Genomic DNA, 55,820 nt, shown 5'->3' on the forward strand with positions numbered 1-55,820 from the left:
CTGCGCAGCCGCCGTAGTAGCGGCGTCCGGGGTAGCCTTCGGCGTATTTGTTGGTCAGCACGCTGCCCTGGGCCTGAAGCACGGCTTCGGAGACCATGTTCTCGGAGGCGATCAGTTCGATCCCGTCACGCTGGCGCTCAAGTTCGGCGCCAATCGCCGACGCAACAGCAGGGTCGACCTCACGCAGGGAGGCTTGGAAAAAACGATGCAGATCCGTCTCGCTCACACTGGAACTCCCTGTTTCCGAGCAGCACATCACATTGGCAGATAGGGTCGCGTTTCAGCTTTTTGGCCGCGCTCACCCTTGCCCTTGGCGCGCTTGTAGCCTTTTCGGGACAGGAAAACTACCATTCGTGGAAGGGCGCCACGTTCCGTCGCTCGTTTCTGTCAGAAAAAAGACCCCTGCCGTATGTCGCAACATTCGCTTTCCCCTCTCTCTTCTCTTTTTCGTCGCAAATCGATTGCCGCCGATGTGGGAGATGCGGGACTGAAACGGGTGCTTGGACCGCTCAGTCTGGTTGCCCTTGGGGTTGGCTGCACCATTGGCGCTGGTCTGTTTTCGCTGACGGGCGTGGCGGCGGGTAACAATGCCGGGCCGGCCGTGACGCTGGCCTATCTGGTGGCCGCCATCGCCTGCGGGTTTGCTGGGCTGTGCTACAGCGAGTTGGCGGGCATGATCCCCATCGCAGGCAGCGCGTATTCCTATGCCTATGTCACGATGGGTGAACTTGTGGCGTGGATCATCGGCTGGGATCTGGTGCTAGAATACGCCGTTGGTGCCGCGACGGTGTCGGTAAGCTGGTCGGGTTACGTCAATTCGCTTCTGGCCGGATGGGGGATCCATCTGCCCGCGCGGCTTGTGGCTTCCCCTTTCGAGACGGTGCATCTGCCCGATGGAACGCTCACGACAGGCGTGGCCAACCTGCCGGCGGCCTTTATTCTTATGGCCGTGTCAGCCCTGTTGATCCGCGGTACCTCGGAATCAGCAAAGGTGAACGCCGTCATTGTCACGATCAAGCTGCTGGTGATCGCGGCGTTCATTGCCTTTGGCATCTCCTATATCGAGACGGCGAACTATCACCCGTTTATTCCCCCCAATACCGGGACGTTCGGTCAGTTTGGCCTTTCAGGAATCATGCGCGCTGCTGGGACCGTCTTCTTTGCCTATGTCGGGTTCGATGCGCTTTCCACGGCCGCGCAGGAAACCCGCAATCCAAAACGGGACATGCCGATCGGGATACTTGGCAGTCTTGCGATCTGCACGCTGGTTTACGTCAGTTTCTCGCTGGTGCTGACGGGGATCGTAAATTATCGCGCGATGGCGTTCGATCCGGCGCCTGTGGCCACGGCCATCGACCGCACACACATCGCATGGCTTCAGGTTGCCATAAAACTTGGCATCCTGTGCGGTTTCACATCCGTATTGCTGGTTCTGCTGCTGGGCCAGAGCCGGGTTTTCTTTGCAATGGCACGCGACGGTCTGTTGCCGCCGCTGTTCAGTCGCACGCATCCGCGTTTTGGCACGCCATGGCTGTCGAACCTGTTTTTCATGGTGCTGACCAGCCTGCTTGCGGCATTTCTGCCTATTGCCGAATTGGGACACATGACCTCTATCGGTACGTTGCTGGCCTTCATCATCGTTTGTGTGGGCGTGCTGGTGCTCCGCAAACAGGCCCCAGAGGCGGAGCGGCGATTCAGAGTGCCGGGTGGCCCGGTTTTCCCCATTCTGGGCGTGGTGTCATGTCTGGGGATGATGGTGTCGCTGGACGGCCTGACCTGGGTCCGGCTGCTGGTATGGCTGGTGATCGGGTTGGGTGTGTATTTCGGCTATGGACGGCGGCATAGCCGGTTGGGGAAGGCTTGAAATGGACTTTTGCCGCTGAATACGGCCATTCCAGATCGTTCCACGCATGGGTTTCACACTCTGTTCTTAAATATAGTATGGAGTGTCAAAATCTGTGTACGACTCATGCCTGAGTGTCGGAACAAAATGTTTGTCACGTATCAGGGCGACTAGTTGGGAAGAAGGTCGATGAAAACGGCAATATGTTTGGTGGTTAAGAATGAAGCTGTTGAGTTGCCCTATTGGATAGCGTGGCATAGTTCTTTGGGTTTCGACAGTTTTATCATCTATAATGATTTTTCTGATGATAAAACGGAAGAGGTTATACTCTCTCTCAAAAAGGGTTTTGATATTCGCTACAAGCGGAATCATGTAAACCGGGATCGGCATGATATAAGACAAATTCGTGCCTATAATGATGCCTTGACCTGTTATGGACAGGAATTTGATTGGATTGCTTTTTTTGATGCAGATGAATATCTTGATTTGTACGGGAAGAACATAAAGTCATATTTGATGGGTCTTGGCGATGTTTCTCTGGTTGCATTTAACTGGTGCTGTGTCGGAACAAATGGTCATGTTAGTCGTCCGGAGGGGGCACCGTTTTTAAATTATATCAAGCACAGTGATGAAACAAAATTCTGGAATCGTCACACAAAGGTCATGTTCAGGCCAGACCGGCTTGAAAAAATGTATCATGTACATAACGCCAATGTGTCTGGTAGAAATGTTAACAGTGCCGGCCAAGATGTAATCTGGGAAGGACCGCATGGCGGCCTGACGCGGGAACAACCGACATGGGAAGGTGGTCGTCTCTTTCATTACCAGTCCCGGTCTTTGGAACATTATGTTAATCGTGACAGGAACCTGGAGGATGTAAGGCGTAATGAGAATGATCCTCTCCATCAGGTTACGAAAGATACGGAATACAGCTCTGTTGAGCGTGATATAGATCCAAATTATGTGAAATTTTTTAGAAAAAATATGGAGTATATTGTTTCGGTTCAATCTGAGAATATTCTTCAGACCATAAACAAAACACAAATTGGATTTGCGTCGGCTCTGGAAGATTTCTTTTCTCCCAAAGCTGTGGAAATATTCAATCCGGTCTATGAAATTCATGAACATGAGATCAGAGAACAATGGGTCTCTCTTCATGATTCTCCAGGAAACGCTTTATCTGAGCATTTTTCAGACAATGAAATTCTAGCATTTAATGTAAAAAATCATTTTGACGAATATCTGGTGTGCCGCGATGGGCAATTGGCGGTTGGCACTGAAGAAGATTTGAGGATTGTCGCGTTGTACCGAAAGGGAAGCGATTACGTCCATTTATTCTCACCGCGAGGCGAAGAAGTGAATGTAAAAGACGATCCACGGTATGTGACGGCTAAAACATACAAAATATGGGAAAACCGCGACAAAACGCTCTCTTTTTCTCATCCAAGAACTGGCCGATATATGGGCTTCACACCGGATGGCGATCACAATGTAAGAAAAATTCGCGCGTTGGAGTGGGAGAATTTTTCTTCGAAAGTCATTGAATTGGAAAGCTGTCATCCATTGATACGAGCCGCTGCGAATTATCTCCTTTCTGTGAAGGATATATATTCGTTAAGTAAGCATCCTAATGTTGGAAATTTAAAAAAGGACATTGTTATAAACGCTGTAACGGAATTGGATGATGTGTCCAAGAAAACAGTTTTGTTCTTGATGGACGGTGTGCTGGGAGAATATATTATTTAGTTTGCGTATGAATAGATACGGAGCGACTGAATGTCGATGATTAAATCATTTAATTTTCGGTTGTCAGTGTGCTCTGTAGGCCGGTCAGTTGGCGGAGTCTGAGGGGTATGTCATGCTGCCTGCGAGGTGATAGGCTTGTATTGTTTAATTATAACGGCCGTGAATTCGGGAAAAAAGATTAGGGTCTGACACGTTTGTTTTCATAAGCGCAATTTTGCGTGTTGTCTGGAGAGCATAGCTGTCCATGTGATGTTTGGCAGGGTCTGCCTTTCGATACGTGTAAGGTACTGCTGCAATAAGCGAACACAGATAGGAGAAAAGACCATGTCACAGCATCATGACGTTTCTGCTGAATCACTGGAACGACGTCTGAAAGAAGTGGAGCGGGATCTCGCTATCGCGGAAAAAGATCGCCCGGAACATGTCCACGCTCTGACCGCGGAAAAGAAGAAGCTGGAAGCGCAACTCGCGCAGCGCTGACGCGCCCTGTTGGAAATGAACGCCCCCGGTCACCATGGATGACCGGGGGTGTTGTATCAGCCCAGATAATCCGAGCGGATGCGGGTACGTGGCCGACGTGTGGCATCAGCGCCTCGTGCCGGCTGCTTTTCCGCAGTGGATTTCAGTGCCGGGGCGGCTGTCAGTTCGGCCTCAAGCTGAAGGATGCGCTTGCGCACGCTCTCGCGCAGAGCGGGAGCAGTGTGGGACTTCATCGACGCGAGGGTTTCCTTGAGGTCACGGAGCTGCTTCTGCTTCTCGGCAGGGGAGCGGCGGATCGGCTGGTTGTCCGAAAACTGACCGTGAAAAGCACGCATGATTTCAATAACCCATTCAGGCAGGAAAAAAGACCACGGCTTCATCATGAAGCCGAAATCATGACAATGAATGAAGAAACAGCATGTGCCGCAGGTCAGGCGTGAGACGGCCGGTCCTGCCAACAGGCCATCACGGACCTACGATCCGGTTCTGTTTCCAGTGAGGCGAAAGACGCCCGGAAAGGGCAAGGTGCCCGCTACGCGTTGAGGCGTAGAATCTCCCGCAATGCCTCTGTCAAAGCAGTGCATTGTGCGTCTGTTCCGATCGTCACCCTGAGCCAAGGTGATGTTCGCGGGCCTTTCAGGTGGCGCACGATGATCGCCCTTTCTCTCAAAGCGGCTGCCAACGTGGCAGCATCACGATCCGGATGCCAAGCGTAGACAAAATTGGCACTCGAGCGCAAGACCTCGAAACCCAGTTCTGTAAGAGAGGTCGCAAGTGTCGTGCGCGTGGCGATAACCTTGTTCACGCTTTGGCGCAGCCAGTCCTCATCTTCATAGGCGGCTAGAGCGCCGGCCTGTGCCAGTCGGTCGAGGGGATAGGAGTTGAAGCTGTCCTTCACCCGGCTCAGCCCTTCGATCAGGGCCGGATCACCTAGTGCGAATCCCACACGCAGGCCTGCCAGTGCCCTTGATTTGGAAAAGGTCTGCACCACCAGAAGATTGGGGTATTTTTTCACCAGTGGGACAGCGGTTTCTGCGCCGAAATCGACATAAGCCTCATCGATCAGGACCACGCGATCGGGGTGGGCCATGACGAGTTTCTCAATGTCCGCACGACTTAGCGCGATGCCGGTCGGGGCGTTGGGGTTAGCGATGACGATGCCGCTGTTTGGCCGGTCAAAGCCTGAGAGTGGCAGGTTCATGCCCGCATCCAGCGCCACGGTCTCGAAGGGAAGTCCGTACAGTCCGCAATAGACGGGATAGAAGCTGTAGGTGATGTCGGGAAACAGCACCGGATCGCCGTGATTGAAGAAGGCTTGGAAGGCGTGAGCCAGCACTTCATCCGAGCCGTTACCCGCGAACACATGCGCAGGCGTCAACCCCTCGCGACGGGCGATAGCTTCACGCAGGGCGAGCGATTCCGGATCGGGATAAAGCCGCAGACTGTCGTCCGACGCCGCGCGCATCGCTTCCAGCGCCTTGGGGGAGGGGCCGTAGGGACTTTCGTTGGTGTTCAGCTTGATGATGTTGTGAATCTTGGGCTGTTCACCGGGAACATAGGGCGTCAGGCGGTGAACGAGCGGACTCCAGAAGCGGCTCATTGGGTGATTCCGAAGAGTTCGAGCATGTCCGGTTGGCCCGCGCTGAGCGCCATGTCACGCGCGCTCTGTCCTTCGCCATCCTTGCGGTCCGCATCGGCTCCTGCGGCCAGAAGGCTGCGGGCCATGTTGGTGCGACCGAACATGACGGCAAACATCAGCGGTGTCCGCCCCACATGGTTGGGAGCGTCCACCTCCGCGCCATGGCCCAGCAGCATCGTGGCAATGGGCAGATCGCCCTTGAAGGCAACGCCCGCCAGTGCGGTTGAACCCTTGCCGTCAGGGCGGTCCACTTCCGCGCCGGATTCCAGCAGCAGGCGCACCGTGTCCGCGTGGCCGTTATAGGCGGCGAGAATGAGCGGCGTGTAGCCTTTTTCGTTGGTGATGTTCGGGTTGAGGCCAGCGCTGATGAACTCGCCCACCAGATCGGTCTGCCCATCCCGCGCAGCGTCAAGAAACAGGGTCTCGACCTCGCTCTGGTCGAACGTCCTGTCTTCGTGCTCCGACATGCTGTTCTCCTTTGCGTGCGCACCCATCGTGTCTCTCCTTACGCCATCTGCGGCGTCCTGCGAAGGACGTCAGACTTCAAAGACGCGCGTTTCACCGAAGGCGAGCGGCGCAAACGACTCTGGTGCCAGTCCGGCCCATGCAAGCGTCTCGGCCAGACAGCGCTGCGCCTCTCCCATCGGTTCTTGCGAGAGGGGAAAGGTGTCGAAATGCATGGCGACGCCGTGACGGGCACCCAGAGCACGAAAAGCCGCCACAGCTTCCACGGGGTCCACATGGACCTTTCGCAGGGCTGAGCGCGGGGCATAGGCTCCGATGGGAAGCAGCGCGACATCCGGCGAGCCCAGCCGCTCGCGGATGTCCTGCCAGTGCGGGCCATGTGCGGAATCGCCTGCGAAATACACAGAGCGGCAGGGTGTGCCCTGTGTCCGCAGCAGAAATCCACCCCACAGACGGCGCCCTCCATCGAAGAGCGAACGCTGCGCGAAATGACGGGCGGGCGTGCAGGTCACTTCGGTTGCTCCAAAGCGCAGACTCTCCCACCAGTCCTGCTCCACGATGCGTTTCAGTCCGGCCTTGCGGATCAGATCGCCATTGCCGATCGGCGTGATGACCAGCGGATTGTTACGTCGGCCCAAGGCGCGGAGGCTGGGCAGATCCAGATGATCGTAATGACAATGCGAGACCAGAATCAGGTCGATGGGCGGCAGGTCCACAAGTTTGAGCGCGGGCGCGCGAAACCGCTTCGGGCCGAAAAAGGAGACAGGGGAGCAGCGCTCGGAGAAAATCGGGTCCGTCAGAACGGTCAGGACGTGCCCGTCGGGCTGGGGAAGCCGCAACAGGAACGTGTCATGGCCGATGAAGGTGACGGATATCTGCCCAAGCGCGAGGGAGACATGGACATCCCCCGGAGCCGGTGGATCGACGATGCGCTCTGGCTGTTCTGAGAGGGTGGACAGCATCCAGCGCAGGAAGGGAAGTGGCCGCAACCCGCGCTTGCGACCGGGGACGATGGTCACATCCGGGTTGGCGTCATCGGGCCATTGTGGCGGTCGGGGTGCTTGCGCCCAGTCGGGTGGCAGCGGCGTATTGTGAAAGAGTTGCCCGGTGCAGTGATCGGATAATGGAAACGGATGTCTGACCATGAGGTGGGCTGCGATATGTCCGAAAAGGAAAGAGAAGAAAAAGGAGTGAGCGGTTCGCTGCCGCAAGGCAACCCCGCAGGGAGAATGGCCGGTTGTGGGTGTGGGCTTTTTCGTGATCGAATGAAGATTCGTGTAGCCGGAGCCATTTCTCATGTTCCTCGAACAGGTCTCGACCGACAGTATTCTGTCGGCCTTCATCTACGTCATCAGTGCGGTGAGTGTGATTCTGGTGCTGGTGGGGCTTGGGATGGTGGATGCCGGCCTCGTGCGCGCGGGCAATGTGCTGCACACATGGGTGCAGAAATTCGTGACCTGTTTTGTCGGTGGGCTGGCGGCTTTCCTGTTCGGTGACGCCATCTGGCAGTGGCAGTTCTATTCCGCCTTCGGCACACCTCATCCTCTCCGACAGGCCCTGTCGGACTGGTGGCTCGGCAGCGCGATCATGGCCGCACCCGCCATTACGCTGGACCCGAAGTTGGTGGCGGGTGCCGATACGCAGCAGGTGTTTTCGGTCTTCTTCGTGACATTCGCCATGGCAACGGTCGCGCTGGTTCACAGCGGGACCGTCGAGCGTATCCGCAGCGCCCCGCTTTACGTGATGGCCTTCGTCATCGGCCTGATCCTCTGTCCCTTCGCGGCATGGCTCACATGGGGGCCGCTTTCGCCTCTCACCAATGCCGGGCTGCACGATTTCGAGGGGGCGGTCGCCCTGTACGTCTTCACCGGAACATGGACGCTGGTGACGGCGTGGCGGATGGGACCACGGGCGGGTGTGTTCACGCCGGACGCGGAGGGACTGTCGCCTGCGCCGAACAGTTACGCTTCCGTCGCTACGGGAGCGCTGTTCGTGTTCATGGCCATTCCCCTGATTGCGCTCGGTTCGACATGGATCATGCCCGGCAAGGGCGTGTTCGGCATCACCATGGCGCAGACGGGCATTGGCGTGGTCATCAAGAACGTGTTCTGCGCGTTGCTGGGCGGCGGTGTCAGCGGCGCTATTCTGGCCGCGTGGCTGCGTGAGCCGGTATGGGTGTTTTTCGGTCCCATCGCGGGGGCCGTGATGACGGGCACGATTTTCGACATCGCCGGTTCGCTGGAGAGCGTGGCGTTCGGTGTGCTTGGCCCTGTGCTGGCGGTGCTGGTCTCGCGCGTGTTGGTGCGACTGCGTCTCGATGAGCCGAAAGTGGCGCCGCTGGCGTTCGGGCCGGGGATGTGTGGCTCCATTCTCGGTGGCATTCTGCATCGCGGCACGGCCACGGCCGGTTTTCCCGATCTCGCGGCACCCTACATTGTGGGACATGCCCAGATCGGGGCGTGGATGCAGATCGAAGGGGTTGTGACGATCATGCTGCTGGCCGCTGTGCCGGCATGGGTGATCTGTCGTGTGTTCGAGGCGACATCGGGGCTGCGTATCTCGCGTGATTGCGAGCGTGAAGGCATGGATGCGACCTATTGGGGTCGTCGGTAGGAGTGAAGCGGCGCGTCAGTTTTCAAACCGCGCCAGCCTGACCGCCGTGTGGGTGCGGGCTGTGCGGAAATTGGGCATCACGAGCATGCAATTATCGTAAGGCGTGCGAATTTCGTCGGGTCCGTCTGTGGCGATCAGCGTGTTGCGTTCAGGGATAACCGTTCCGCTGCAATAGGGCTGGGTAAAGGTGAAGCGGCCGGTTTGCGCGAGCACGCGGTGCGTGACGTGGACGATCCTTGATGCGGGGACAGGACGAGGTGAGGCATCGGTCACGCCTGTGACGGACAGAAAGCGCTTCACCGTAGCGCGCGTGACGTCCAGCGTGTCGAGTGACCAGTGCTGACCGGCTTCGAGAAGACAGGCGCGCGCTGAGCTGTGGGGGCGTGTGAAATGCGGCATGTCGATCAGCCGTGGTCCTGCCATGTGGCCGCCATCGATCACAACGAGTGGTGGCGTGCCGATGTCCGCGGCTAGTTCCGCGCCCATTGGGGAAGGGCCTGCGAGGAGCAGGGGATCGCCCGGCCAGAGCATGGAATGCAGGTCGAGCAGTGTATCGACGGTCTCGATATACGGCAGCAGTTGATGGACACGTCGTTGCTCCTGTGAAGAAGAGACGGAGCGGTTCGTCCACAGGCGGTTCATGTCCTCTTCCACGAAACGGGAGCGGATGGGGGTTTCGCAGGAAAAACGGGCGAACGCTTCGAGATTGAGAAAGATCAGCGAAAGCGTGCCACGGTGCGGGCGAAGTCGGGCGCGGAGCAAGTCGGCCAGCACGATGGCGCCTGCGTATTCATTACCGTGCATGAGGGCGGTCAGGGCGACATGCGGACCGGATTCGACGGCAGTGAAGCGATGCACGCCGGGAAGATCCGTATTGCCCTTGAGCCATGGCGACAGATCGGGAGGCGGAAGCTCGAAGGGCAGATGTGGCAATGGAGAGGGAGCGGGCGGAAGCCGGTCTGACAGGCGGCGCTCGGGTGTGATCCGGACGGGCAGGTCTCCGACTGCCGGGAGGCGGGGACTGGATGTCATGAATGTCCAGCGGGCAGGGAGCGAAAAAAGGCTCTCCTCGAATGATAGCTGAAGCTGGACGGGTGCAGGGCTGGCATGTCGTCAGTATTCACGCCTGCGGCAGGTGCGACAATCCCGCATGGAGGGACAGCTACGGAAATGTGACCGGGGCCGGATGCAAGGGTTGTGCGCGTTTTGCGACACTCTCTTACTGGACGCGCAGGGGCTTTTGGGGCACGGGAGGGAAATTGGCTGCGATCCGTTGGCGGCTGTGATCGTTTTTTCGACGTCCGAGAGTTTTCTGGATTTGTCTCCTGATTCTGAAAGAAGACTGCATCCGCTGCACCGTTTGTGGCGGTGTCTGCCTGCCGCGCCGCGTCGCCGGGGACTGGCGGAAATTGGGGGGCTGCTGGCTCCACGGGCGACATGGCCCGCCCCGCGAGTGGGAGATGGCCTGATCGTGGGCGGGGAGACGACGCGCGCATCCGGACTGGGGGAGGGTGCACGTGTCATGCGGCGCGCCTGCAAGACGCTGGACATTCCCGCGACTGAGCTACAGGCCAGCCTTCTGGACGGCACCCGGGCGCAAAAGTCTCTGACACCGGATGCGGCGCTGGTCTTGCACATGGACGCGCCCTCTCTGCCTGTGGCTCTTCTGCGGCTGGGCCGGTCTTTTGTGCGTAATCGCAGGGTGGTGGGATATTGGGCGTGGGAATTGCCCGTCGTGCCGACCACATGGCGGCCGGCGACAGCCTGCGTGCACGAGGTATGGACGCCCTCGCGCTTTTCCGCACATGCACTGGAGACGATCATGCCGGGGCGCGTGCGCGTTGTGCCTCATGCGCTGGCCGCCGCAGATGTCACGCCGTCACGGATGGATCGCGCGACGTTTGGGCTTCCTGCCAATGCGGTGGTGGTGCTCGTGTCCTTCAGTCTGGCGTCGAGCTTTGCACGCAAGAATCCGCTCGCGGCCATACGCGCGTTCCGGGATGCTTTCGGTGAGCGGTCGGATCGGTTTCTCCTTCTGAAGGTGACGCACGCCCGGCACTATCCTCAGGATATGGCGCAACTGCGGGCGGCGGTGGCGGGAGCGTCCAATATCCGCATTGAGGAGCGGTTGTTTCCAGCCAACGATTCACTGGCGCTGACACAGTGTGTCGATATCGTGCTGTCGCTGCATCGAAGCGAAGGGTTCGGGCTGGTTCCGGCGGAAGCCATGTTGCTTGGGCGTACGGTGGTGGCTACGGACTGGTCCGCCACAGCCGAGTTTCTGGATGCGGAATGTGGGCTTCCCGTGCCGTACCGGTTGATCCCCGCGCGTGATCCAAGAGGCGTGTTCGAGGCGGAGGGGGCTGTCTGGGCTGAGGCCGATGTCCGCGCTGCGACGACACATCTTCGCCGCGCGGCCGATGATGCCGCCTTGCGGCAGAAACTCGGCAGCCGAGCGCGGGATGTTGCACGGCAGCGTTTCAATGGGGATGAATTGCGGGCGGCTTATGCTGCGCTGCGAGGGGATGAAGCAGCCGTCGCTTGGCGTGATAAGGCATGGACGTCATGACGCGCGTTCTGGTCTGGCAGTGGGGACGGCGCGGAGGCGGTCCGCGTTTCGGGCTTAATCTCGCGCGGGCTTTGGCGGCGGTGCCGGGGTGCGAGGTGCTGCTCTCCCTTTCGCGGAGAGCCGAACTGCTGGACGCTTCCGATGTCGAGTTGTCCGGCACTCCGCCGCTCTGGCTGGTGGAGACGTATGGCGGACTGGGTGGTCTCCTGCGTCGACTGGCGATTGGGCCGCTGGTGGTGCGCGGATTGGTCAAGCGGCTGCGGGAATGGTCGCCAGAGCTGGCGATCTGCGCGATGGCGGGGCCACTCGATCTGCTGATGGCGACCGCGCTCTGGTGGGTGAAGGTTCCGCTGGTGGTGGTTGTGCATGATGCTGTGCCCCATCCCGGCGATGGTTTTCCCTTTCAGCATCGCCTTCAGACATGGTTGGTGCGTCGGGCGAATGTGGTGGTGGCGCTCACCCATCATGTGGCGCGCCAGCTTGAAGGCGACCCGAGAATGCACAAGCCGGTTCTTGTGGCCTCGCTTCCACCTTATGAGCATGTGCCGCAGAGCGTGCCCGCGGTTGCGGCTTCGCGCGCTCCGGGGCCGTTGCGCTTGCTGATGTTCGGACGTCTGCGCGCTTATAAGGGCCTCGATCTTCTGGCGGGTGCTCTTGAACGACTGCCTGAAACCGCACGCTTCGAATGTCGCATTGTGGGCTGTGGCCCGGACCTTCCCGAACTGCATCGGCTTGCGGGCATGCGGGGTGTGCAGGTGGAGAACCGATGGGTGCCGGAAGAAGATATCGGGCCTTTGGTGAAATGGGCCGATGTCATGCTGCTTCCCTATCGTGAAGCGAGCCAGAGCGGAGTGGGCGCCATCGGTGCGGCGGTGGGGCATCAGATACTGGCGACTCAGGTGGGTGGACTGGATGAGCAGTTCGCGACATGTCCGGGTGTGACCCTGTGCAGGCCCACGGCGGAAGCATTCGCTAACGCTTTGCAGGACATCCTTGCGGCAGGACCGATTGTGCAGCCTGTCCCGGTAGATGGAGGGCGCGAAGCGTGGAAAAAAATGGCGACGCAGTTGCTCTCCGACATTCGCCGGATTGGCTCAGTGGAGAGCGAGAGCGGCCGTGCCGAGGCTGGCGCGTCTCTTGCAGCTACTGAGGATGCGTCGCTGTTTCTGCTGCCGTCCGTGAGGAGCGGCGGCAGATCCTGATTCCTTCTCAGTAAGGAGCAGGGGCAACGGGATAAGCGGGAGCCGCGTACGGTGCGGCAGGGTAGGGTGTCGCCGGATAAGGCGTGGCGTAGGGCGTGGCAACGGCCCCGGTGCCAACAGCCGATCCAGTGATAATGGCTGCAATGACACCGGTGGCGATGGCGGTCAGCAGAAACTGGTTGCCCGCCTGTACCCAACGATAACCATAGGGCGGCGCGTAAAGGCCGGGATAGCTGTTCCAGTTGGAGATCCATGGAGCGCCACCCCAGTAACGCTCCCCCCGACGCCATGTCTGGGGCGGTTGCATCGGACGGCCACGATCGTATCCGCCGCCATGATTCCGGTCTCCGCCACCACCACGGGGGCCATTGCGCATGTCATGTCCCATCGGGCCGCCATGTTGGTTCGGTCCCCCACGACCGCCACCCGGCATCGGTTGAGCCATGGCGCATATGGGGGCCGCACCCATGAGGGCGGCCAGAGCCAGTGTGAGGGCTTTTGTCTTCAAGCCTGATCTCCATCGAAGATGCGTGACGATTGATGCTGATCGTCAATGACTATCATGTAGCGCGCGGTAGATGGCACGAACATGGCGTGAAAGATTATCATTTTGAGAGATGACCGCCACTCGGCAGGCTGATGTGAGGGGCGATGCGCTTTTAGCAGTGTTGTCCCTGACCTTTTGGGGAGGTTGGGTGATAGTGGGTATTAAAATCCATTTGAAAATGCGAATATAAAAGGCATTGCTTCTGCCCATTCGGAATTTAATTCCTATTTCGTAAATTATATCGTGTCTTTGGTTGTATCTATAAATTTCTGTTCTGTGATGTAATTTGGTAGTTCGTTCATTACTCGATCAACAGTTTCATCGTATAGTTTGTTAACTGTCTCTATGAGTATTTTTGCTCTATTTACATGTCCTCTTTTGTATGCTGCATCGGCCTCTTTTATAATTTGTTTGCTTATCTTATCAAGCATATAAACTCCGTTTTTTTTTGGAATTGGTGTGGTATGTTTTATGCGTGCATATTACAAAAGAACTTTCATCAAAACAACAGAGCCTTTGTATTTTAAAATTTGGAAAAATATATTTATAAATTTATTTTTTAGAATAAGTTTTATATATAAATATATAGTATTTATGAAATTTTATTAAGTTCTTATCATGTTGGTTGTTGGAAGTGTAAAAACCTCCTGTTCACACCCATTATTTAAATAAAATATTTAGAAATATAAAATATAATAAGTAAGTATATTCTATATTGGTGCTCATAAAAAGTTAAATGTACCAAATTAAACATCGTGTCGGCAAGATGGATGCCTGCTTTCCTTTATATGGAGTATATTTATGTGGTATTAATTTGTAGGGAATTCTCACTTTAGAGACTTTTTAATTATTCTATGAAGAATATACTTGGTGTAACATTGAGTGCTTGGCTGAGGTGAATAATCTGATCAGCATTAGGGCGTTTTTTCCCATTTTCAAATTCGATGATATCTGTTTCAACTATTTTGGAACGCTCAGCGAGTTCACTCGTTGTGAGAGAATAGCTTTCCCGAATTTGCCGCAGTTTTTTTCCCACGGATTGTGTCAGCTTATCGTTATTCGATTGCGTCATTTTATGGATATTCCCCATCCCCACAGTCCAACCTCTCTTTTGATACAACCAGTGGGGCAATTCCGCCACATTGCACTTCTAAGTAGCAATGTTGCGATCTAATTTGTCATTTTTCGTTCCACTATGAGATGTCACATGTGCTGTCTCATTCCACGTTGTCCACGATAAAGGTCCCCTTTTTATGAAGCATCAGCTTTTGGCTCTTGCCGACGAAAAGTTCCTTGCAACTGACTTCCTGGGAGCGGCCCAAGCCATCCACAAGTATATGAAACTTTTCGCGGCCGACTTAGAGCCTACATCTCCCGCCTCAACCCTCTTAACGGATGATACTGCTCAAAGGTTGCATCTCAAGAATGAGATTGATGAATAACACCCATCCACCAAGCGTATCGTTTCCGCGACACTTTTGTCTATCTGGCAAAACGATATTGTAAATAATGCGCAATGCCAAAGAGGTTGAAAACGTCTTGTCGTTTCTGGCTTCAGGATTATTAGGCTTCCAGTCGTTTGCTGGAAGTTATCCGCGCCCTTCCATAAGCTTGCGCACCAATGTGACGGCTGCGCCCGCGATGGCCACGCTGAGTCCGATAATCAGCGCTGCCACTGGTTTCTGACGTTTCTGGAAATCTTCGCTCATCTTTTCCATGAAGAGGCTCCTTTCTCAGGATCGATCAGGGATGTTGCCGCTCGTGTGCAGGCACGCTTCAAGAAACGTCACGCTGCGTGACCAGGCGAGGTGCTCGGCCTGCGCGTTATAGCTGCTCGCACGGTCCCGATTGCCAAAGCCGTGTCCTACGTCATCGTAGACGAACATCTCGACATCAGCATGCTTCTCACGAATGGCACGAATATCCTGAGGTGGGATGGAGGCGTCCTGACCGCCGAAATGCAACTGCACGGGGCAGTGCGGCTGGGCATCCACATGTTTGGCAATGCCCGCGCCGTACCATCCCACCGCTGCGGCGAAGTCGTGCGTCTTTGTCGCGGCGTCCCATGCCAATGTGCCGCCCCAGCAGAAACCGATGATGCCTACCTTGCGATGCGGTGCATGCGCGTGGAAATGCGCCACACACGCCCGCAGATCGGCCAGCGTTGCTTCCAGAGGAATGGCGGCGCGCAGGGCGAGACCTTCTTTCATGTCCTCGGGTGAATAACCCAGTTCTACCCCGCGCTTCGCTCGATCGAACAGGGCGGGCGCCACGACATGAAAGCCCTGTTCAGCAAAGCGATCCGCCACGGAACGGATGTTGTGATTGACGCCGAAAATCTCCTGCACGACGACCAGCGCGTGCGGCGCATCGTGATGGCCAGCGTGATAGGCGCTCAGTTCGTGGCCGTCAGCGGCAGTCAGGGTGATGGTCTTGCTCATGGCTGCTTCTCTCATTGCGTGGTGCGTCATGTTGGGCGCGGCCAGTGCAGCGCTGTCAACACAGGAGAGAAACGAAGGTGCCATGCTGCCGCGTGTCAGATATGGCTCCAGCCCAGACGGTCCATAGGAAAGGGTGAGCTATCGGCGCGGCAGACGGACACGCCGGAGAGACCGGCGTCGAACCGACCGATCCGGGTGACGGGAACGCCGCCTCTGGCGCAGCGGGCTTGCAGACGTTCGGTGGCGTCATCCGGCACGGCGAGGAGCAGTTCATAATCATCGCCGCCGCTCAGACAGAGAGCCAATCGTGCGGGATCGGTGTCCACCACCGCGCGCGCGGCGTCCGAGAGTGGCACGGCGTCTGCATCCAACCGTACGCCCAGTCCGCTTTCTCGTGCCAGATGGCCCGCGTCCTGCGCCAGACCATCCGAAACATCCATCGCGGCATGGGCGATGCCGGCAAGCTCCAGCCCTACGCGTGGGCGTGGCAGGCGGTAACGGTCCGTCAGCCAGCCGGTTGGATCCGGTATCTCACCCAGAAGCGCCTTCAGGCCTAGAGCACCGTCACCGATTGTGCCCGTGACCCACAGCCCGTCTCCGTCGCACGCGCCATTGCGGCGCAGTGCCGTGCCGGGTGCGACATCGCCAAGAATGGTGAGGGACAGCACCAGCGGCCCGGGTGTGGAGGTCGTGTCGCCGCCCAGCAGGGACACGCCGAATTCGCGCTGGTCTTTCGCCAGTCCATTCGCAAAGGCGGCGAACCACGCTTCATCATGCCGTCCGTCGCTTTTTGGGCAGGCGAGGGTGAGCAGCCAGCCAAAAGGACGTGCGTCCATGGCGGCGAGGTCGGAGAGGTTGCTGCGTAACAGCTTGCGCCCAATGGTCTCGGCCGGGTCGTCCGGCAGGAAATGGACGCCTTCTACCATGGCATCGGCTGCCACCACGAGTTCGCGCCCCGGTTGCGGCGCAAAAACGGCGGCGTCATCTGTCAGGTCGAGCGCACCCGGACCGGCAAGCGACAGGAAATGACGCCGGATGAAGGTGAATTCATCCGGTAGGGAAAGGGAGGAGGTCTCTTTAGTCCTGTCCGCTGGCATGAGCGGCGTCATTCTCAGAGGCGGCGTTGACGTCCGTTGGTGTAATGGCCGCTCTGTCTTCGGTAACGATAGGAGTATTCTTTGCCAGCAGACGCTTGCCGAGGGTGTCGAGCAGGCCGTTGACCAGCTTCGGTTCATCCCCGGAGAAGAAAGCGTGCGCCACGTCGAGATATTCGTTGATGACGACTTTCACTGGCGGCGCGTCCGACTCTTCCATCTCGGTGATGGCCACCGTGAACAGGGCACGCAGCACCGGATCAAGGCGGTCGACCGGCCACGTTGAGGGTAGTGTTTCACTCAACTGCTCCCGCACGGCGTCCACATTTGCGGCGGCATTGCGGGTCAGGCGCGTGAAGAGGGTGATGTCCGGATCGGGAATATAGCCGTCGTCATAGGACTCGCCCGCCAGTGTCGTGCCGAAACGATGCTGCACGAACTGTACAATGACGTTTTCGGCGCGATCATTGCCCTGCTCGATCTGGAACAGCGCCTGAACGGCGGCGACGCGCGCGGCGGTGCGTGGGCGCAGGGCCGGTTTCAGCCGGTCATCTGAATGGGCCATCGGCGTCCCTCCTTGTCCAATCGTGGTGCGGGGCGGGCTTCATGACGCCTTTGAGCGTGCAGGTCCAGCCCCGACGGCCGTATTGACGGTTATTTCGGCTCTTCACGGCGCTGATCGTCAATACGTGTGAGAATTTCGGAGAAATCCTTGGTTTCGCGGAAGTCGCGATAGACACTGGCGAACCGGACATAGCCCACCGCGTCGATGGCGTGGAGCGATTCCATCGCCAGCTCACCGATGTGATGGGTGTTGATCTCGCTCTCTCCCGAGGCTTCCAGCCTGCGCACGATGCCGCTGACCATCTGTTCGATCTGCTCTTCCGACACGGGGCGCTTGCGCAGGGCAATCCGGATGGAGCGGGCCAGTTTCTCGCGATCGAAAGGCGCGCGACGTCCATTCACTTTCACCACGATCAGTTCGCGCAACTGCACACGTTCAATGGTGGTGAAGCGTTGTCCGCAGGTGGCGCAGGCGCGGCGGCGGCGGATGGACGTGCCGTCTTCCATGGGACGACTGTCCTTCACCTGTGTTTCGGCTTCGCTACAGAACGGACACCGCATACGGGTTCCTTTATGAGAGGTAAGAGAGAAGACCGGTGCGCGAACCCTGCCATGCAGGCCGCGCCATGATCCTCTCGCGCGTGGCTCGTGTTATAGCCGCTTGCGGGATGGATGTCCCGCATCGGTCACGCGACCATCATGTCAGTGTCCGGATGCTGTCAGGATTTGAGGAGCCGGTTTCATGGGTCTGGGTGAAGTGCTGCGCGTGCGATCGGTAAGAGCGGCGGGATGGTTGGGTGGCGTGCTGGCGTTACCGCTTGCCTTTGGAATGATGGCAACCGCTTTGGCCGACAGCGCGAGCCACATGGCTGATCCTACGGCTGGCAACCCGCAGGCTCCGATGGCTGCGACGGATCTGCCGGGACAGGAGCACGCGGCCGAAGATGTGACAATCCGCGATGGCTGGATGCAGCATGTGGGGCCGGGTGGAGCGCATCTGGGCATCTATTTCACGGTCGAGAACAAGTCGGACACACCGCATCTGATCGACGGCATTACGTCGCCCTCCTGCACAGCTATGTATGGTTATCACTCCGACCTTGAAGTCTCCTCGCTGACACGCGACCTGTTCAAGCATCTCACGCTGCCCCCCAATCAGGGGCTGACGTTTCCGCCGGGTGGGTATCATCTGGTGTGCGAGATCGGAGACAAGGGAGAGGTTCGGGAAGGCTCGGAAGTGGCTGTTCGGTTTCATTTCCTCGGGGGATCGGAGAAGATCGTGAAGTTTCAGGTGCGGGCGGCACGGCCTTATTTCGGGCCGACTTAAGGTCCGCTCGACCGGTTGCGCTGTCTGAGCGCGCGTCTGTGGCTTGAAAGCGGTCTCACGTCACCGCTCCAGCGCTCTCGAAAGAGAAGGGCTGATTCATTCGGCCGCGACGATATTTTTTCGGAACACGTTACGTCGCGGTGGCGTTGATGTGCGCGACGGGCATTAACCGAATTCCCGCTTCGGTTGTATGTTAATAAAAAATTAGGCATATATTGCGCGCGTTGCAAACGGAGGTAGCGATGAGTGACGGGGAATCGCGAAGCGGCAATATCGATGCCCATGTGGGAGCCCGTATTCGGTTGCGCCGCACGATGCTCGGACTCTCGCAGGAAAAGCTGGGAGAGGCGATCGGCCTGACCTTTCAGCAGGTCCAGAAATACGAACGCGGCACGAACCGGGTCAGTGCCTCACGCCTGTTCGACATTGCCCGTGTTCTCGATGTGCCCATAGGCTTTTTCTATGACGATATGATGCGGGAGGACGGGCAGGAGTCCGCCGAGGCATCCCCTGTTACCGGTTTTGCTGAAGCGCAGCAGAGCTTTGGTGGGCCACCGTCCACGTCGGCTTTCAGTTCGTCACCAGTCGATGTCGGTCTTTTGTCGCGGCGCGAAACGCAGGATCTGGTGCGGGCTTATTACCGCATTCCGGGTGAAAAGGTGCGCAAGCGCGTGCTGGAACTTATCCGTTCTCTGAGTGTCACCGACGATCCGGAAACTGGCGGTTCAGGTTCCAAGGAACCGTTCGCTCTCTAAATTCACAGCGCCTCAGACAAGAGGCGGCGGCATGAGCGGGGTCCAGTGCGTTGGTTTCGCATGCGGAGCCTCGACCCAGGAGCGTAGCTGCGGATCCCACCGGTCCAGCCACAGATAATCGCCACGCCCTTTTATACGCAGGAAAAGAAAGACAGCCGTTCCGTTGAGGGGCGCGGTCGCGATGGGACGCCAAGCGTGGTCCACAAACGCGGTGAGAGCCAGTTGCATTCGCGTGCGATAGAGAGCTTTGGCCTTGGGGTCGAGAGTGTCCCAGTCCCCTTCGCAATAGGCGTAATAAGCACGCGCTGCCACTTCGAGTTGATCTGGAGAGATTACGGCGGCTGCGGTTGCAGGGGGCCGAGGTGGGCGCGGGACAAGGGACACGGGGGGCATGAGCCTCTGTGCTGGAGTGAATGCCAAGAGTGGCATGACGACGAACACGTAACAGGACTATGGCGGAGTGATGATGAACGACAAGGAAATCATGCCGTCATAATGGTTGGGGCGCGTAACAGTTCAATGGCTACGGCATGGCACGTGACGTTCCCCCGATTTTGCACTACACGCAAGGATCGAGAACGCACGAGGAACGGGGAAGCGCCATGGCAGGCAGCGTCAACAAGGTTATTCTGGTCGGCAATCTGGGGCGCGATCCGGAAGTGCGCACCAGCCAGAGCGGCCAGAAGATTGTCAGTCTCTCCGTGGCGACGAGCGAGACGTGGAATGATCGCGCAAGCGGTGAGCGCCGCGAGCGCACGGAATGGCATCGTGTCGTGGTGTTCAACGACCGTCTGGCGGATGTTGCGGAGCGCTTCCTGCGCAAGGGTCGCAAGGTCTATCTCGAAGGCACGCTCCAGACCCGCAAATGGACCGACCAGTCCGGGCAGGAGCGTTACACGACGGAGGTTGTGCTGGACCGTTTCCGTGGTGAACTTGTGCTGCTCGATGGCCGTGGCTCCGGTGAAGGGGAAGACGGCGGCGGTAGTTATGGTGGTGGCTCGATGGGCGGCGGATACGGTGCGCCTGCGGCTCCCCGTCAAGGCGGTGGTGGAGGTGGCGCGCGTGGCGGCACGGGGCCGGCATCACCCGGAGGGTGGGATGCGCCGAACAACGATCTGGATGACGAAATCCCGTTCTGAGCCAACTGGCAGGCGGTTTTTCCGTCTGAAACTGGGCAAGTCACCGAAAGCCGATCAGCCTTTATGCTGGTCGGCTTTTTGGGGGGCTTTGATCCCGCTTTATTTTCGTTTTCGTCCGGTGCTTTTCGCGGGTGCGGGCGGTTTTGCCGCAGGGAAGCCGGGAATGGTGCGGATCACGCGCTGGACATGTTCAAGCGTGATGAGGCGCGTACATTCGAACTGACGCGGCGTTCCAGCATGACGCGGACACCACAGAAAATCCTTATGGTCGAAGCGTAGCGTAGGGTCGTGCCAGCATGAGTTGCAGGCGTGCCAGTTGATGATGCGCCAAGGCGTGTGAAATTCGTTCACCGGGTGGGTGAAGCCCGAAATCATCACTACCTTGCAGCGTGCGGCCCAAGCCAGCCAGGACAGACCGCTCGATAGACCGACAAAGAACGCCGCGTGGCGCAGCCAGCGCACCCGCTCGGCCAGAGACCGGTTGCCCGTCTGGTCTTCCGCGCCGTAGGGGATATGGTTCCAGACGATGCCGCTGCCATGCACGGGCTTCTGGTCGATGCAGATCACGCGGTAGCCGCTCTCGCGCAGGAATTGCACGAGCTGCCGCCAGCCATCGGGGTTGTTCCAGTATTTGCACTGTGAACTGCTCTGCGCGGCGATGCAGACATAGGGCTCGTCGATAGGGGGCGTGGGATCCTCGTCGGGGGCCAGATCGGGCGGCTGCTCCGTCGGGTCCACGCCCAGAATGTAGCCCGCCGTGCGGTGCAGACCGACCAGCCGGAAGTCGCAGGGCTGCCAGATATTGGTCTTGTCGTCGAAAAACAGACCCAGCGTGTAGGTGGCGTAGAAGGTCTTGAGCCGGTCGCTGCCTTCGAGTTCCTCGGGTGTGACGAAGTGGATGTGTGGGTAGGTGTCGCGAAACAGCGGGATGATGGAGGCGGCCATCGAGCAGGTGACGCGGCAGCCGCGCGTGTCGGCCAGCCGCGCGACGTAGGGAAACCAGCCCAGCGTGTCGCCCAGCGTACCGACGGGGAGTTGCACCAGCACATCGCGGTCGCGGCAGTCGAACTCGTGGGCGAAGACGGTGCCGGTGGCGTCCTTCACCTCGATCCCGAAGCGGACGTAGAATCGCTTGGCGCTGTTGACGGTGGCCTTGCCAGCCGTGGTCTCGAACAGGGTGTTGCCGGTGTCGAGATCGGTCAGGCGGATGGTCCATTTTCCTTCGGGAAGCTGGACCCGGCAGCCGAGATTGAAATCGTAGCGCAGGCCGCCGGGGCCCTCCTGCGTGGGCAGGGCTGCGGGCTCGACGAAGGCGCCCCTGCCGGGTTTGGGGTCGTCCGAGGGCGGGCTGTTGGCCGCCTGCGCGGAAGAGGAGGCGATCGGGGCGCAAGCCGGGGCATCGGCAACGGCGGCGTCAGTATCGGTCATGAAAACGTCTAATGCCTGTTGTCTGTGCGAGACGCGACCAAGGCCGCGACGATGAAAATGGTTTTATCGAATCCAGACGGTCAGGCTCTCAGACCCTCAAGGTTCACCGGCTGCGCTGGCGCCCCCGACAGCATCCTGCCCCCGTCCTGATTGTCCGGCATACGTATGATAGGTGAAGGAAGAGTTGTACGGAGCGGCCACGGGCGCGATGAAGCGCGTGGGAACGCCGAAGAAATTGAACTGCGTCGCGCCGTTATTGGCATCGCGGGGAATCTGCTGCGCTTCGATGGAAGGCAGGGGAGAGCCGTGCGGCGTCTCGCGGATGGACAGCGGGTAGCGCGCGCTCAGCGTCTCGTCGAAATCCTCGACCGGTGTGTAGCCATCAGGCAGCGGCTGCGCGCCCTCCTGCGATTCCAACGAACGGGGATGCGTCTCGGTCTGTGGGGAAGGGAGTGTGGTGTCGGTGGTTATCGGCGCTTTGTGGGCCGCATGGCGTGGCGCGGCCAGAACGGCATTGTCTGGGAGAAGCGTCATGCTGGCCACCAATGCCAGTAACCCGCCCGTCATGCGGGCCGGTAAAGCGACGGAGCGCCGGGTGGCGGGAGAGGATGCGGGCATGGCACAAGGTTCCGTGACAAAAGAGCGGACCAGAGTCCGACGTATGACGCTTGCGGTCAACGAATGTTTCCGCAACCCTGCGCGATCTTGGGCGCTTGCGCTATGATGGATGCATCGAACACAACGGGACGAGGGCAGATGACGGGAAGCACGGGAAGCCAGCTTGCTCCAATGGCACTCACGGACGGGCAGATCCTGGAGCTTGAGCGGGCGCTGGAGCAGGTGGAGACCGGGCGCGGTGTTCTGGTGCGCATGGCCGATCTCATGGGCGGCGCCGTAGGCCACGCCGCGCGGCTTGGTCTGCAGGGGCTGGGCATGACGCCGCGGATTCAGGAGAAGCTCAAAGGCATTGCCGAGACCGCGATTTCTCGCGCCTTCGATGTCGCTCTGTTGGGAATGTCGGGTCCGGCGGCAAACCTGCGTGCGCCTGAGGATATCCCCACAGATGGCAAATCGGTGCGTGACCGCGCCCTGCAGGCCGCCGTGGCCGTCTCCGGTGTGGTGGGCGGGTTTACAGGTGTGGCAGGGCTTGCGCCGGATATCGGCTTCACCACCTTGACCATCATGCGCGAGATTGCGCGGATCGCTCGTGAAGAAGGCGAGGATCTGTCGGATCCAGAGGCGCGTCGGGCCTGTCTGGAAGTCTTCGCGCTGCGGGCCTTCCCCAACATTGGAGAGGGACGCGAGAGCGAACTGGGTTATTTCTCCGCCCGCACGGTGCTGAGGGGGCGCCCGGTGGTGATGCTGATCTCGGAGGTCGCGTCCCATTACGGGCTGGCGCTGGGCCATAAGGTCTCGCTCCAGCTTATGCCCGTGGCGGGGGCGCTCTGCGGGGCTTCGCTGAATGCGGCGTTCCTTGCGCATTATCAGGCGCTGGCCCGCGCGCACTTCACCATCCGTCGGCTGGAGCGCCAGCATGGACCGGTCGTGCGCGATACCGCTGTGGCCCTGCGCGATCAGGCCGTGGCCCGCGCGACGGGCGAAGACTGAAGTCTTTCGGCTTGGGAAGGGATCACGCCTCTTCCCGGGTCGCGATCCACGCCGCGAACAGGCCGACCAGCAGATAGATCACGAACAGGGTTGCCGCCATTGGCGCGTAATGCGGCGCTACAAGCGGAACGATGGCCCAGACCACGAGAGCGGCCATACAGGCGTAGAGCATATGCATCGGGCTGATCCTGTCTCATGCGGGTGTGGCTCGCCTCAGTATGAGCGGCGTCGCACGTCCTGCACAAGCGTGCGTCAGTTCTGGAACGGGTAATAACGGAACGTCACGAACACCGTGTTGCCATTGGCGGTCGGGCGCGTGGTGGCGCCGTGGTCGTCTATGCCTTTGAAGGCGAATTTCCGGACGTAGGTGTATTGCAGTCCCGCCATCACGCTGCCGTAGCGTCCGTCGAGAAGATGCCACCAGCCGCCCATGGTGAAGGAGGCGAGCGCCTGTGTCTCGGCATTGCAGGTGCCGAGCATGATGGCGCAGCCCGCGAGATTGGTCGTGGGGGAGCCGTAGCCGTAATAATTGCCGTCCGCGCCTTCATAGACGGAGCGATGCGCCGCTTCCACGCCGCCATAGGTGTAGAGCAGGAGGTTGCTCGAGGGATGCCCGATCAGGCCAAGCGAGCCGATGATCTCCTTCAGCGGAGCCGGCGCGCCATTGCTGCGGAAGGTCATGTCAGGAAGCTGGCTCGGACCGTAGCGCCCCACGCCCTTGCCCGCCAGCACGTTGCCCACGAGCTGTATCTTGTCGCGCAGCAGGGGCACGGCCATCGAGCCGCCTACACCACCGCCGAACGCCACGCGCGAATGGGCGCGACCGCCCACGCCGTTGCCGTTGATGACCACGGTGCGGAACCAGCGGGCCAGTCCATAGACCTCGTAATGACCGGCAGAAGTATCGACCGCGCCTTTGAGGACGATGTCCGGGGCAACGTCCATGCTGTAATGGGCTTCCGGATCTAGCATGCCCGAGCCGGTGCTGTTGTACACCACATGCGGGCCGGTAGTGTGGCCGGCGGCAGCGGGAATGGAATCCCCCGAGACCAGCGTGGAATCATCGAAGCCCAGCGTCGCCTGCGGTGTCTCCACCGACAGGCCGAGCCACCATTTGCGGTTGAAGTCCTTGATGAAACGGACCTGCGGCACGCGCGTGAAGGTCACGCCGGGAATGAGGTTGCTGTCCACCACGGGAGGCAACTGTTCATGCCGGCGCAGAAGGGTGTTGGCGTAGCCTGTCGTCAGGCTCCATGCCTGTCCGGCCAGGAAGTGCAGCCCGAGATCGCTGTCATCGGCGGCGAGATAGGCCTGTCGCATCCGTGGCACGTAGCTGTTGGTCTGCACGGCGTTGGAATTGCTGCCTGATCCGCCGAAATCGGCTTCCACATAGGCCTCAACCTTCACGCCTTTGGCGGGCTTGCCTTCGAGCAGCAGGCTGAAGCGGCTGAGCTGGGCGGTGGGACGGTATTCCGAAGCATGGGCATTGGGATTGCCGGAATAGGGGAACGAACCCCATGGTGTGGCGGGGCCGGCCGTCAGATTCTTGTCGCGGTAGATGTTGGACATGTCCACGAAGCCGCCAAGGCGCACTGAGACCGAGCCGATTTTGAAGATGGGCGGCAGGCTGTCCACTTCGGTCTGGGTCAGCGCGGTGGGGCTGGATGAGGACAGGTTGATGCTCTTGACCGCCTGCGGCATCTCCAGCGCCACCCCATCGGGAACAGCATCTGTCGAAAGCGGAGGGACTGGCTTGCCGTCGATTAGCATCGGGCCGCTCAGCGCTTCCGTCTTGGGAACGACGGAGACGGGCAGAACAGGCGTTACGTCGGGCGAGACGGGCATGGCTGAGGCAGACTGCACATTGCGCCGTGTGCGTTCGGGTGCCTGCGCGGAGCGTGTGGTGCGCCGGGGTTCGACGTGCGCCGGATGTTGATTCTTCTGGAGTTCATGGACCTGCGCCTGCAACTGCAGCACCATGCTGCGAAGCTGGGCGATCTCGGCGGCGCTGTTATCGGCGTGTGCGGGGCGGTCGGTGCAGGCCAGTGCGACAACAGTCAGGCCCAGAGACACGGCGCCCTGCTTCCCCAGTCGTCGGAAATGCTGTCTGCTCACTCCGCCTCTGCTCCATCAGCCGGTTGGCCGGACCCAATCTCCGGGCGCTTCCGGTAACGGGAGAGTGAATTAACGAAAAACGGAGCGACGCAGATGTGCCAATTTCACGACCCATCCATCCAGCCCGGTTCTTGAACTCGGGAAAGGAGAAAAATGCGCGGCATAGATTTCAGTTCCCTGCACGGTCTGGTTGTGACTTTGCTGGGCCTCGTGCTGGTTACGTTGCTCGGTGTGGGGTTGCGGCTCATGGTGATGCTGACGGTCCAGCAGCGACGCGAGCGTCTCAATCGTCAGATCAATGAACGGTTGAGCACCCTGATGGGGGCGTATCGGACATTGGGCGGGTCTTTCACCGGAGATCTGTTGGTGGACCCTACGCATCTGCGGGATCTGCGTCAGCAGGCGCAGGAAAACGGCACATCTCTTCCCGAAGACCTGCCCTCCAGCTTCGAGCGGGCGCGGCGTATCCGCGATGCAGTGGAGGGGGCGTTATCGGACATTATTTTGCTGGGCACGGAGGAACAGGTGCGACTGGCTGCGAAAGCCGCCTGCGATCTGACAGCCGGACGACCTGTTCACACACGTGAACTGGTTGTGGCGCTGCGCGATTTCATCCGCAAGGCGCTCGACCTCGAGGCGGTGCCTTCCGATGTGCTGATCCCCGACCAGGGGCCGACACGCCCGACGACGGGAGGCGGTGCAAACAAGGACAAGAAAGAAGGCGGCAAGGGCAATCGTGGTGGCGGAGCCGGTGGAGGTGCCGGAGGAATGGGTGGCGGTGGCGGCATGGGTATGGGCTTCGGGGGTGCGGCGGAGGAACACACCGCAACGTCCCACTGAGGCAGTGTCAGTGTACAGGCAGCGTGCCGTTCAGCGCGCGATACATCACCAGCGCATCGACCGGGCCATGCAGCGGATGATCGAAGGCGTCCGGCAGGCGCCCCACCGTGTGGAAGCCGAACTGCTGCCATAGTCGGATCGCGTTTTCATTTGTGCTGATGACGAAGTTGAACTGCATGGCGCGGTAGCCCCGCATATGCGCGTGGGCGAGGGAGTGCAGCGCCATCTGTTGTCCGATGCCACGGCCGCGTGCGCTGACATGGGTCATGTAGCCGCAGTTGCAGACATGCCGTCCGCCGCCCGCCTGATTGGGGCGCAGATAATAGGTGCCAAGAAGAGCGCCCGAATCGTCATGCGCCACGAAGGTCTCCTTGTCCGACCCGAGCCAGTAAGCCAGCGCCTCGTCCTGCTCCATGTCTCGATCGAGTGCGTAGGTGTCGCCTGCGCGGATGATGGGGCCGAGGATGGCCCACAGAGCGGGCTGGTCGTTGGCGTGAGCAGGGCGGATCTGCATGAAATTCGGTCCTGTGTGGGGTGGATGTGAAAAAGCAGTTAATATCGTTTTGATTTGGTTCTGTTTTAACTGAAACGTCACGAATGCGTCGCTCAAAATAGCCTAACGATGCCCCGAAATCATGACCTTGGTCGTCAATTCCGGGATATTTGCCGATGAGCAGCAGCCAGCCGATCACGTTGGACACAGACCAGATCTATATGAATGGTGACGACGTGGAGACGTCAAAGGCGACGGTGACGGTCGATCTGGATGATGTCGGAAAGCTGGGCATCCTCAACACCGGAACTCTTGCATCTGATTCCAAGCGCGGCATCGACACATCAGGCACGGCGGCCAGCGATGCGCTGCTGGGGATTGTCAATCTCGGCACCATCAGCGGCAGCGATGACGGCATCCGTATCGACAGCGACCTACCCGATGGTGTGCTGGCGTTGGTCAATGACGGGACCATCACGTCCACGACCGATGGACAGGCCATCGATTTCAACTCGGTTGCGACCAACAAGGCCACGTTGATCGCCAATCTCAGCGATGGTGTCATCACCTCGACGGATGCCGATGCGGTGCGTCCCGGCAACAATGCCATCGTCGCAAATCTTGGCGTTATCTATGCCGGTGGTGAAAACGGTGCGACCAAGAACGACGGCATCGATTTTCAGGATTACAGCGGCACGGTGCTCAATGACGGCGCCATTTCCGGTGCGCGTCACGCCATCACCAGCAGCGCGGACCTGACGGTCCTCAATGGTCCTGATGGACACATTCTTGGACGGGATGGCTCGGGCGTGGGGTCGGACGGCAACGGCTCCGTGCTGAATTTCGGCACGATCACGGGCGCGTATGACGGATCGGGCACCGGTGACGGCGATGGCGTGGACATCGACGGCTATGCCAGCGTGGTAAACTACGGCGTTATTCAGGGCACGGGGGCTGCTGGCAACGGTTCGGACGGGTATCCCAACACCAGTGAGGGCGTGTCCATCGGCGGCGGTGTGATCGTCAATGAAAAGGGCGCGGTCATCAGTGGCGCCAACAACGCCATTCTTGTGGATGACAGCAGTCAGGGCGATGCGCCGTATGCCACAACAGTTGTGAACTATGGTGTTATTGCCGGGCTGGATGGCTACGGCATCCACATCACGGACACGTTTGGGGATACGATCACCAACGCGGGTACGATTGCGGGCACGACAGCCGCCATCGCGCTGGGCGATGGAGACGATACCCTCAACATCCTGACAGGCTCGGTCATTTCGGGAACCGTCGATGGCGGTGGCGGCACGAACACCGTCAACCTGATCGGGCAGGGCACATTCGAGGGCGCGGACAATTTCCAGCGCATGAGCGTGACGGGAAGCTGGACCCTGTCGGGCGATCAGTCGTACGATCTGATCGGCCTGAATACGGGGGCGGTGCTCACGCTTGAAGGCGGTCTCGATGACAGCTCCACGGTGGCCTTCACATCGTCTGGAACACTGGTTCTGGAAGAGCCCACCTCCTTCGCCGCTGCGGTCGTGAACTTTGATGCCAGTGACTACATCGATTTCGCAGCACTGGCCTACGATCCTGACACTATAGTAGCGGTTTCGGGTTCGGATGTGACCGTCACCGCTGGCAGCCTTAGCTACACATTGACGGTCACTCTCGCGGCGGACGTGAGCGGTTTCGCTCTTTCCGAGGACTGTGACGGCTCACTGCTGCTCTCCGCCGTCGTCTGCTTTTTGCCCGGCAGTCTCATCGCTACGGAAAACGGCGATGTCGCTGTGGAAAACCTTCGTCCGGGAATGAAGGTTCCAACATTCGACGGCGTGCCGGGCGAGATGAAGGACATCGTCTGGGTGGGGCGGCAGGATGTGCGTGTGGCGCGGGGCATTGCTCCCGATCTGGCAGGATGCCCGGTGCGTATTCGCGCCGGTGCGCTGACCGATGGCGCGCCGTCTGTCGATCTTCTAGTGACGCCAGAACATTGCCTGTTTTTTTCAGGAAAGTTCGTGCCTGCACGGATGCTGGTCAACGGTGCGAGCATTGCCTACGATCGGAATATCCGTTCCTACACCTGTTATCATATCGAAACGCGGGATCATGCGGTTATCCGCGCCAACGGGATTCTGACGGAAAGCTATCTGGACACAGGTAACCGTCGTCATTTCCGTCCGCTGGGACAAGGTGGTGTGATCGCGGCTTTTAACGGTGCTGTCCGCAACTGGGAAAAGGATGCGGCTACGGAACTGTGCGTGGCGCGTGAAGTGGTCGAGCCACTGTATCGCCAGATTGCGGAACGCGCGGTGTCGATGGGGTTCATGGCGACACCTTCCGCTCCTGTCATGCACGATCCCGATCTGTATCTTCTGACCTCGGATGGTCGGAAACTGCTGCCGACACGCTTGTCGGAGGGGCGTTTTGCTTTCCATCTTCTGGGTGGACTTACGCATGTGTGCATCGTCTCGCGGACGGCGCGTCCATGCGATGCCATCGGTCCGTTTGTGGATGACCGCCGGGATCTTGGCGTGCTGATCGGACAGATCACTCTCGATGACGCTCATGATGTCCGCGTTCTCAAGGATCATCTGACACAGGACATTGAGGGATGGGGTGTGCGTGAGGCCGTCCCGATGCGCTGGACGAAAGGACGCGCAATGCTGCCTTTGCCGCGTCTGCGTCCTGACTCTTCGGCCATGCTGATGCTACACGTTCATGCGGCGGGGCCATATTGCGTGGATGGGTTCTTCGATGAGGAACATCCCAGCAACGCGGCCTGAACAGATGGCTGTGTTTCTATAGCCCCGGCTCCAATGCAAAAGCCGGGGCTGATGCCGTCAGGCCGTGACAGGAGTGACAGGTGGTTTGCCTGCCGCCACGGCCGCCACGTTATCGAGCGCGAGCATCCCCATATCGGTACGGGTCTCCACCGTGGCGCTGCCCACATGCGGTGTCATGAACAGGTTGGGCAATTCCAGAAGACGTGGATCGGGGTGAGGTTCGTTGCGGCAGACATCCAGCCCGGCGCCCGCAAGATGCCCGCTGCGCAGGGCGTCGATCAGCGCGTCCTCGTTCACCAGCCGTCCACGGGCAGCGTTGACGAAGATCGCGCCTTTCGGAAGCTTCGCCAGAAAGGCTGCATCGACCATGCCGTCCGTGTCATCGCTGCCGGGCAGGTGCAGGCTGATGATCTGACATCGTGGCAGCATGTCATCGAGATGCTCCACCCATGTCGCGCCTTCTTCCTTCTCGGGTGAAAGACGGCGGCGATTGTTGTAGAGCACCGTCATGCCAAAGCCGCGTGCCCGTCGCGCCACGGCCTGACCGATGCGGCCCATGCCCACGATACCCAGCGTCTTACCGCTCACGCGCTGGCCGAGCATCTCGTCCATGCCCAGATCGCGTCCCCAGCCCGCGCGCACGAGTGCTGTGTATTCGGCGGCCCGGCGGGAGGCGGCAAGGATCAGCAGCATGGCAAGATCAGCGTTGCAGTCCGTCAGCACGTCGGGGGTGTTGCTCACCGCAATGCCGCGCGCGGTGATGGCGGCGACATCGAGATGATCGAGACCGACGCTGACAGTAGCCACCAGCTTGACCGAGGAAGGGATGCGCTGCGCTGCTTCGGCGTTGATGGCGGCGTGGTGCGTCACCAGCATGGCCTCGGCGTGCGTCTCTTCCGCGAGACGGAAGAGGGTATCAGTATCCAACGGCTTGTCTGGTGGTGGCGGAGCGTCGAATTCTGATGCGATACGGGCCTCGACCGCCTCTGGGAGTCGGACACTGCGAACGATGTGAGGGCGGGCGGCCATGTTAATCTCCTGAATGGGGGCGCGTGCCCCGATGATGCGGGGCGATCAGCGCTGCATGCAAGCGTGTGACTTTTACGTAAAAGGGAAACAGCCGATCGGGGAAGAGGTTGCGACATGTGTTCGCAGGGCTGGCTGCGGCGCGTATGATGGGGCGACGAAGAGCAGAACAGATGGGCGTGAGATGAGCGGGGAAATCGAACTGACGCCGGAGTTGATGTTACGGGCCTATTCCATCGGTCTTTTCCCAATGGCGAGCGATGACCGTCCAGATCAGCTGGACTGGTATGACCCGGATCCGCGCGGTGTCATGCCGCTGCATCGTTTCCATCTGTCGAAACGGCTGGCCCGCACGGCGCTGAGTGACCGGTTCGAGGTTGTCGTGGATCGTGATTTCGAAGGCACGATGCGGGCCTGCGCGGCCCCGGCGCCGGGGCGGGAGACGACATGGATCAGCGAGACCATCGTGCGTCTGTTCTGTGCCCTGCACCGGGAGGGCTTCGCGCACAGCGTCGAGGCGTGGAGTGAGGGGCGCATGGTGGGTGGCCTATATGGAGTGGCGCTGGGCGCAGCCTTTTTCGGTGAAAGCATGTTCAGCCGGGCGACGGACGCCTCCAAGGTGGCGCTGGTGCATCTCGTGGCGCGTCTGCGTCTGTGTGGGTTCGAACTGTTGGACACGCAGTTCGGCACGGCACATCTGGCGCAGTTCGGGGGGATCGAGATCCCGGCCTTTCGCTACAAGGAGGCGCTGGCGCGTGCTGTTCGCGTCGATCCGCGGTGGACAGGAATTGTAGAGGCGGAACTTTGTGACGAAATTCGGCGCATGCGGGAGGAAACGGCGTCAAGGGGCTGTTGACGGCGCGGGTGTTATGGGGTGGTTTCATTTTCGTGAGCGCATGCTTGTGGAGCCCGACTGGAAAGGACGTCGCCAATGATCGCAACCGTTTCGTGGAGGCGCGGACTTGCCGCTGCAACGCTGCTGGCTAGCCTGTCGGCGTCGGGAAGTGCCGTTGCCGCGTCCGAACATCCGCCGTTGATGCCTCTGCGCGATGCGGTCGTGACGTACGATGTCCAGCCGGACGGGGCGCCTGAAAGCCAACGCGTGAAGGTGTGGTTCACGACGGAGGGGGCGCGCATGCGGGTGGACTCGCCCGATGGCGCGGCGTCCACCATTCTCGATCGCACCAATCAGGCTGTCACCATCGTTTTGCACCGGCAGCATGTGTACAGCCATCTGGTGCGGCGGGGGACCGTGCGCAATCCGTTCCTCCTCGATGTCTCCATGCAGTTCCAGCGCAAGGGAGAGCGCAACATTGCCGGTGTGAGCTGTACGTTGTGGGATGTGACGACCGCGCACGGACAGGCGACGGCATGTGTCACCGCGGATGGGCTGGTGCTGGCGGAGGAAGGCGTCGATGCCGACGGCGCGAAGGGCAAGCTGTCTGCGGTTACGGTCGATTATCACCCCATCGCCGCATCCGAGTTCGAGCCGCCTGCGGGGTATCAGGAAGTGACGCAACGCTCGGCCAAAGCGGGAGGCACGGCGGCTCCGGCTACGCCGAAGATTGCGACACCGTCTTCTCCGGCAAAGGGCGAGGAACCGCTGATTCAGACGCCGCATGAAACGACCCCTGATACATCGGATCTGCCCAAGGAATCGGAGGCCGATGTCGGCTCGCCGGGGGCGTCTTCCGCACCATGATGAGAAGGGAAAGACGCCATTTTCTGCGTAATAGTGGAATACTGGCTCTGGGCCTGATGGCCTCTCTCGCGGCGCAGGCGGACGAGGCCACAGGCCCCTATGTCACGCCGTCGGTTGATGTGGCCGTGACGTATGAACTGGCCACTCCGGGAGGAGGTGCGCCTGTCCGTCAGGACATGCACTGGCAGGTCGCGACGTTGCGTCAGCGCATCGATCCGGCCGGATCGGCGGTGTATATGATTACATCGTGGAAGGACCGCACGCTGACGGTGGTGGACACGCTTTCTCATCGTCGCAGCACCATGCCCGCGCCCGGAACGGCTCTGACTCCGCCGGGACAGGTGGCTGCTGGGTCGTTCGCGAGAATGGGCACGGATACGGTGGCAGGCCAGTTCTGTACGGTCTGGCGCACTGTGGATCAGGACGGTCATCCCGGAGATGCATGCTACACGGCGGACGGCATTCTGGTGAGGATGGTGCAGGGTGGGCGCACCATGGTGCAGGCGGTGTCGGTTGAGCGTGTGCCGCAGCCCGACACGCTGTTCGTGGTGCCGCAGGATTATTCCGAGACGGCGCCCGCCCGGTGAGCCGAAGGGTGGAGCGTCGGTGATGTTCGGGCTTCACATTGCCATAGGTCACGGTTACAGGAGCGCACGGCAGGGAGACGGCGGAAGAGATGACTGAAACGATGTCTGTGGGAGTGGTGATTCCTTCCTACAAGGTCACCGCTCACATTCTAGATGTCATCTCCCGTATTGGCCCGGAAGTGCAGAAAATTTACGTGGTGGATGATTGCTGTCCAGACCGTTCCGGTGATCTGGTGGAGCGCTCCTGCGCCGATGCCCGTGTGACGGTGGTGCGACATGAGCACAATCAGGGTGTCGGTGGAGCGGTGATGACAGGCTACCGCGCCGCGATCCGCGACGATGTGGATGTCATTGTGAAGATCGACGGCGACGGTCAGATGGACCCTGCTCTCGTGCCGGAGTTTGTGGCCCCGATCCTCACGGGACATGCCGATTACACAAAAGGCAATCGGTTCTTCAATCTGGAGGGGCTATCATCCATGCCGGGGATGCGGCTTTTCGGGAACGCGGTCCTCTCCTTCATGACCAAGATTTCCTCCGGTTACTGGAGCCTGTTCGATCCCACGAATGGGTACACGGCCATTCATCGCGACGTGGCTGCTCTTCTGCCCATGGAGCGCATCAGTCGTCGTTATTTCTTTGAAACCGACATGCTGTTTCGCCTCAACATTCTCAAGGCGACCGTGCTGGATGTGCCGATGGCGGCGCAATATGGTGATGAGGTGAGCAATCTCAAGATTGGCAAGGTAGCGCCCGAGTTCCTGCGCAAGCATCTGGTCAATTTCTGCAAGCGTCTCTTCTACAGCTATTATTTGCGAGATATGTCGCTGGCGTCCTTAGAACTGCCGCTGGGCATTTTACTGGTTCTGGGAGGGACGATCATTGGTGGCATTCACTGGCTGCACAGTCTTCATGCGGGCGTGTATGCGTCGGCGGGAACAGTGATGCTGGCAGGATTGCCGATCATTCTTGGGACGCAGTTCATTCTGGCGTTTCTTTCCTATGATATTCTCTCGGAGCCAGGAAAGCGCACTGGCCTACCGTTATGGCGGGTTCTGGATGCTTACGGTGTCAACGCGAGACGTAAAGTGAGCGACGTCTGATGGATATTTTCTGGTCCATTCTGTGCGTATGCGGCATCGCGATAGGACAGATCCTTTTCAAGATCAGTGCTTCCGGTCTGAAAAAAGCCGGCACAATGTTCGATGTGCCAAGTCTGGCGGTTCTGACGGCGGCGCTCGCGCTCTATGGCATCACCACTATTGGCTGGGTCTGGGTGTTGCAGCGCGCGGAGTTGGGGCGCGTTTACCCCTTCATGGCGCTGGCTTTCGTCATTGTGCCTGTTCTGAGCCATTTCTTTTTGCACGAGAGCTTTAACCGACAATACATGCTCGGTGTCGGACTGATTATCGCGGGAATTGTGGTTTCGTTGGGAGGAAAAGCGTGACGGCAGTGGGGTGGAGGATGCCGGAAGCGCGACGCTTTACACTCCTTTTTTATATCTTTCTCGGTTTTTTCTGTTTCGTGCTCACGGAAATCCTGCCTCCCATGCAGTCCCCCGATGAGCCTGAGCATGTGAAACGGGCGTGGTTTCTGACACAGGGCGTCATTCTCCTTGAACATCCGCAGGGAAATCTTTCAGGTGGCCCGATCGACAGCGGACTTTCGGATTATATGGTCTTTTCCAAGCAATGGAATCAGCGGCCGGATTTGCGACTGACGCAGCGTGATATTGCTACTTTTGAGAGTTTTCGCTGGTCGCATCAGAATGTTTTCAGTGTTGCCGCCGGTACAGGCTATTACTTTCCATTGATCTATCTGCCGCAAGCGGTAGGATTATGGACAGGGCGTGCTCTCGATCTTTCGATCGACAAATCGTACCGACTGGCGCGTGGACTGGCCACGGTTTCAGTCATCATGATTACACTGTCAGCTTTTGCGCTTTACACACCGAACGGCCTTGTTCTCGCGCTGCTGGCCATGCCGATGACATTGTTCCAGTCTTCATCCGCCAGTCTGGATGGCATGGCCACTGCTGTGACTCTTCTGGCGCTGTCAGCTTTCATGCGGATTATGCGGGAGAAGGAGGCTGCGTCTCCCCGGCTTTTCTGGATCATGTGCATCAGTCTGGTGTTGGTATGTACGTGCCGCACTCATGCCCTGCCGATGCTCCTTCTGCCTTTCGTCGCATGGTTTTCACTTCGGCGTCGTAACCTCTTACCTGCCGCCGTACTTGCGACGATCCTGTCGGTTGCCTGGACGATGGTCGCCATGAAGACGACGGCCTATTCTGAAACTTATGGTCATATTTCTACGGATCATCGGTTGCTCAACTACGTTCTGCATCCCGGTGTTGTCGCCGGTTATGTGATCAGGACATTGTGCGATTCCAGTACCCGCAACTTCTATTTCGTTTCCTTTGTGGGAGATCTCGGGTGGCTGGACACGCCGTTGTCAGCGCATGCTTACAAGGTGCTGGGTATCCTGCTTGTGGTGGCCTTTGCGCTTGCACTGCCACGGAAATTCCTGCGGCAAAGGATCATGGAGCAGGGAGTGCTGGTGATCATGATGGTCGGTGCCTTGCTGCTGACTTTTCTCGCCCTTCTGTTGTCATGGACGCCTGCGGGTTCCCCGATCATTGTTGGTGTGCAGGGACGGTATCTCCTGATTCCAGCGCTTTTTCTGGCTTACGCTCTGACGGATACGGAAAAGAGAGGGCAAGTCATCGGGAATATGCTGCCCGCAATAGCGATCCTGCTGTTTTCGGTGCATCAAATGCTCCCCACAATCTTGTTCCGGTATTATATCGCGCCTTGATCGGTGCCGAAGAACGGAAGGGCATGAGAGGGTCTGATTCAGGAAAACGGGAAGGAGAAAAAAGACAGTGAACCCCTCCCGTCTCTTCATCTTCCGTCCCGTCGCCACGACCCTCATCGCGCTCGCCATGGTGTTCGCGGGCCTGCTGTCGTGGCGCGTTATGCCGGTTGCGGATCTGCCTGACATTTCGGTGCCGGTGATCTACGTAATCGCCTCTCAGCAGGGCAGTTCGCCGCAGCAGATGGCCAGCGCCGTCACCACACCGCTGGAGCGCAGGTTGGGGGCGATTGCGGGTGTCACGCAGATGACATCCGACACCACGGACCGCTCTTCCTTTATTCTGCTGTTTTTCGATGATGCGCGCGACATCAATGGAGCGGCACGAGACGTGCAGGCGGCGTTGCAGGCCGCGCGGCAGGACATGCCGCACACGCTCATTGAGAATCCGCAATATTACAAGGCCAATCCGTCCGACAATCCCGTGATGATCGCGGTGTTGACGTCCGACACACGCCCTTTGACCGAACTGCGCGATTTCGCAGAGACGCGGTTGGTGCCCCAACTCGCCGGCATTTCGGGAGTGGGATGGGTGCAGCCGGAAGGGGCTGCCAAGCCAGCGGTGCGGGTGGAGATGAATCCTTATCTCCTGTTCCATTACGGCATCGGCTTTGAGGACATTCGTTCGGCACTGGCTTCGGCTAATGCCAACACACCCAAGGGCAGCCTTGATGTAGCTGGGCAGCGTCTGATGCTGGCTACCAACGATCAGGCCCGCAAAGCCGAGCAATATCGCGATCTGGTGGTGGGGTATCGCAGCGGGCGACCCGTGCGGTTGACCGATGTGGCGCAGGTGGAAAACGGACCGCAGGACGAGCGCGAAGCCGCGTGGTTTGACGGGCATCCCGCGGTTGTGTCCATCATCCGACCGCAGCCGGGAGCGAATGTCATCGCGCTGACAGATGCCATTCGTGACCATGAGAAGCGCCTGCAGCAGGTCTTGCCCGCAGATGTGAAGCTGACTCTGGCCGATGATATGTCGCGTTCCATCCGCGCGGCCCTCTGGGATACGGAACTGACCCTGATCATCTCGGTTGTGCTGGTCGTGATCGTGGTGCTGGCGTTTCTGCGTTCGTGGCGCTCCACGCTGATTCCTGCGGTGACGGTGCCAGTCTCGCTCGCAGGCACCGTGGCCACGATGCATTTCCTCGGCTTCTCCCTCGACACGCTCTCGCTCATGGCGTTGACCATCGCCACGGGTTTCGTGGTCGATGACGCCATCGTGGTGGTGGAGAACATTGCCCGGCATATGGAAGGCGGCATGAGCCGACTGGAAGCAGCGTTGGTCGGATCGCGCGAGATCGTCTTTACGGTGCTCTCCATCACTATTTCACTGATCGCCGTGTTTCTGCCGCTTCTTCTGCTCTCTGGTATTCCGGGAAAGATCTTCTTCGAATTCGCCATGACATTGACTACGGCGGTGGCGATTTCCTTTTTCCTTTCTCTGTCACTCACTCCCATGATGTGCGCGCGACTTTTGGAAGTGCACCATGGACATTCATCCATCGAGGGACATGGACTGGTCCGTCTGGCGCACCGGGCCTTTGATCTTATTGAGGCTGCGCTGGACGGTACGGTCAGGATCTATCTTCGTTCGCTCGATCATGCGTTGCGCCATCGCTGGTGGGTGCTGGCCTCGCTTCCCGCCAGCGTGGGACTGACGGTTCTCGGCATCATGCTGATGTCGAAAACGATCCTGCCGCCTGAGGATATTGCGCTGGTCTCGGGCTATCTCAGTATGGACCAGACCAGTTCGTTCCGCACCGTATCGGAGAAGACGCAGGCGGTGATCGCGGCCATGATGAAGGACCGCGAAGTCACTTCGGTCGTGGCGTTCACGGGGGATGATGCGGCCAATGAAGCCTCCGCCTTTGCCACGCTAACGGACAAGCACGCCCGGCGCGACACGCCGGAGAATGTGGCAAAGCGCATTCAGGGGCGTGTGGACCATATTGCGGGGCTGGACGCACAGATCTCCAATTCGGGTGATGTGAACGGTGGTGGCGGCCGCCAGAAGAAAGGCAACTACACCTATGTCTTTCGCAGTGAGGACGGAGAGGCGCTGGCGACATGGGTGCCCCGTCTGTCCGAGGAACTGCGGGGGCATTCCATGCTGACCGATGTGAGTTCGGACATCAGTAATCACGGGCGCGCTCTGCATGTGGATATCCGTCGCGACACGGCGGCGCGGTATCTCATCACGCCGGAACTGATCGGCAATGCTCTGCTCGATGCGTTTGGCCAGCGTACGGCGTCGAACATTTCTACGCCGCTGACAACCTATTACGTGGTGATGGAAGCGATGAAGGCGTTTCGGGAAAACCCTGAAACACTGCGTTCGCTCTGGGTGTCCACGGCGGGGGGCACGGCGGGCGGTGGCACGGTCTCGAACTCGATCCGTGTGCGTGTTCCGGATCAGCAGGATTCACGAACAGCTGCCCTGAGCCGCCAGTCCTTCCGTAACCAGATTGCCAATCGGCTGGCGGGCGGAGCGGGGGCTTCGAACGGATCGGCTGTGTCATCTTCGACCGAAACGATGGTGCCGCTCATTTCGGTGGCTGATCTGACTTATCGTCCGTCACCGCTACAGGTCAGTCACGAGAGCGGCGCTGTTTCCGGTTCCATTTCCTTCAATCTGCCACACGGCAAGGGGCTGTCGGATGCGGAGGACGAAATCGTACGGGCAGAGCGTGTAATCCACATGCCGGATACGGTGCGGGGCGGTTTCACCGGACGTGCGGCGGAATTCAACAAGGCGCTGATGAATGAAGTGCTGGTGTTCATGGCGGCCTTGGTGACGATGTACGTCACGCTGGGCATTCTCTATGAAAGCCTGATTCATCCCCTGACCATTCTTTCCACGTTGCCCTCGGCGGCAGTGGGAGCCGTGCTGGCTCTATGGGTGGCTGGCGAACCTTTCTCACTGATCGCGATGATTGGTGTGATTCTGCTGGTGGGGCTGGTGAAGAAAAATGCGATCCTGCTGATCGACTTCGCGCTGCATGCGGAGCGGGACGGGGGGATGATGCCTGAGGCCGCGATCCGGGAGGCGTGTCTGCGCCGGTTCCGTCCGATCCTGATGACGACACTTGCGGCGGCCTTGGGCGCGGTGCCGCTGGTGATCGGTAATGGCTATGGCGCGGAACTGAGGCGGCCTTTGGGGATTGCCGTCGTCGGCGGTCTGGCCGTAAGTCAGTTGCTGACACTCTATTCCACGCCGGTTGTCTACTTGTTCATGGAAAGCCTGCGGCAGCGGAGTGCGGGGTGGCTTGGATGGGTGAGAAAGACGTTCACCGGAGCGCACAAGGAGCGCGCGGATGGGGTGGTTGCGGATGAAATGCGTCGGTAGAGGCGCTCCATTACCAAACCCACATGGCGTGGTAGTGTTGCTTGGGTGACGGGCGTGTTAAGTTGCCTGTCGTGGGGAGCTGATGGCGGATGGTGCTCCTTCCGTATGGAAATCCGTCGTGAACATGAGGACATGGTCTATGGCCAAGGATTGCTGCAAGGGTGCGGGCGACTGCGCTTCGAAAAAGGGTTGCTGCTCGTTCAAAAAGGTTTTCGGCTTCATCGTGGTTGCCGGAATTGCCGGTTTCCTGTGGAAGAAGTTCCGTTGAACGGAACGTGCTGAAGCACGGACATCCACAGCGCTTCTGAAGGGCTGGAGGATGACTTAAGAACGGTCGCCCAAGGGCGGCCGTTTTTTTATGGGCTTTTCGCACAGTGAATATTGGCTGGTCTGGTTTTTCAGAACATAGGGTGTCTTGGGGAATGGATTTATTCGACATCCCTGTCAGTCAGGTGACAGATCCAGCTTATGAGACCACTTCTTTTTTCTTTTATGGGCATTATTTCATGAGAGTGTGAAGATGAATTATTGGCCGCAAAGTGATGGAAGGCATTGCGTCGGATGATGGAGGTGATTATTACTTATTCCATCCTCTATGGCGGAAGATGCAGAGGTTTTCGCTAATTACTTTGCTATCCGCTCAAAGTGTAACGGAGTTTGTCGTGTCTGAAAACAAGCCCATTTCCCCGCTTCTTGAGCTGACAGCCCAGATTGTCTCGGCTCAGGTCTCGAACAATTCGCTTTCTCCCGAGAGTCTTCCCAGTCTGATCCGTGACGTTTATACGGCGCTGGAAAGTGCGGGACAGGTTGCACCTGAGCCTGAGAAGCCGCAGCCAGCTGTGCCGATCAAGCGTTCGGTTTTCCCCGATTACATCGTGTGTCTGGAAGACGGAAAGAAGCTCAAGATGCTCAAGCGGCATCTCCAGAGCGCTTATGGCATGACGCCCGATCAGTATCGTGAGCGTTGGGGTCTTCCCACCGATTACCCGATGGTGGCGCCCAACTATGCTGAGCGTCGCTCCACGCTGGCGCGCGAAATCGGTCTTGGCCGCAAGATCAGCGCCACCAGCAGCCCGGCTGAGGGTGAGGAAAGCGGTCGCCGTCGCGGACGCAAGGCTCAGTCCTAATACACGGTCTGTTTTCCAGTGCCGTGAACGGAGGGGTAAGGACGATTCAGGTCGTCCTTACCCTTTTGTGTAATCAGGACGCCGAAAAGCTATGAATGAAAAGCAGGAGCGACATGGAACCGGATGCTGATGACGTAATGGGGCGTGCGCTGTTGAAGCGACGGCTGTGGCGTTGGCGCGCCGGTGCTGTGATTGCCGTGGCGGTGGCGGTTCTGTTTGCGGCGTCATCGTCGGTTCCACCGGGAAAGGGATGGTCGTCCGCCGGAAAAATCGTGGGACCGCATCTGGTCCGGCTCGATGTGCGTGGCATGATCGGTTCGGACGTCTCCCGTTGGACGAAAGCTCTCGATCGGGCCGGTCGGGATTCTGCGGTGAAAGGGCTTGTCCTCGCTATCGACAGTCCCGGCGGCGCTGTGACGGGCGGTGAGGAGTTGCACGATGCCGTTGAGCATTTCGCGCAGATGAAGCCGGTTGTGGCGACGATGGGCGGCATGGGGGCTTCGGCGGGCTATATGATCGCAGTGCCCGCCACTCGCATTTTCGCTGAACGCAGCACGTTGACCGGCTCCATCGGTGTGTTGATGGAAGCTCCAGAGTTCTCCGGCCTGCTCGGGCGCCTGGGGGTGAATGTTCAGGAACTGGTGTCGGGGCCGCTGAAGGGGCAGCCATCGCTTACGAAACCCGTCACGCCGGAAGGCCGTGTGATGCTTCAAGGCGTGGTGAATGACCTGTTCGACCAGTTCGTGACGATGGTGGCCAACGGGCGCCATATGCCGGTGGAGAAAGTCCGTCAGCTTGCCGATGGACGTCCTTACACCGGTCGACAGGCGCTGGCGGCCGGATTGATCGATGAGGTGGGAAGCGCGCGGGATGCGCAGGTCTGGCTGGGAAAGAAGGTCGGCCTTGGTGATAGTCCGAAAATTGTCAGGATTGGCGAGGCTCCGAAGAGTTTTGTCGTGCGCCATCATATTCTGGGCTGGCTTGGGAATGTTGTGATGTCATGGCTGGGCCTTGATGTGTCCGGAATTGCGCCACAATTGCAGGTTCCGATTGACGGCGCAGTCTCTATCTGGAAACCTTGATCCTGCCCATGGGGAGGCGCGATGACCAGATCCGAACTTGTGGCGGAAATTGCCGCTGCGAATCCTCATCTCTTGCTCAGAGATGTCGAACTGATCGTTCATACGATCTTCGACGAACTGACGTCGGCCCTTGCGCGGGGTGACAGGGTGGAGTTGCGTGGATTCGGGGCGTTTACCGTCAAGAAGCGCGATGCGCGCGCGGGCCGGAACCCGCGCACGGGAGAAACCGTGGCTGTGGAAGAAAAGGTCGTGCCTTTCTTCAAGGCGGGCAAAGAACTGCGTGAGCGTGTCAACGGCACCATTCCGCAGGATGACGATGCCTGACTACGAGCGTTCGTGCTTGTGCGTATGTTCACAACTCATTACAATGAGAACGGTTCCTGCAACGTTGCCGGCCTGATGCGCGGGCTTTTTGGACAGGTCGCGGCATGTTCAGAGCTCATGTATTTCCCGCACAGTCTTATCCGCTTCTTCTCCCACGGCGCAGGGTTGCTTCCGTTCTCGTGAAGGGGGCGGTGCTGATGTGTGTTTCGCTGCCTCTCTGCCCTATGTCTCAGGCGCGGGCGATGACAGAGGCTGTGACACATCACGCTTCTGCTCCGTCTCATCACGTCACAAAGCGCCCTGCGCGTCATCATGTCGCTTTGCGGGGCTGCCTTTCCGGCGGGGCTGTCATTGCCACGCATGGTCATGTCCTGCGTGATATTGGGCGGCGTGGTCGGCTGTTGGCTCCGGTAGGCCGGGCAATTTATTATACGGATCGTCACCATGGCTGTATTCCCGGCAAACATGCGCGGCGACGCGGCTGATCGCTTGGTTACGGCTTGATGGTTTTCTGCTTACGGTAGAGATATAAGCGCTTGAGAGTGCAGGGCAGAACCTGATGGCAGCAAAACGTGGCCGGGGTTCTCCTGTGACATGTTGATCGATATCGCTGTGGATGCTTCCGGCAGCAAAGCGATTGAAGGCAGGGGCCAAGATGACGGATCAGAATGCGTCAGGGCTGTCGGCAGGACAGTCGTCGAAAACGACAATCGTACCCGTTATCCTTTCGGGAGGCTCCGGCACACGGCTCTGGCCTATGTCGCGGGCCAGTTTCCCAAAGCAGCTCTGGCCTCTGCTGAGTGCCCAGTCTCTCCTGCAGGAGACGGCAGTGCGTGCCAAGACGGTCACGCTTTCTGCTCCGATCGTTGTGTGCAACGAGGAGCATCGTTTCCTCATTGCGGAGCAGTTGCGCGAAGCGGGGATCAATTCTCCCAAGATTCTGCTTGAACCGGTAGGCCGCAATTCTGCCCCTGCGATTGCGGCGGCGGCTCTCATCGTCGCCCAGACCGATCCTTCCGCCGTCCTTTGGCTGATGGCGGCGGATGCGGCCATCACGAAGCCGGAAGCTCTGGGCGAAGCCATGCAGGCGGCGGTTGCGGGAGCCGAGGCTGGCAAGGTCGTCACGTTTGGCATGAAGCCGACCCGTCCCGAGACGGGTTATGGCTATATTGAGGTAGGTGCGACGGTCCCCGGTGTGGCGGGTGTCTGTGCCGTAAAGGCGTTCCGAGAGAAACCGGATGCGCAGCAGGCCGAGGATTTTCTCAAGACGGGCGGTTATCTCTGGAACTCTGGGATGTTCGTGTTCCGCGCGGACACGTTGATCCGTGAGATGGAAGAGCACGCGCCGGACGTGATCGAAAGTGTGCGTGCCGCCGTGGCCGCCCGCAAGAGCGATCTGTTCTTTGAGCGTTTGGGCAGCGAAGAGTTCCGCAAAGTGCCCGATATTTCCATCGATTATGCGGTGGCCGAACGGAGCCACAATGTGGTGGTGGTACCGGCCGATCTGGGATGGTCGGACGTGGGAAGCTGGGACGCCCTGTGGGACATCAGCAGCAAGGATGCGAAGGGCAATGTTGAGGTTGGCGATGTGCTGATCGAGGATTGTCACAACAGCTACGTGCGCTCCGAGAAATATCTCACGGCTGTGGCCGGTCTGGATGACGTGGTGGTTGTCACCACCGATGATGCCGTGCTGGTGACGCATCGTGATCGGGCGCAGGACGTCAAGAAAGTGGTGGAGCGCCTCAAGGCGCACAAACGCCCAGAGGCCGCGACGCACAACCGCTGCTACCGTCCGTGGGGATTCTATGAAAGCCTGATCCAGAATGATCGCTTTCAGGTAAAGCGGATTGTCGTGCAGCCGGGACAGAAGCTGTCCCTGCAGAAGCACTTCCACCGGGCCGAGCACTGGGTGGTGGTCGGTGGCGTGGCGTTGGTGACGCGCGATGACGACAAGGTTCTGGTGCGTGAGAACGAGAGCATCTATTTGCCGCAAGGATGCGTGCACCGCATGGAAAATCCGGGCAAGATTCCGCTGACCCTGATCGAGGTGCAGACGGGGGCATATCTTGGTGAGGACGATATTGTCCGGTTGGAAGATACTTACAATCGGGCTTGAAGATTGTTGGGCGATTACGGGGAGTGGTGAAAACTTTCCGTAATCGTTGCTGAAGGATCATCAGTAAATAATGGAGAAGGTCTGAGACTAGAAGAGGTTGAGATTTTATCGAATGATTGTAGTGCGAATTACGGTGGCGCAAGCATGCTTAGTAAACTATCCCCTCGCTTGTCTATGTGTTAGGGGTGGAGCAGAAAAAGATTGAGGTAATTTTTGTGCGCCCAGGAGCACCAAATCAAGAATTCGTCAATTTTTCGCGTAAAGATTTTGATTCTCGGTTTAAATTTGCAGAAAAATATTTCAAAATTATCTCTTGGATTTTTTATTCAGCAACGCTAAATTACTTGGCATCCATAACGCATTCACATATACTAACAGCCTTATATTGCTATTCATGCTACATTATTTTTATGTTGTTTCTTAGATTCAATGCAGTTTTTACTGATAGTTTAATGAAGTGGAGAATTTTTTTCGTTTATATATAAAGAAATTATTTTTTATATACTTTTCTCATTAGTGTTGATAGCGTTAGAGTTATATATAAGTTATATTTTGTGCTTTAGGGCATTTCCAAGTCTTATCAAATTAATAGCTAATCTAAAGAAATAATTCTAATGTTTATTGGTTGCGAGTTTCTGAATTTTTCTAAGTCCTGCTTCGTATTATTTTGCTAATAGGCGTCTCGTTTCATGTTTTGACACTGTAGAAATCCGCCGTAGAGGATTAAAGAAGTCGTGGATAACCTCAAAAATATTCGCCAATGATAAAACATGTAGTGTGGTGCGAACTGCGGGACTCGAACCCGCACGCCCTTACGGACTCGAGATTTTAAGTCTCGTGCGTCTACCATTCCGCCAAGTTCGCACAACCGGCGCGCTTCTAGCACGTTCGGCTCTGTCTCGTAAGTCATCTCATCCCGCGCGCATGAGGGCGGAACCATGCTGCGACAACCATTCTTCGGCCGTGCGGTAGCCGGGACACACGCGCTCCACTTCTTTCCAGAAAGCCGTTCCGTGGTTGTGATGCCGCAGATGGCAAAGCTCGTGCAGGATGACGTAGTCCTGCACAGCAAGTGGCGCCATGACCAGTCGCCAGGACAGCATGATGCGGCCTGTGGCAGAGCAGCTTCCCCAGCGGCTGGTGGTGTCACGCACAGCGATGTGGGTGGGGTGCAGATCGATGCGGGTCACCTGCTGCATCAGACGTATCCGCAGCCGTTCTTTCCCAAGTTCGCGCAGGAAATCGCCCACGCGGCGGGCAAGGAAAGTCGGATCGCCGCTTACATGCAGTTCTTCGCCTGCCAGCCAAGCGCCTCCGCGGCTTTGCGGAACATGCCTGATCCTGTGCGGCTGACCGTCGAGCGGAACGTATCCTCCATCCACCAGTCGGATAGGAGCGGGGCGGCGCTGCAACTGTTTTTCCACCCATCCCGTATGGGTGCGCAACAGCTTGAGGCCGGCTTCGGCGGGAGTGGTGGCGGGAAGGGTGATGATGACGCTATCGGACGAGCGTGACAGGCGGATGGAAAGACGCCGTGCCCGGGAGGAACGGCGCCATTCAAGCGGGATGAGGACATCAGGAAGCTGAAGATGGTCGGGGAGCGCGGAAAAGGGAATGGAGGGGGGACGGCCTGCCGCCGTCATGTGTCGCCCATGACGCGGGCGTCCACCTTGCGTGACGCCTCGCTTTCCTCTGCGGGATCCAGCGCGGGCCAACGGACGATGTAGTCTTCCAGTATTCCCGCCTGCCGCTCACTGATGCAGCGACCTCCGGCCGACACGCCCGCTTCCACCACGCTTTCCGGGCGCCCCGTCACCAATGGGTGCCACGCGGGAAGATCCAGCCCTTCGGAAAGACGTCGGTAGGCGCAGGTGGGGGGAAGCCAGTCGATGGTGCGCAGCATTTCAGGGGTAAGGGTTACGCAATCCTGCACCTTGCGATGACGCTGCGGGTAATCGGTGCAGCGGCAGGTCTGTGTGTCGAGCAGCCGACAGGCGACATTGGTGTAATAGAGGGTGTCGTCATCCTCATCCCGCAGTTTGTGCAGGCAGCAGCGTCCGCAGCCGTCGCACAGTGATTCCCATTCTTCGCGGGACATCTCGTCGAGGGGTGTGGTTTTCCAGAAAGGGGTGTCAGGCATCATGTCTGCACGATAGCGGTAAGGCGCCTGCAGTTGGAAGAGGTTCCTGCGGCTACAGCGCGGGTTGAAGCCGCCAGGCCAGCGCGAACGCCATCAGGATCGACAGAGCGACACTGGCTGCCATACCGAGTGCGAGGCATCCGCGCAGCAGCGGCAGCCACAGCAACGTCACGCGGCGGGTCCGACCGGCCCCCAGTTCAAAGGCCGTGCGCGCCAGTTCGGAAGGGGCGTCCAGCAACGTGCCCAGCACTGGCAGCGTAAAGGTGGGGCACAGCAGAAATCCCTGAATGATGGAAACAAGGGAAGGGATAGGCTCACGTGGCATAAGCGTGGGGGTGAACAGCAGGGAGGGAAGCCACAGAGCCAGAACGGTTCCCGGCAGCCAGAGTGCGAGCAATATATGGAACCACAGGCGACTTCTGGGCATCAGGAGACACAGAGCGCCCATGCCCAGTGTTGCGGCAAATGTGAGCGCGGCATGCGCCACGAGAAAGTCGGGAGAGGCGGAGAAAAGGGAAGACAAGGCGATGGAACCGACCAGTGTGAACGAGAACCCGGGTAATTAAGATAGAAAACCGTATATCCTAGCGACGCGCCAGCCATTGTGCGAAGCGGGGAGATATTTCGTCCAGATGGTTGGTCCAGAAGGCGATATCCAGCGCAAGAGCCGGGCGGGTTTCGGTGGTGGGAGCCTGTGATACGGCAAGCCCTTTGCTGAGTGCCTGTGTCTGCTCGGGCGCCATGATCCATGTGCGAAGGGATGCCGCGTCCACCACGTTTCGTGCCGGATGTGCGGGTTCCACCCAGTTGTAACGGATGCGCAGGCGCGGTGCCCACAGAATGCCAAAGCGCTCGCCTACGAGGGTGTTAGCGGCCAGAACCTCCGTTGTCGGCGCCATTCCCATCAGAGCGGCACCCGTTGTCAGGATGCGCATGGCTTCGGCAGGTGTGTTCCACCACACGATATAGGGACGAAGCTGGCTCAGCCGACGAAAGGCCCGGTCGAGACCCTGCGGTGTGCTGAGCTGGCTGTAGATGGCGTTGGGTGGCACACCATCCGACAGAAGGGCAACCTCCAGCGTGCCACGGGGGTCGGCCCGCAGTCCTCTTTTGCCCGGATGACGGGCGACGTCCCAGAAATCGGTCCAACTCGGCTGGATGGACATTCGCTTCGTGTCCCAGACGAGCACATGGTCAAGATCGAACGCCTGAAGGCCGCAGGCGTGATCGTCCTTGGCGTCCAGATGGCCCTCGTCCATGCGCCGGAACACGCCATCCCGGCAACCGATCCGCGCGGTGTCTTCCTCGACAAGGGCGAGTGACCATGTCTGGAGAGGCGTGTCGGCACGGCGTTCGGCGGAAAGATACTGCTGATCGTTCCACGTCGTCATCCGTATTGTCTCATGAGTCAGGCGGTAGAACGGGTGCCACAACACGTCAGCCAGCACCCCATCGAGGGCGCCCGGCTGAGACGCCACCACGACGGCATGCGGCCGGCGCATTCCGGCTGCCGCGTGTCCGCCCAGTCCGAAGGTGGCAAGAGGAATTGCGAGAGAGGCTGCGAGTCGAACCGTGAAGCGAAACCTGCGCCCAGCACGTCGTCTGTTGCCGCCCGGATGCGCCGGGTCTGATGAAGCGTGTCGAGCCAAGTTCCCATCCTGAGTCTGATGACAGACAGAGTCAGGTTACTCCTGATTGGTGCCAGTCGGAAAGGCCATAGCATTCATGGGCTGCCATGCCAGCAGGGCGTCTGCTCCGGGCTTCGCCAGACCGGGGATAGAGGCCGGAGGGCGATGCACATTGATTTCGGTGCCTTCGGCCAGACGGAACCGCAGTTGCACAACATCGCCCAGATGAATGATGTCGGTCAGGGTCGCCCCCAGCGCGCTTTCCGCTTCCTCGTTCGTCTGCCCTCTCAGGAACAGCGGAGAAATCTGGTCCGGACGCACGCACAGATCCACCAGATCGCCTTCTTCCAGATCAGGATCGGCGAGCGCCTCCATTTCCGCGCCACAGGCCAGCCGGACGCGCGCGACATCGTCTTCAAGCGCCATCACCGCGCCGACGAGAAGATTGGCGTCTCCCATGGCGACTGCCACGCGGGGGCAGGCCGGACGTTCAATCAGCGTGCCCGCATCGCCAAGCTGAAGCAGCACGCCATCGGCCAGCACGCCGATCCGACGCGCAGCGGTTAGCGCTTCCTCCCGGTCGCGGGTTAGCAGAAGCAGGGTGAGCATTCGTGCGCGACGCAGGCGATCTAGTCGCTGGCGCAGATCGCGTCGCATCTCGCCATCGAGCCCAGCGAACACGTCGTTTAGCACGATTACGGCAGGATCGGTGGCGAGTGCGCGTGCGAAAGCAACGCGAATACGGATATCGGGCGCCAGATCGGCGGGGAACGCATCGGCGTGACGTTCAAGTCCCAGCAGGGCGAGGTGATGTACGGCTGCCTGCCGGGCTGCGGCGCGCGAGAGCCCCTTCGCCCTGAAGGGGAAGCCGATATTGTCGCGCACGGTCATGTGACCGAAAAGCGGCGTATGGCGACCGACGACAGCGGCGCCGCCTCGGGCTGCAGGAAGGAGGGCGGTGACATCCTTTTCGGCCACAAAAACTCTTCCGTCGGCGGGAAGCGCCCTGCCGGACAGAACATCGGCGAATCGCGACAGTCCGTTTTCCCGCTCGGAAAGGGCCAGTAACGCCAGACACTCGCCTTCGTGAACGGTCACGTTCAGGGGAGGCGTGTCGGAGGAGAGGCGCAGCCCGTCCAGTCTGAGCGTGGGGGCGCCGGTGTCGCGCCTGCTGCGGCCACGAGGTGATGAAGCTGTCATGACGACATGGAACCACAGCCTTCTCCGGGAGTTAAGAGCCATGTAATCCATGCCCGTCCGACGTCCAGGCAAGTTCATCAAGGCGGGCATGGAGACAACTGGGAAGGACAACCGCATGTCTGCTGAAAAGATCGCAAAGGGCGCCGCCAAGGCCGCCAGCGATGCGAACACCAACGCACGTGACGAACTGGAAGCTCTGAAAAATCAGCTTGAAGAGTTTCTGAACAAGCATGTCGTCCCGTCCGTGACGGATGCGGCCAACTCAGCGGTCTCCAGTGCGCGCGACATGGCGCAGCATCAACGCAAGAACGTGGAAACGAATGTCAGCGCCAAGCCGCTGCTCTCCATCGGCATTTCCGCCGTCGTCGGGTTTGTCCTCGGCCGCCTGTCGCGTTAAGCTTCCGCCCCGGGAGTCTCTGCAAGCAGGAACCCGGGGCTGTCAGTCGATCCGTTACCGTTATCGGGGTGATTCGACTTCGTTCCGGTTTTCCCGCAAAGGGACGAGGTTGGAATCAGGAAGGCGGGCTTTTTCGCGAAAGCGTGCCGATGGCAAGGTAGACGGCGACTCATGCGCATCTTTGAGGTCGGAAAGACCGCAGCCCACGCGGAAGTGGAACTCCTTCAGCGGAAGGCGATGCGTCTGGGACGCCAGATCGCGCTTCTGGTCGTGGCGGCTCTAATGGGATTTTTCTCCCTTATCACTGGCCACGCCCTGCTCTGGGCCATTTTCCGGTATGAATTCGGTTTCGGGCCTGTGTTGGCGCCGGGAGCCGTGTTCGGTACCGATATTTTCCTTGCGCTTGTGTTCCTCTTCTTCGGTCGCCGGTCCTTCATCCTGCCGTCCGAGATCGAGGCGCATCTGCGGCGTGACCGGGCCATCAACGAACTCAAGCAGACCCTTACCATTTTCTCCGTGGCGTCCGCTGTGACGGGGCCACTCAGCCGCTTTGCCGGGCGCAAGGTGTGGGGTGTGATGTCGCGGCGCAACCGCTCCTGACGGATGGTTCATCCGGTAACTGTGAAATTAAAGGCGGTCTCTTCGGAGGCCGCCTTTTTCATTTGTGCGTCAGTCCTGCTCGTTCGGGAAAGAGGCTCCCTGTAGGCGAGCCTCAAAAGCGCGAACGAGGGTGGGATTGGTGCGGCGCAACTGACTGGCATCGAGCATGATGGCCGTATCACGGGCTGAAGCACGGCTCCAGCGGACGAGGCGGGCACATTCGGAGCGCTCGGCTTCCTCGTGGCGGCGCAGGGGAGAGGTGGTTACAGGCATGGTCGGGTTCCGGTGTGCAGCAGAAAGAAAATGTCTGCTCGGAAACCGGGCAGAAACATGCGCGGCTCTTTCGCATGTCTCCATGAGTGAGAGGTAAAGATTCTTCCCCTTCATGTCGGTCTGCACGAATGGTAGTCATGCGCTGCGTTCAGGAGCGGCGATTGCGCCGTTCCGCCAGTCGTGTGCCGAGAGCCTCCAGCGCGTCGCGCAGCGGACCTTCAGGAAAATCGGGCAGATCGGGAGGCGTGAGTGGGGTAGACTGACGTGCAACCGCACGTGGTTTGGGTGTCGTGGGCTGGAAGTCCTGCGTCAGTCGCAGTCGCTCCACGATTTTCTGACCGCACCACATGTTGATCCGGTTGATGAGGGCCGCCTGCATGTGCTGGATTTCCATCGCTACCGGCCCATGACAGGCGATGGTGAGCGTCCCGGCACCCAGCTTGCGCGGCTCCGTGCGGCGCGCGAGCGATTCTCCCACGATGTTGGACCAATCGAGGAACAGCGTGACCGTTGCGGGAGAGCGCTTGCGAAACGCCTCCTTCGTCACGCCGGGCAGAAGGGTGGAGAGGGTGCGGGGCGCAAAAGCGCGTTTGGGTGGTTGCGGGGGCTGCCTGTCTTCGGCCTTGTTGCGCCCGGTCTTGCCCGATGTCCGTGCGGCTTTCATAAGAGCCTCCGTGATTCCATCTTCATCCGCTCTCCTTGCATGGTACGACCATAATCGCCGCGTTCTGCCGTGGCGTGCGTTGCCCGGTCAGGCCGCCGATCCCTATCATGTATGGATCAGTGAAATCATGCTCCAGCAGACGACTGTTACGGCGGTCGTTCCCTATTACCACGCATTTCTTGCGCGCTTCCCGACTGTAGAGCGGTTGGCCGCAGCTCCGCTCGATGATGTGCTCGCGGCGTGGGCGGGTCTTGGTTACTACTCCCGTGCGCGCAATCTGCATCGGTGTGCGGGCGAGATCGTGCAGCGTGGCGGGTTTCCACGTGATGTCGAGGGATTGCAGTCGCTTCCCGGAATCGGTCCCTATACGGCCTCCGCGATCGCGGCCATCGCCTTTGGCGTGCCGGTCGTACCGGTGGACGGCAATGTCGAGCGGATCGTGGCGCGTGTGTTCGCTATTGAGGAACCGCTCCCGGGAGCGCGGCGGAAACTGGGCCGCGAAGCGCTTCGTCTCAATGGGGAAACCGAAGCCAGAAACCGTCCGTCCGATTTCGCGCAGGCTCTGTTCGATCTGGGCGCGACCGTATGTGTGCCCCGCACGCCGCAATGTCTGCTCTGTCCGTGGGTGGTCTCGTGTGCGGCCCATAAAGCCGGGATACAGGTGCTGCTTCCCGCGAAGACACCGAAAGCCGCACGCCCTGAGCGGCACGGTGTGCATTTCCTGCTGGTGGATGAAGCGGGGCAGATAGTGCTGCGTCGTAGGCCCGATAAAGGATTGCTGGGTGGCACCATCGAGCTGCCCGGAACGCCGTGGCAGGATGCGCCATGGCCGCTGCCGGAGGCTTTCGAACTTGCACCGGGAGGGTCGCGCCACCCGTGGCGGGTAGCGGGAACGGTGCGGCATGTGTTCAGCCATTTTGCGCTCATGGTGACGGTCTGTGTTGCGCGTGTCCGCACGATGCCGAATCTGTTGCCGGAAGAAGGGTTTGTCGTTCCAGCGGTGCAGGCTGAAGGGCTTGCGCTCTCCTCGCTTATGCGCAAATGCCTTGGGACCGGGCTGGAGGCTCTCGGCAATGAGCCGGCCGCATGAATGAGAAGGGCGCGCAGGGGTGACCGATATACAGGCTTCGGACAAGGAAATATGGCTGCTCGACGTGTATGGCCGGTTTCTGCACAACGATCCTGTCTCGGACCGCCTGGAAACGCTGCTCCCGGAGGATCTGCCGCCTGAAGGTCCGGGTGTTCTCCTGCATATCGATTCAGGTGCAGAGGAAGAGCCGTTCCGGCTCGTGAAGCGTGACAGTCGGCCTGTTCCCTTGCCGCATATCGTTCCGCATTTGGGAGACGATCTGACGGTACGGCTTGAGGTGACGGATCGGCAGGGGCCTTTTGCCGCATGGCGTGGACATTTTCTTACCGGTACGGACGATGGCGGAGTGGACGCCGTGGAGGCGAGTGACACGGAAGCCGCTTTCGTGCCGGTGCCGGCGCGTACGGCGCGCGTGCTTTTGCCGTCTTCTCCGCTGACGGTGCGGGATGAATGGGACACGGTTCTCTTGCCGCCCCGTGCGGATGAGGGAATGTGCGTGAGGATCGGAGCGGGAGCGTATCCGTGGCCGGTTGTCAGTGAATTGCTGACCCGCATGGCCAACATGTCGCCGGGTGAAATTCTGCGTCAGCATCTGCCGGAAACCGGTGACATTCCAGCACTTCGTGTTGAAGTCAGCCGGCCCGCGCACTGATCTCGGGTCGTAGGTGTGTGGGCAGTATTTGACTTGCGCTCACGGTCTTCCCATGTCCTGATGACATAGCGATGTCGAAGCATTGCCTCGGGGGCAGTGCGGATGTCGCGGGATGGGAGTTGCCGACGTGTCGATGCCCGAATTCCTCATGCCCTTTTCGTCCGTTGTCGAGTGGACGGTGTTTGCCGGTATGGCTGGACTGATCGCCGCGATGGCGGGCCGAAATGCGGCGCGTCAGCGAGCGTTGCAGCCGGTGCGGGTGCGTCGGCGGCAGGGTTGATTTCGTTTCGCTGATTTCGCTTCATAGGCGTGATGGGCTAAGCCGGACCGCATGAATTTCCTGCATGTTCCGGCTGCTCAGTCAGCCGCTTCCGTTGGGGGCGGACGTCTTGGCGTTCTACTCCTCAATCTCGGTACACCCGACGACACCAGCTTTGCATCCGTCCGGCGTTATCTGAGCGAATTTCTCTCGGATCGGCGTGTGATCGAAGCCAATCCGGTTGTCTGGCAACCCATCCTGCAAGGGGTTGTTCTGACTGTGCGCCCCCGGCGTTCGGGCGAAGCTTATCGTCGGATCTGGAACACTGCGCGTGATGAAAGCCCGTTGCGCACGTTTACTCGGGCACAGGCGGAGCAACTGGCCGAGCGGTTTGCGGCGGAAAATGTGCAGGTGGCGTGGGGCATGCGTTACGGCACGCCTTCGGTGGCCGATGGTGTGACGGAACTCATGCAGGCGGGGTGTGACCGTATTCTCGTCATGCCGCTCTATCCGCAATACAGCGCCACGACGACGGCTACGGCCAATGACCAGCTCTTTCGCTTCTTGATGAAGCTGCGGCTCCAGCCTGCGATTCGTACGTTGCCCGCCTTTGCCGATCATCCTCTCTATATTCGGGCATTGGCCGATTCCCTGAAGGCAGCAGTGGGAGGGCTTCCCGCGCCCCCGAAAATGGTGGTGATCTCTTTTCACGGCTTGCCTGAGGAGTATGTCCGCAAGGGCGATCCGTATCGGGACGAATGCGAGCGAACGGTCGCGGCTCTGCGGCAGGAGACGGGGCTGTCCGAAAAAGAGATGCCGATGACGTTTCAGTCCCGTTTCGGGCCGACGAAGTGGCTGGAGCCCTATACGGCGCCTTTTCTTGCGGGGCTTCCGGCTCAGGGCATTACGCGTGTTGCCGTCATGACACCGGGTTTCCTCACGGACTGCCTTGAGACACTCGATGAGATCGGCAACGAAGTGCGTGACGAGTTCCTTGCGGCAGGCGGAGAGGAGTTGACCTTGATCCCCTGCCTCAATGCCAGCAAGGGCGCGATAGATCTGCTCGAAGGGTTGGCGCGGGTTGAGTTGAGTGGCTGGTTGACGCCCTGAAGCTCCGTTTCACTCTGAACAGAACTCGTGCGATTTAAAGGAATTTTCTCGAAAAAGAGACGAAGGATAACAATTCGCCGTTTCCGTATACCTTCATGCAATGTTTGTTAACGGTCGGACCGTAACATTTCCTCAAGCCGCTGGAGAGTTCCGGCACCCTTGAGTCGCGCTTCTGCCTGACCATGCTCCTTGAGCCAAAAGGTGTGGACATGGATCGGGCAGAGCGATGATGGAAATGCAGAGTCATGACCGACAGCACAAATGCGACGCCCCCCGTGTCCCGGAAAACCGGTGCCACGTCTCCTTCGATCCTTGTGGCCGATGACAATTACCAACTCAATCCGATCATCTTTAATCCGCTGGCCGGATTTGTTCTTTCGGACGGTCAGAGTGTCAATGCGGTCGATACCATTACTGTTTCCGCTCTTTCGGGGGGCGCGTCTTTTAATACGACGCGGTTGAAGAGCGACAGTCGCATTTCTTCCGATGTTACCATAGGGAGCGACGGGACACTCACCTATGAGGGAACGCTGGCGGATTTCGAGAATTATTTCGTTCCTGACCTTTCCGCTACGTGTGTCACGACGACTGTGACGACCCAGCAGTTTCAGGTCACGATTTCCAATTCTGCCGGGACAGCTACGGCAACGAACTCTGTTGTCATCAATCCGGATACTTCTCTCGCGCAGGCGATGATCAGTGGTACCGATCCGCAGACAGTTTCAGATACGGCAGGCAGTGCCCAGCAGATAGGGCAGATATTCACTCTCCGCACGGCCAACTGGTCTCCTAATCTGTCAACGACGCAGGTTGCGACATTAACATTTTCCATTACCGGCGTTTCGGCGGGCGTAGGTGGTGTGCTCGAGGTGGACGATGTGCCATCGGGTGTAACGGTTTCCGGTAACGATACAACCACGCTGACCCTGACGGGAACGGAATCCGAACTTGGCAGTCTTCTTCAGGATTCGTCGTTCCAAAGTCATCTTGCTTTTGTTCCCGGAAGTGACTCCACCCTTCTCTCTACGCAGCAGGCTCAGATCGGGATCAGCGCTACCCTGCAGGAACAGGGCAGTGACATTGTACAGAAGGTAGATTCTTCTCTGCTTGAGGATGGTCACGTTTCGCCCATGACCTTGCAGGTCGTGCCCACCGTTCCTTCGGGAAATGATGCCGTAACGAACGGGCATTATTCCATCACGCAGGCTTCGACATCGCTGCAGCTTTTCTCCGCCGATAACGGTGTGAAAATCAGCAATGGTTATGGTGGCGATGTGACGGTTGCTGTGCAGAGCAGTAACGCGCTGGCGGGTACGCTCGATTTTGCTTCCGCGTCCACGACAGGTCTTATCGGAAGTGTTGCGAACACCACCACAAATGGCCAGCAGATCATTTCTGCGAGCTTTGACAGCGCTGCGGATGCGGCCTCCTTTCTTGAGGGGGTGAATTTCGAAACCGGGCAGGGCGCGGCGGCGGCAGGTCAGTCAACAACGCTTTCGGTGAGTGCGACCAACGGCAATCCGTATGAATCGACGGTGTCCTGGTCGGAAACTCTTCAGGTCTTTCCGTCGGATTCCCCATCGCTGACAGGGCTTGTTCAATCAGGAACGACGGCGGTTAATGCGGCGGGTGATGCGAGCACACCGTTTGCGACTGTCGTGGTCAACAGTCCGGATGATCTGCCTGTTACGATCACTGTTTCGGCTTCGGGCAACAGCGGTCTTCTCGCAACAAGCGCCAGTTCCGATGTGACGGTGTCCGGGAACGACACGTCTACACTGACGCTCACGGGAACGGCAGCGGAGGTGCAGGCGGCACTGCGGAATGCGACCTTCCAGCCGTACGGTGATCTTTCCTCTTCCACGGATTTTTCGTTTTCCACAACGATCAGCAATGGTTTTTCCACCGACAGTGCCACGTCATCCG

At 59.2% G+C, this 55,820-nt stretch carries 58 protein-coding genes, 1 tRNA gene and 1 pseudogene (1 of these 60 running past the window's edge); 32 read left to right on the forward strand and 28 right to left on the reverse strand.

What is annotated here, in order from left to right:
• Window positions 1-226, reverse strand: a pseudogene (gene glyA, locus KUA11_RS09070) (serine hydroxymethyltransferase); the annotation flags it as partial.
• A 183-nt stretch (window positions 227-409) separates the two neighbouring features.
• Between glyA and KUA11_RS09075 the strand changes: the two are divergent.
• The 3 genes from KUA11_RS09075 (at window position 410) to KUA11_RS09085 (ending at window position 4,069) form a co-directional block, all read left to right on the forward strand.
• The gene (locus KUA11_RS09075) at window positions 410-1,864 is read left to right on the forward strand and encodes an amino acid permease (RefSeq protein WP_217409999.1); all 1,455 of its coding nucleotides are present in this window, start codon (window positions 410-412) and stop codon (window positions 1,862-1,864) included.
• 168 nt (window positions 1,865-2,032) lie between these two features.
• Window positions 2,033-3,589, forward strand: a complete 1,557-nt coding sequence (locus KUA11_RS09080) for a glycosyltransferase family 2 protein (RefSeq protein ID WP_217410000.1) — start codon at window positions 2,033-2,035, stop codon at window positions 3,587-3,589.
• Window positions 3,590-3,913: 324 nt separating this feature from the next.
• Window positions 3,914-4,069 carry a hypothetical protein gene (locus KUA11_RS09085; protein ID WP_166317576.1) on the forward strand — a complete coding sequence of 52 codons (156 nt, stop codon included), beginning with the start codon at window positions 3,914-3,916 and terminating at the stop codon, window positions 4,067-4,069.
• Window positions 4,070-4,125: 56 nt separating this feature from the next.
• Here the strand turns inward: KUA11_RS09085 and KUA11_RS09090 are convergent, their stop codons facing one another.
• The 4 genes from KUA11_RS09090 to KUA11_RS09105 form a co-directional block, all read right to left on the reverse strand.
• The gene (locus KUA11_RS09090) at window positions 4,126-4,404 is read right to left on the reverse strand and encodes a hypothetical protein (protein ID WP_217410181.1); all 279 of its coding nucleotides are present in this window, start codon (window positions 4,402-4,404) and stop codon (window positions 4,126-4,128) included.
• A gap of 197 nt (window positions 4,405-4,601) precedes the next feature.
• Window positions 4,602-5,669, reverse strand: coding sequence for a histidinol-phosphate transaminase (hisC, locus tag KUA11_RS09095; protein WP_217410001.1), 1,068 nt, complete (start codon window positions 5,667-5,669; stop codon window positions 4,602-4,604).
• Window positions 5,666-6,175 carry an ankyrin repeat domain-containing protein gene (locus KUA11_RS09100; RefSeq protein WP_217410002.1) on the reverse strand — a complete coding sequence of 170 codons (510 nt, stop codon included), beginning with the start codon at window positions 6,173-6,175 and terminating at the stop codon, window positions 5,666-5,668. Before KUA11_RS09100 ends, hisC begins: the two co-directional genes overlap by 4 nt.
• 69 nt (window positions 6,176-6,244) lie before the next feature.
• Window positions 6,245-7,318, reverse strand: coding sequence for an MBL fold metallo-hydrolase (locus tag KUA11_RS09105; protein ID WP_217410003.1), 1,074 nt, complete (start codon window positions 7,316-7,318; stop codon window positions 6,245-6,247).
• Window positions 7,319-7,469: 151 nt separating this feature from the next.
• Between KUA11_RS09105 and KUA11_RS09110 the strand changes: the two genes are divergently transcribed.
• Window positions 7,470-8,786: an ammonium transporter family protein gene (locus tag KUA11_RS09110; RefSeq protein ID WP_217410004.1), complete on the forward strand. Its 1,317-nt coding sequence runs from the start codon at window positions 7,470-7,472 to the stop codon at window positions 8,784-8,786.
• Between the two features lie 15 nt (window positions 8,787-8,801).
• On the opposite strand, the gene KUA11_RS09115 is transcribed toward KUA11_RS09110, so the two are convergent.
• A complete protein-coding gene (locus KUA11_RS09115) occupies window positions 8,802-9,818 on the reverse strand; it encodes a M14 family metallopeptidase (RefSeq protein WP_254454816.1) in 1,017 nt (338 codons plus the stop codon).
• Window positions 9,819-10,104: 286 nt separating this feature from the next.
• Between KUA11_RS09115 and KUA11_RS09120 the strand changes: the two genes are divergently transcribed.
• Window positions 10,105-11,355, forward strand: coding sequence for a glycosyltransferase (locus tag KUA11_RS09120; RefSeq protein ID WP_254454817.1), 1,251 nt, complete (start codon window positions 10,105-10,107; stop codon window positions 11,353-11,355).
• On the forward strand, window positions 11,352-12,557 hold the full coding sequence (locus KUA11_RS09125) for a glycosyltransferase (RefSeq protein ID WP_254454818.1): 1,206 nt from the start codon (window positions 11,352-11,354) through the stop codon (window positions 12,555-12,557). Before KUA11_RS09120 ends, KUA11_RS09125 begins: the two co-directional genes overlap by 4 nt.
• A 7-nt stretch (window positions 12,558-12,564) precedes the next feature.
• Here the strand turns inward: KUA11_RS09125 and KUA11_RS09130 are convergent, their stop codons facing one another.
• From KUA11_RS09130 to nrdR, 7 genes are all read right to left on the reverse strand, one after another.
• The gene (locus tag KUA11_RS09130) at window positions 12,565-13,065 is read right to left on the reverse strand and encodes an RcnB family protein (RefSeq protein ID WP_254454819.1); all 501 of its coding nucleotides are present in this window, start codon (window positions 13,063-13,065) and stop codon (window positions 12,565-12,567) included.
• Between the two features lie 886 nt (window positions 13,066-13,951).
• Window positions 13,952-14,176 (reverse strand): helix-turn-helix domain-containing protein, encoded by a 225-nt coding sequence (locus KUA11_RS09135; protein ID WP_217410006.1) that lies wholly within the window; start codon window positions 14,174-14,176, stop codon window positions 13,952-13,954.
• Between the two features lie 517 nt (window positions 14,177-14,693).
• Window positions 14,694-14,822: a hypothetical protein gene (locus KUA11_RS17715; protein ID WP_302480884.1), complete on the reverse strand. Its 129-nt coding sequence runs from the start codon at window positions 14,820-14,822 to the stop codon at window positions 14,694-14,696.
• A gap of 15 nt (window positions 14,823-14,837) precedes the next feature.
• Window positions 14,838-15,545, reverse strand: coding sequence for a dienelactone hydrolase family protein (locus tag KUA11_RS09140; RefSeq protein WP_217410007.1), 708 nt, complete (start codon window positions 15,543-15,545; stop codon window positions 14,838-14,840).
• A gap of 95 nt (window positions 15,546-15,640) precedes the next feature.
• Window positions 15,641-16,642 (reverse strand): thiamine-phosphate kinase, encoded by a 1,002-nt coding sequence (gene thiL, locus KUA11_RS09145; protein WP_217410008.1) that lies wholly within the window; start codon window positions 16,640-16,642, stop codon window positions 15,641-15,643.
• Window positions 16,623-17,204 carry a transcription antitermination factor NusB gene (gene nusB, locus KUA11_RS09150; protein ID WP_217410009.1) on the reverse strand — a complete coding sequence of 194 codons (582 nt, stop codon included), beginning with the start codon at window positions 17,202-17,204 and terminating at the stop codon, window positions 16,623-16,625. Before nusB ends, thiL begins: the two co-directional genes overlap by 20 nt.
• An 89-nt stretch (window positions 17,205-17,293) precedes the next feature.
• A complete protein-coding gene (gene nrdR / locus KUA11_RS09155; protein ID WP_166317605.1) occupies window positions 17,294-17,764 on the reverse strand; it encodes a transcriptional regulator NrdR in 471 nt (156 codons plus the stop codon).
• 181 nt (window positions 17,765-17,945) lie between these two features.
• On the opposite strand from nrdR, the gene KUA11_RS09160 reads away from it, so the two are divergent.
• Entirely contained in the window at window positions 17,946-18,530 is a 585-nt protein-coding gene (locus tag KUA11_RS09160) for a copper chaperone PCu(A)C (protein WP_217410010.1), read from the forward strand.
• 242 nt (window positions 18,531-18,772) lie between these two features.
• A complete protein-coding gene (locus KUA11_RS09165) occupies window positions 18,773-19,285 on the forward strand; it encodes a helix-turn-helix domain-containing protein (protein WP_217410011.1) in 513 nt (170 codons plus the stop codon).
• 12 nt (window positions 19,286-19,297) lie between these two features.
• On the opposite strand, the gene KUA11_RS09170 is transcribed toward KUA11_RS09165, so the two are convergent.
• Window positions 19,298-19,678 carry a hypothetical protein gene (locus KUA11_RS09170; protein ID WP_217410012.1) on the reverse strand — a complete coding sequence of 127 codons (381 nt, stop codon included), beginning with the start codon at window positions 19,676-19,678 and terminating at the stop codon, window positions 19,298-19,300.
• Window positions 19,679-19,887: 209 nt separating this feature from the next.
• Here KUA11_RS09170 and ssb point away from each other — a divergent pair, with 209 nt between their 5' ends.
• A complete protein-coding gene (gene ssb / locus KUA11_RS09175) occupies window positions 19,888-20,424 on the forward strand; it encodes a single-stranded DNA-binding protein (RefSeq protein WP_217410013.1) in 537 nt (178 codons plus the stop codon).
• Between the two features lie 99 nt (window positions 20,425-20,523).
• Here the strand turns inward: ssb and KUA11_RS09180 are convergent, their stop codons facing one another.
• A complete protein-coding gene (locus KUA11_RS09180; protein ID WP_217410014.1) occupies window positions 20,524-21,852 on the reverse strand; it encodes an autotransporter strand-loop-strand O-heptosyltransferase in 1,329 nt (442 codons plus the stop codon).
• 96 nt (window positions 21,853-21,948) lie between these two features.
• Window positions 21,949-22,470 (reverse strand): hypothetical protein, encoded by a 522-nt coding sequence (locus KUA11_RS09185; protein ID WP_254454820.1) that lies wholly within the window; start codon window positions 22,468-22,470, stop codon window positions 21,949-21,951.
• A 138-nt stretch (window positions 22,471-22,608) separates the two neighbouring features.
• Here KUA11_RS09185 and KUA11_RS09190 point away from each other — a divergent pair, with 138 nt between their 5' ends.
• Window positions 22,609-23,460, forward strand: a complete 852-nt coding sequence (locus KUA11_RS09190) for an EcsC family protein (RefSeq protein WP_166317618.1) — start codon at window positions 22,609-22,611, stop codon at window positions 23,458-23,460.
• A gap of 22 nt (window positions 23,461-23,482) precedes the next feature.
• On the opposite strand, the gene KUA11_RS09195 is transcribed toward KUA11_RS09190, so the two are convergent.
• Both KUA11_RS09195 and KUA11_RS09200 read right to left on the reverse strand, forming a co-directional pair.
• Window positions 23,483-23,638 carry a hypothetical protein gene (locus tag KUA11_RS09195; protein WP_217410015.1) on the reverse strand — a complete coding sequence of 52 codons (156 nt, stop codon included), beginning with the start codon at window positions 23,636-23,638 and terminating at the stop codon, window positions 23,483-23,485.
• A gap of 74 nt (window positions 23,639-23,712) precedes the next feature.
• Window positions 23,713-25,575: a hypothetical protein gene (locus KUA11_RS09200; RefSeq protein ID WP_368040984.1), complete on the reverse strand. Its 1,863-nt coding sequence runs from the start codon at window positions 25,573-25,575 to the stop codon at window positions 23,713-23,715.
• Between the two features lie 153 nt (window positions 25,576-25,728).
• On the opposite strand from KUA11_RS09200, the gene KUA11_RS09205 reads away from it, so the two are divergent.
• Window positions 25,729-26,415, forward strand: a complete 687-nt coding sequence (locus KUA11_RS09205) for a hypothetical protein (protein WP_217410016.1) — start codon at window positions 25,729-25,731, stop codon at window positions 26,413-26,415.
• A gap of 7 nt (window positions 26,416-26,422) precedes the next feature.
• Here the strand turns inward: KUA11_RS09205 and KUA11_RS09210 are convergent, their stop codons facing one another.
• A complete protein-coding gene (locus KUA11_RS09210) occupies window positions 26,423-26,929 on the reverse strand; it encodes a GNAT family N-acetyltransferase (protein ID WP_217410017.1) in 507 nt (168 codons plus the stop codon).
• A gap of 155 nt (window positions 26,930-27,084) precedes the next feature.
• On the opposite strand from KUA11_RS09210, the gene KUA11_RS09215 reads away from it, so the two are divergent.
• Window positions 27,085-29,691, forward strand: a complete 2,607-nt coding sequence (locus tag KUA11_RS09215) for a Hint domain-containing protein (RefSeq protein ID WP_217410018.1) — start codon at window positions 27,085-27,087, stop codon at window positions 29,689-29,691.
• A gap of 57 nt (window positions 29,692-29,748) precedes the next feature.
• Here KUA11_RS09215 and KUA11_RS09220 read toward each other — a convergent pair whose 3' ends face one another.
• Window positions 29,749-30,720, reverse strand: coding sequence for a 2-hydroxyacid dehydrogenase (locus KUA11_RS09220; protein ID WP_217410019.1), 972 nt, complete (start codon window positions 30,718-30,720; stop codon window positions 29,749-29,751).
• A gap of 181 nt (window positions 30,721-30,901) precedes the next feature.
• Here KUA11_RS09220 and aat point away from each other — a divergent pair, with 181 nt between their 5' ends.
• From aat to KUA11_RS09285, 13 genes are all read left to right on the forward strand, one after another.
• Entirely contained in the window at window positions 30,902-31,573 is a 672-nt protein-coding gene (gene aat / locus KUA11_RS09225) for a leucyl/phenylalanyl-tRNA--protein transferase (RefSeq protein ID WP_217410020.1), read from the forward strand.
• 75 nt (window positions 31,574-31,648) lie between these two features.
• On the forward strand, window positions 31,649-32,419 hold the full coding sequence (locus KUA11_RS09230) for a DUF4412 domain-containing protein (protein WP_217410021.1): 771 nt from the start codon (window positions 31,649-31,651) through the stop codon (window positions 32,417-32,419).
• Window positions 32,416-33,006, forward strand: a complete 591-nt coding sequence (locus KUA11_RS09235; RefSeq protein ID WP_254454821.1) for a DUF4412 domain-containing protein — start codon at window positions 32,416-32,418, stop codon at window positions 33,004-33,006. The genes KUA11_RS09230 and KUA11_RS09235 overlap by 4 nt, the downstream gene beginning before the upstream one ends.
• Before the next feature lie 89 nt (window positions 33,007-33,095).
• The gene (locus KUA11_RS09240) at window positions 33,096-34,109 is read left to right on the forward strand and encodes a glycosyltransferase family 2 protein (RefSeq protein ID WP_217410022.1); all 1,014 of its coding nucleotides are present in this window, start codon (window positions 33,096-33,098) and stop codon (window positions 34,107-34,109) included.
• Window positions 34,109-34,453: an EamA family transporter gene (locus KUA11_RS09245; RefSeq protein ID WP_217410023.1), complete on the forward strand. Its 345-nt coding sequence runs from the start codon at window positions 34,109-34,111 to the stop codon at window positions 34,451-34,453. The genes KUA11_RS09240 and KUA11_RS09245 overlap by 1 nt, the downstream gene beginning before the upstream one ends.
• Window positions 34,454-34,470: 17 nt before the next feature.
• Entirely contained in the window at window positions 34,471-35,823 is a 1,353-nt protein-coding gene (locus tag KUA11_RS09250; protein ID WP_302480887.1) for a DUF2142 domain-containing protein, read from the forward strand.
• Between the two features lie 67 nt (window positions 35,824-35,890).
• The gene (locus KUA11_RS09255; protein ID WP_217410025.1) at window positions 35,891-39,229 is read left to right on the forward strand and encodes an efflux RND transporter permease subunit; all 3,339 of its coding nucleotides are present in this window, start codon (window positions 35,891-35,893) and stop codon (window positions 39,227-39,229) included.
• Window positions 39,230-39,311: 82 nt separating this feature from the next.
• Window positions 39,312-39,497 carry a hypothetical protein gene (locus tag KUA11_RS09260; RefSeq protein WP_217410026.1) on the forward strand — a complete coding sequence of 62 codons (186 nt, stop codon included), beginning with the start codon at window positions 39,312-39,314 and terminating at the stop codon, window positions 39,495-39,497.
• A gap of 394 nt (window positions 39,498-39,891) precedes the next feature.
• Complete coding sequence (locus KUA11_RS09265; protein WP_368040987.1) at window positions 39,892-40,356, forward strand: Ros/MucR family transcriptional regulator; 465 nt, start codon at window positions 39,892-39,894, stop codon at window positions 40,354-40,356.
• Window positions 40,357-40,469: 113 nt separating this feature from the next.
• The gene (gene sppA, locus KUA11_RS09270; protein WP_217410028.1) at window positions 40,470-41,438 is read left to right on the forward strand and encodes a signal peptide peptidase SppA; all 969 of its coding nucleotides are present in this window, start codon (window positions 40,470-40,472) and stop codon (window positions 41,436-41,438) included.
• 21 nt (window positions 41,439-41,459) lie between these two features.
• Window positions 41,460-41,762 (forward strand): integration host factor subunit beta, encoded by a 303-nt coding sequence (locus tag KUA11_RS09275; protein WP_166312905.1) that lies wholly within the window; start codon window positions 41,460-41,462, stop codon window positions 41,760-41,762.
• A 242-nt stretch (window positions 41,763-42,004) separates the two neighbouring features.
• The gene (locus KUA11_RS09280) at window positions 42,005-42,247 is read left to right on the forward strand and encodes a hypothetical protein (RefSeq protein WP_217410029.1); all 243 of its coding nucleotides are present in this window, start codon (window positions 42,005-42,007) and stop codon (window positions 42,245-42,247) included.
• Window positions 42,248-42,417: 170 nt separating this feature from the next.
• On the forward strand, window positions 42,418-43,881 hold the full coding sequence (locus KUA11_RS09285; protein ID WP_217410030.1) for a mannose-1-phosphate guanylyltransferase/mannose-6-phosphate isomerase: 1,464 nt from the start codon (window positions 42,418-42,420) through the stop codon (window positions 43,879-43,881).
• A 778-nt stretch (window positions 43,882-44,659) separates the two neighbouring features.
• On the opposite strand, the gene KUA11_RS09290 is transcribed toward KUA11_RS09285, so the two are convergent.
• From KUA11_RS09290 to KUA11_RS09315, 6 genes are all read right to left on the reverse strand, one after another.
• Window positions 44,660-44,745 (reverse strand) — tRNA-Leu (locus tag KUA11_RS09290).
• A gap of 47 nt (window positions 44,746-44,792) precedes the next feature.
• Window positions 44,793-45,524, reverse strand: coding sequence for a M48 family metallopeptidase (locus tag KUA11_RS09295; RefSeq protein WP_217410031.1), 732 nt, complete (start codon window positions 45,522-45,524; stop codon window positions 44,793-44,795).
• Window positions 45,521-46,024 carry a YcgN family cysteine cluster protein gene (locus KUA11_RS09300; protein WP_302480885.1) on the reverse strand — a complete coding sequence of 168 codons (504 nt, stop codon included), beginning with the start codon at window positions 46,022-46,024 and terminating at the stop codon, window positions 45,521-45,523. The genes KUA11_RS09295 and KUA11_RS09300 overlap by 4 nt, the downstream gene beginning before the upstream one ends.
• Before the next feature lie 49 nt (window positions 46,025-46,073).
• The gene (locus KUA11_RS09305) at window positions 46,074-46,544 is read right to left on the reverse strand and encodes a hypothetical protein (protein ID WP_217410032.1); all 471 of its coding nucleotides are present in this window, start codon (window positions 46,542-46,544) and stop codon (window positions 46,074-46,076) included.
• Window positions 46,545-46,605: 61 nt separating this feature from the next.
• The gene (locus tag KUA11_RS09310) at window positions 46,606-47,670 is read right to left on the reverse strand and encodes an extracellular solute-binding protein (protein ID WP_254454822.1); all 1,065 of its coding nucleotides are present in this window, start codon (window positions 47,668-47,670) and stop codon (window positions 46,606-46,608) included.
• Between the two features lie 36 nt (window positions 47,671-47,706).
• Window positions 47,707-48,891 carry a TOBE domain-containing protein gene (locus tag KUA11_RS09315; RefSeq protein ID WP_217410033.1) on the reverse strand — a complete coding sequence of 395 codons (1,185 nt, stop codon included), beginning with the start codon at window positions 48,889-48,891 and terminating at the stop codon, window positions 47,707-47,709.
• Window positions 48,892-48,964: 73 nt separating this feature from the next.
• Between KUA11_RS09315 and KUA11_RS09320 the strand changes: the two genes are divergently transcribed.
• Both KUA11_RS09320 and KUA11_RS09325 read left to right on the forward strand, forming a co-directional pair.
• Window positions 48,965-49,246 (forward strand): DUF883 family protein, encoded by a 282-nt coding sequence (locus tag KUA11_RS09320; protein ID WP_166312911.1) that lies wholly within the window; start codon window positions 48,965-48,967, stop codon window positions 49,244-49,246.
• A 171-nt stretch (window positions 49,247-49,417) separates the two neighbouring features.
• Window positions 49,418-49,846: a hypothetical protein gene (locus KUA11_RS09325; protein ID WP_217410034.1), complete on the forward strand. Its 429-nt coding sequence runs from the start codon at window positions 49,418-49,420 to the stop codon at window positions 49,844-49,846.
• Between the two features lie 69 nt (window positions 49,847-49,915).
• Here the strand turns inward: KUA11_RS09325 and KUA11_RS09330 are convergent, their stop codons facing one another.
• Window positions 49,916-50,119: a hypothetical protein gene (locus tag KUA11_RS09330; RefSeq protein WP_217410035.1), complete on the reverse strand. Its 204-nt coding sequence runs from the start codon at window positions 50,117-50,119 to the stop codon at window positions 49,916-49,918.
• Between the two features lie 148 nt (window positions 50,120-50,267).
• Window positions 50,268-50,783, reverse strand: a complete 516-nt coding sequence (locus KUA11_RS09335; RefSeq protein WP_254454823.1) for a DUF721 domain-containing protein — start codon at window positions 50,781-50,783, stop codon at window positions 50,268-50,270.
• A gap of 10 nt (window positions 50,784-50,793) precedes the next feature.
• Here KUA11_RS09335 and KUA11_RS09340 point away from each other — a divergent pair, with 10 nt between their 5' ends.
• The 5 genes from KUA11_RS09340 to KUA11_RS09360 form a co-directional block, all read left to right on the forward strand.
• Window positions 50,794-51,873: an A/G-specific adenine glycosylase gene (locus KUA11_RS09340; protein ID WP_368040989.1), complete on the forward strand. Its 1,080-nt coding sequence runs from the start codon at window positions 50,794-50,796 to the stop codon at window positions 51,871-51,873.
• A gap of 19 nt (window positions 51,874-51,892) precedes the next feature.
• Window positions 51,893-52,525, forward strand: coding sequence for a hypothetical protein (locus tag KUA11_RS09345; RefSeq protein WP_217410037.1), 633 nt, complete (start codon window positions 51,893-51,895; stop codon window positions 52,523-52,525).
• A 112-nt stretch (window positions 52,526-52,637) separates the two neighbouring features.
• The gene (locus KUA11_RS09350) at window positions 52,638-52,805 is read left to right on the forward strand and encodes a hypothetical protein (protein ID WP_217410038.1); all 168 of its coding nucleotides are present in this window, start codon (window positions 52,638-52,640) and stop codon (window positions 52,803-52,805) included.
• Window positions 52,806-52,856: 51 nt separating this feature from the next.
• Window positions 52,857-53,894: a ferrochelatase gene (gene hemH / locus KUA11_RS09355; protein WP_217410039.1), complete on the forward strand. Its 1,038-nt coding sequence runs from the start codon at window positions 52,857-52,859 to the stop codon at window positions 53,892-53,894.
• Between the two features lie 245 nt (window positions 53,895-54,139).
• Window positions 54,140-55,820, forward strand: the start of a protein-coding gene (locus KUA11_RS09360) for a beta strand repeat-containing protein (protein ID WP_217410040.1). Its footprint extends 2,417 nt past the window's final position; the window shows 1,681 of its 4,098 coding nt (coding positions 1-1,681); it begins with the start codon at window positions 54,140-54,142; its stop codon lies off the right edge, out of view.

It is taken from the genome of Acetobacter estunensis, from assembly GCF_019083805.1.
Classification (GTDB): Bacteria; Pseudomonadota; Alphaproteobacteria; order Acetobacterales; family Acetobacteraceae; genus Acetobacter; species Acetobacter estunensis_A.

Bases quoted from the DNA above. Each gene is read 5' to 3' on its own strand.
- KUA11_RS09075 (WP_217409999.1), top strand. From the start codon at position 410: ATGTCGCAACATTCGCTTTCCCCTCTCTCTTCTCTTTTTCGTCGCAAA.
- KUA11_RS09080 (WP_217410000.1), top strand. From the start codon at position 2,033: ATGAAAACGGCAATATGTTTGGTGGTTAAGAATGAAGCTGTTGAGTTG.
- KUA11_RS09085 (WP_166317576.1), top strand. From the start codon at position 3,914: ATGTCACAGCATCATGACGTTTCTGCTGAATCACTGGAACGACGTCTG.
- KUA11_RS09090 (WP_217410181.1), bottom strand. From the start codon at position 4,404: ATGCGTGCTTTTCACGGTCAGTTTTCGGACAACCAGCCGATCCGCCGC.
- hisC (WP_217410001.1), bottom strand. From the start codon at position 5,669: ATGAGCCGCTTCTGGAGTCCGCTCGTTCACCGCCTGACGCCCTATGTT.
- KUA11_RS09100 (WP_217410002.1), bottom strand. From the start codon at position 6,175: ATGTCGGAGCACGAAGACAGGACGTTCGACCAGAGCGAGGTCGAGACC.
- KUA11_RS09105 (WP_217410003.1), bottom strand. From the start codon at position 7,318: ATGGTCAGACATCCGTTTCCATTATCCGATCACTGCACCGGGCAACTC.
- KUA11_RS09110 (WP_217410004.1), top strand. From the start codon at position 7,470: ATGTTCCTCGAACAGGTCTCGACCGACAGTATTCTGTCGGCCTTCATC.
- KUA11_RS09115 (WP_254454816.1), bottom strand. From the start codon at position 9,818: ATGACATCCAGTCCCCGCCTCCCGGCAGTCGGAGACCTGCCCGTCCGG.
- KUA11_RS09125 (WP_254454818.1), top strand. From the start codon at position 11,352: ATGACGCGCGTTCTGGTCTGGCAGTGGGGACGGCGCGGAGGCGGTCCG.
- KUA11_RS09135 (WP_217410006.1), bottom strand. From the start codon at position 14,176: ATGACGCAATCGAATAACGATAAGCTGACACAATCCGTGGGAAAAAAA.
- KUA11_RS17715 (WP_302480884.1), bottom strand. From the start codon at position 14,822: ATGGAAAAGATGAGCGAAGATTTCCAGAAACGTCAGAAACCAGTGGCA.
- KUA11_RS09140 (WP_217410007.1), bottom strand. From the start codon at position 15,545: ATGAGCAAGACCATCACCCTGACTGCCGCTGACGGCCACGAACTGAGC.
- thiL (WP_217410008.1), bottom strand. From the start codon at position 16,642: ATGCCAGCGGACAGGACTAAAGAGACCTCCTCCCTTTCCCTACCGGAT.
- nusB (WP_217410009.1), bottom strand. From the start codon at position 17,204: ATGGCCCATTCAGATGACCGGCTGAAACCGGCCCTGCGCCCACGCACC.
- nrdR (WP_166317605.1), bottom strand. From the start codon at position 17,764: ATGCGGTGTCCGTTCTGTAGCGAAGCCGAAACACAGGTGAAGGACAGT.
- KUA11_RS09160 (WP_217410010.1), top strand. From the start codon at position 17,946: ATGGGTCTGGGTGAAGTGCTGCGCGTGCGATCGGTAAGAGCGGCGGGA.
- KUA11_RS09165 (WP_217410011.1), top strand. From the start codon at position 18,773: ATGAGTGACGGGGAATCGCGAAGCGGCAATATCGATGCCCATGTGGGA.
- KUA11_RS09170 (WP_217410012.1), bottom strand. From the start codon at position 19,678: ATGCCCCCCGTGTCCCTTGTCCCGCGCCCACCTCGGCCCCCTGCAACC.
- ssb (WP_217410013.1), top strand. From the start codon at position 19,888: ATGGCAGGCAGCGTCAACAAGGTTATTCTGGTCGGCAATCTGGGGCGC.
- KUA11_RS09180 (WP_217410014.1), bottom strand. From the start codon at position 21,852: ATGACCGATACTGACGCCGCCGTTGCCGATGCCCCGGCTTGCGCCCCG.
- KUA11_RS09185 (WP_254454820.1), bottom strand. From the start codon at position 22,470: ATGCCCGCATCCTCTCCCGCCACCCGGCGCTCCGTCGCTTTACCGGCC.
- KUA11_RS09190 (WP_166317618.1), top strand. From the start codon at position 22,609: ATGACGGGAAGCACGGGAAGCCAGCTTGCTCCAATGGCACTCACGGAC.
- KUA11_RS09195 (WP_217410015.1), bottom strand. From the start codon at position 23,638: ATGCATATGCTCTACGCCTGTATGGCCGCTCTCGTGGTCTGGGCCATC.
- KUA11_RS09205 (WP_217410016.1), top strand. From the start codon at position 25,729: ATGCGCGGCATAGATTTCAGTTCCCTGCACGGTCTGGTTGTGACTTTG.
- KUA11_RS09210 (WP_217410017.1), bottom strand. From the start codon at position 26,929: ATGCAGATCCGCCCTGCTCACGCCAACGACCAGCCCGCTCTGTGGGCC.
- KUA11_RS09215 (WP_217410018.1), top strand. From the start codon at position 27,085: ATGAGCAGCAGCCAGCCGATCACGTTGGACACAGACCAGATCTATATG.
- KUA11_RS09220 (WP_217410019.1), bottom strand. From the start codon at position 30,720: ATGGCCGCCCGCCCTCACATCGTTCGCAGTGTCCGACTCCCAGAGGCG.
- aat (WP_217410020.1), top strand. From the start codon at position 30,902: ATGAGCGGGGAAATCGAACTGACGCCGGAGTTGATGTTACGGGCCTAT.
- KUA11_RS09230 (WP_217410021.1), top strand. From the start codon at position 31,649: ATGATCGCAACCGTTTCGTGGAGGCGCGGACTTGCCGCTGCAACGCTG.
- KUA11_RS09235 (WP_254454821.1), top strand. From the start codon at position 32,416: ATGATGAGAAGGGAAAGACGCCATTTTCTGCGTAATAGTGGAATACTG.
- KUA11_RS09240 (WP_217410022.1), top strand. From the start codon at position 33,096: ATGACTGAAACGATGTCTGTGGGAGTGGTGATTCCTTCCTACAAGGTC.
- KUA11_RS09245 (WP_217410023.1), top strand. From the start codon at position 34,109: ATGGATATTTTCTGGTCCATTCTGTGCGTATGCGGCATCGCGATAGGA.
- KUA11_RS09250 (WP_302480887.1), top strand. From the start codon at position 34,471: ATGCCGGAAGCGCGACGCTTTACACTCCTTTTTTATATCTTTCTCGGT.
- KUA11_RS09260 (WP_217410026.1), top strand. From the start codon at position 39,312: ATGGCGGATGGTGCTCCTTCCGTATGGAAATCCGTCGTGAACATGAGG.
- sppA (WP_217410028.1), top strand. From the start codon at position 40,470: ATGGAACCGGATGCTGATGACGTAATGGGGCGTGCGCTGTTGAAGCGA.
- KUA11_RS09275 (WP_166312905.1), top strand. From the start codon at position 41,460: ATGACCAGATCCGAACTTGTGGCGGAAATTGCCGCTGCGAATCCTCAT.
- KUA11_RS09280 (WP_217410029.1), top strand. From the start codon at position 42,005: ATGACAGAGGCTGTGACACATCACGCTTCTGCTCCGTCTCATCACGTC.
- KUA11_RS09285 (WP_217410030.1), top strand. From the start codon at position 42,418: ATGACGGATCAGAATGCGTCAGGGCTGTCGGCAGGACAGTCGTCGAAA.
- KUA11_RS09295 (WP_217410031.1), bottom strand. From the start codon at position 45,524: ATGACGGCGGCAGGCCGTCCCCCCTCCATTCCCTTTTCCGCGCTCCCC.
- KUA11_RS09300 (WP_302480885.1), bottom strand. From the start codon at position 46,024: ATGATGCCTGACACCCCTTTCTGGAAAACCACACCCCTCGACGAGATG.
- KUA11_RS09315 (WP_217410033.1), bottom strand. From the start codon at position 48,891: ATGGCTCTTAACTCCCGGAGAAGGCTGTGGTTCCATGTCGTCATGACA.
- KUA11_RS09320 (WP_166312911.1), top strand. From the start codon at position 48,965: ATGTCTGCTGAAAAGATCGCAAAGGGCGCCGCCAAGGCCGCCAGCGAT.
- KUA11_RS09325 (WP_217410034.1), top strand. From the start codon at position 49,418: ATGCGCATCTTTGAGGTCGGAAAGACCGCAGCCCACGCGGAAGTGGAA.
- KUA11_RS09330 (WP_217410035.1), bottom strand. From the start codon at position 50,119: ATGCCTGTAACCACCTCTCCCCTGCGCCGCCACGAGGAAGCCGAGCGC.
- KUA11_RS09335 (WP_254454823.1), bottom strand. From the start codon at position 50,783: ATGAAAGCCGCACGGACATCGGGCAAGACCGGGCGCAACAAGGCCGAA.
- KUA11_RS09350 (WP_217410038.1), top strand. From the start codon at position 52,638: ATGGGAGTTGCCGACGTGTCGATGCCCGAATTCCTCATGCCCTTTTCG.
- hemH (WP_217410039.1), top strand. From the start codon at position 52,857: ATGAATTTCCTGCATGTTCCGGCTGCTCAGTCAGCCGCTTCCGTTGGG.